The sequence below is a fragment of the [Mycobacterium] fortunisiensis genome, from assembly GCF_019050325.1.
Taxonomy (GTDB): Bacteria; Actinomycetota; Actinomycetes; order Mycobacteriales; family Mycobacteriaceae; genus Mycobacterium; species Mycobacterium fortunisiensis.
On record NZ_VOMB01000016.1, the window covers coordinates 113,270 to 169,792 of the forward strand.

Consider the following 56,523-nt stretch of genomic DNA (forward strand, 5'->3'; position numbering starts at 1 on the left):
ACTTGATGGGCCCGATCCATGTGATCGAGACCTTCGTGCCGCCGATGGTGGCGGCCCGCCGTGGCGGGCACCTGGTGAACGTGTCCTCGGCCGCGGGCATCGTCGCACTGCCGTGGCACAGCGCCTACAGTGCCAGCAAGTACGGGCTGCGCGGGCTCAGCGAAGTGCTGCGCTTCGACCTGGCCCGGCACCGTATCGGGGTGTCGGTGGTGGTGCCGGGCGCCGTGAAAACCGGTCTGGTACAGACGGTTCAGATCGCCGGCGTGGACCGCGACGATCCGAATGTGCAGAAGTGGGTGGACCGCTTCGCCGGGCACGCCATCTCCCCGGAGAAGGCCGCCGACAAGATCCTGGCCGGGGTGCAGCGCAACCGCTTCCTGATCTACACCTCCGCCGACATCCGCGCGCTGTACACCTTCAAGCGGGTGGCGTGGTGGCCCTACAGCGTGGCGATGCGTCAGGTCAACGTGATCTTCAGCCGGGCACTGCGGCCAAAAACCGTGCAGCGCTAACGTTTTCCCCAGTGCCACGATGGGGTGTTGAGGCTGCCGAGCCCCTGCACCTTCGTCTCCCCCCACTGTTTGTAGAGCTCCACCTCGATCGCGGCGCCGCGCTCTTCGTCGCCGACCGGGGTGGTCTCCAGGAAGTCCAGCAGTGCACGCGAGTGGGTCACCACCACGACCTGCGTCTTCGTCGCTGCGGTGCGAATGAGGGTGGCCAATGGGCGGACCAGATCGGGGTGCAGTGACGTCTCCGGCTCGTTCAGCACCATCAGCGACGGTGGCCGAGGACTGGCCAGCGCCGTCGCCCACAGCAGGAAACGCAGTGTGCCATCGGATAGTTCGGCGGCGCGCAACGGCCTGAGCATGCCCTGCTGGCGCAGCTGCAGATCGAAGAGCCCGTCATTGACCGCCACCGAGATCGTGGCGCCTTCGAACGCCTCGGCCACTGCTCGGGCCAGGTCATCGAAGGTCGTCTCGACGATCGTCTGGATCGCCGCGGCCAGATCGGAGCCGTCATCGGAGAGCACGGGGGTGCGGGTGCCGACGTGGGGTTGGCGGGCCGGGGCCCCGGCGTCGACCCGGAAACCGTCGTAGAACCGCCAGTTGCGCAATCGCTGCGACACCGCCGACAGTTCCGGAAGGGCGTGCGGATGGGCGTACTCGGCCAGCACGCTGTGGTAGCTGGGCAGCGAGCGGGTGAGCTCCTCGAAGCCTCTGCCGGTGTGCGAAGCCACCTCGGCGTATTCGCGGGTGCGGCGCACCAGTGCCGAGGCGGGACGCAGCACCGGCCCGGCGAACACCACCTCGCGCTTGATCTCCGGGTCGAGCGCGAACGCCGACGGTTCGCCGCCCGACCCGGCCATCTGCGGCAGACCCAGATCGACCAGATAACCGAAATCGTCGGCGGTGAAGCCGAGTTCGAGAGACACCGGACGGTTTCGGGTCGTGCCCTGGGCGTACTCGGACGGCTGCTCAGGCCCCGCCCACAGCACTGACTGCAGGCCGCCTTCGCGGGCCAGTGACCCGATCACCTGGCCTCGTCCGCAGTCGGCCAGCAGTCGCAGTGCGCGATAGATGGACGACTTGCCGGTGCCGTTGGCGCCGGTGACCACGGTGAGGTTGGCCAGCGGCAGGATCACCTCCCGCAGTGAGCGGTAGCCCCGAATCGCGATGGTCTGCAGCATGGGGTCGAGGTTATTTGTGGGTCCCGACACTCGGGGCAGCGGGAAGCCCGTTCATGGCCAACTCCAGACGCACACCCAACAGCCGGATCGGCCGGTCGAGGTCGAATTGATCGAACACCGCCAGCGCGGTGTCGGTGATGACGCCGGCGTCGGTGCCGGGTGTGCCGAGCTTGCGGATCTTGGTGCGGGTGTAGAAGGTGCTGGTGCGTACCGTGACCGCCACCCGGGTGACGATGCGGCCCTGCTCGGCCACCTCGTCGAGGGTCCGCCGGGTGAGCTCGCGGATCGCGTCGTCCATCTCGGTGCGCTCGGTGAGGTCTTGCGGGAACGTGATGACGTGGCTGCGTGAGCGGGGGATCCACGGCTCGGAACTCACCTCGGTGTCACCGCCGCCTTTGGCCAGCAACAGGATCCACAGCCCGGTGCTCGGCCCGAAGGCGGCCGTGAGCACGGCGGCATCGGTTGACGCAAGGTCGGCCACCGTGGTGATCCCCAGTGCGGCAAGCTTTTGGGTGGTCTTGGGTCCGATGCCCCACAGCGCATCGGTGGGACGGTCACCCATCACCGACATCCAGTTGGCTTCGGTGAGCAGGTACACACCTGCGGGTTTCGCCAGCCCCGTCGCCACCTTGGCCCGCTGCTTGTTGTCACTGATACCCACCGAGCAGGACAGCCCCGTCTCGGCGGCGATGACGGTGCGGATGCGCTCGGCCAGCTCGACCGGATCGTTGACCTCCGCGCCCAGATAGGCCTCATCCCAGCCCCACACCTCCAGGGGATGGCCGAGATCACGCAGCAGACCCATCACCTGGTCCGAGGCCGCGTCGTAGGCGTCCGGATCCGACGGTAGGAAGGTCGCCTCGGGGCACTTGCGTGCCGCGGTGCGCAACGGCATGCCGGCATGTACGCCGAACTCGCGGGCCTGATACGACGCGCAGGTGACCACTTTGCGGGGCTCGGTGGGGTCACCGCTGCCGCCGACGATGACCGGCAGGCCTTCCAGTTCGGGATGGCGCCGCAGCTCCACCGAGGCCAGGAACTGGTCCAGGTCGACATGCAGCACCCAGGCGGTCATGGCACTAGTGACCGCACAGCTTGCGGGCGGTGTCCTGCCAGGCCGTCGAGAGCTCGTCGAGGCTGCGGCCGAGGCCGAGTTGGTGTGCCACGTAGTCGGGGTCCAGCAGTGCCAGCAGGGCATCGGCCTGGGCGTCGAGATTGCCGGTGGTCTCCGCGGTTTCGAGCAGCATCCGGATGTGTGTGCGATGCAGCGCGAACGGGCCGGTGTAGCGCAGGGCGGGGTCGCGGATGGCATCCGAGAGCAGGGCCTGGTGGCAGTGCACGAACCGAAGCCGGTCCTCGCCATAGGCCAGCAGGCGTTCCAGCGGGGGTGCGCCGGGGCCGAGCGGCGGCGGACCGAACATGAAGGCGTTCTGTTCGGCGGTCTCGTCTTCGTCGAGCAGGACCATCATCAGCCCCGCCCGGCTGCCGAACCTGCGGAAGACGGTTCCTTTCCCGACGCCGGCGGCGACCGCGATATCGTCGGTGCTGACCGCGTCGGGTCCGCGTTCGGCGATCAGGCGGCGCGCGGCATCGAGGATCAGCACGCGGTTTCGGGCGGCATCGCCGCGTTCTGGTGGCGCCGGGTCGATACGCGCGAGCGGCGGGCGGTCAGTGGCTGCCACAACTGCACTTTAACTCAGGCGGAATTAATCGGACCACAGTCCGGTTGATTGTTGCGAAACTGTGGGGCGGGGACGAACTCAAGGAGGGTCATATGGCTGATATCACGGTGCTGGTGTTGGTGGGAAGCCTGCGGAAAGCGTCGATCAATCGGCAGCTCGCCGAGTTGGCGATCGAACAGGCGCCGGACGGGGTGCAGCTGAAGCTGTTCGACCGGCTGGGGGAGTTGCCCTTCTATAACGAGGACATCGACACCGATGGTGTGGCCGAACCGGTGGTCGCGCTGCGCGCAGCGGCCGCCGAGGCCGACGCGACGCTCGTCGTCACCCCCGAGTACAACGGCAGCATCCCGGGTGTGCTGAAAAATGCCATCGACTGGCTGTCGCGGCCGTGGGGCAACGGCGCGCTCAAGGACAAGCCCCTGGCCGTAGTGGGCGCCGCGCTCGGCCAGTACGGCGGGGTCTGGGCGCACGACGAGACCCGCAAGTCGTTCGGCATCGCCGGGCCGCGGGTGGTCGAGGATCTCAAGCTGTCGGTGCCCTCCAAATCGCTCGACGGCAAGCATCCGAGGGAGAACACGGAGGTCGCCGAGGCGCTGCGCGACATTGTGGGCAAGCTCACAGCCGAGGTCGGCTGAGACCTCGTCATCGCTTTTTGCCGTCCGCGAGGGTTTACGGCAAAATTCCTGCCGCCGATCGGGTCGTACGACCCGATCGGCGGCTTTGCTATTGGGGGATCGGCGGTATCGCGTCCGGTCATCTTGTCGGTGGCTGGTGCTACATCTAGGGGTGCGGCGCGACACGGTCTGTCAAGTCGAGTGCGACACGCCGCGACAGTGGCGGCTGGCAAGCTTACGACCTGGGAATTCCAGAAATGTTATTCAGAACATGTTGTATGGCTTCGAACCGTCGGCCACTAGGTGTAGTGTCTGTGAGACCGACAGGCCACCACAGTTCGGGAGCCGGCCGGAGCGCAGCGAATCCGGCCGAGTCGGTTTCAAGACCAGCCGGAGAGCGGCTTCGACCGGCAGGAATTTTGGCGGCCCGAAGGTCGCTGAACATCAGTGAAACGTCGTTACCCGATCAGTTGCCAGTCACCTGTCCAGTTTCTTCACTTTCCGCAAGAGGAGCCGTACCGAAGATGACCGTCACCGTGTACACCAAGCCCGCATGCGTGCAGTGCAACGCCACCTACAAGGCGCTGGAAAAGCAGGGCATCGAGTTCGAGAAGGTCGACATCACCCTCGACAGTGAAGCCCGCGACTACGTCATGGCGCTCGGTTACCTGCAGGCCCCGGTGGTGGTGGCCGGTAACGATCACTGGTCGGGCTTCCGGCCGGACCGGATCAAGGCCCTCAGCACAGTCTCGGCCAGCGCGTAACGGAGGTCATCACAACGGGGAGAGGATGGGGGAAACGATGAGCCATCTCGTCTACTTCTCCAGCGTCTCGGAGAACACCCACCGCTTCGTCCAGAAGCTCAAGTGGCCCGAGGAGCTTGTCACCCGGATTCCGCTGCACGGCCGCATCGAGGTGAACGAGCCCTATGTGCTGATCCTTCCCACCTACGGCGGCGGCCGGGCCACCCCCGACATCAACAACGGTGGCTACGTGCCCAAGCAGGTCATCGCGTTTCTCAACAACGAACACAATCGGTCGTTGATCCGCGGCGTCATCGCCGCGGGCAACAACAACTTCGGTGCGGAATTCGCCTACGCGGGCAATGTGGTCTCGCGGAAATGCGGTGTGCCGTACCTCTATCGCTTCGAACTCATGGGAACCCCGGACGATGTGGAAGCCGTCCGCGCGGGGTTGAAAGACTTTTGGAAGGACCAGACGTGCCACCAACCGTCACAGCTGCAGAGCCTGTAACCACTCCCGGGCACAGCCTGCCCGGCGAGACCGATTACCACGCGCTCAACGCGATGCTGAATCTGTACGACGCCGACGGCAAGATTCAGTTCGACAAGGATGTGCTCGCCGCGCGCGAGTACTTCCTGCAGCATGTCAACCAGAACACGGTGTTCTTCCACAGTCAGGACGAGAAGCTCGACTACCTGATCGAGAAGGAGTACTACGAGCGCGAGGTGCTCGACCAGTACAGCCGCAACTTCGTCAAGGGCCTGCTCGATCGGGCCTACGCCAAGAAGTTCCGGTTCCCGACCTTCCTCGGCGCGTTCAAGTACTACACCTCCTACACGCTCAAGACCTTTGACGGGAAGCGCTACCTGGAGCGCTTCGAGGACCGGGTCGTGATGGTGGCGCTGACGCTGGCCGCGGGTGACACGGTGCTGGCCGAGCAGCTCGTCGACGAGATCATCGACGGCCGCTTCCAGCCGGCCACCCCGACCTTCCTCAACTCGGGCAAGAAACAGCGCGGTGAGCCAGTGAGCTGCTTCCTGCTGCGCATCGAGGACAACATGGAGTCCATCGGGCGCTCCATCAACTCGGCCCTGCAGCTGTCCAAGCGCGGTGGCGGAGTTGCCTTGCTGCTGACCAACATTCGTGAGCATGGCGCGCCGATCAAGAACATCGAGAACCAGTCCTCGGGTGTCATACCGATCATGAAGCTGCTGGAGGATTCCTTCTCCTACGCCAACCAGCTGGGTGCCCGCCAGGGGGCCGGCGCGGTGTACCTGCATGCCCATCACCCCGATATCTACCGGTTCCTGGACACCAAGCGGGAGAACGCCGATGAGAAGATCCGGATCAAGACGCTGTCGCTGGGTGTGGTGATCCCCGACATCACCTTCGAGCTGGCCAAGAAGAACGAGGACATGTACCTGTTCTCGCCGTACGACGTCGAGAAGGTCTACGGGGTTCCGTTCGCCGACATCTCGGTGACCGAGAAGTACTACGAGATGGTCGACGACGCACGGATCCGCAAGACCAAGATCAAGGCGCGCGAGTTCTTCCAGACGCTGGCCGAGCTGCAGTTCGAATCGGGCTACCCATACATCATGTACGAGGACACGGTGAACCGGGCCAACCCGATTGCTGGCAAGATCACCCACTCCAACCTGTGCTCGGAGATCCTGCAGGTTTCCACTGCCTCGGAGTTCAACGACGATCTGTCCTATTCCAAGGTGGGCAAGGACATCTCGTGCAACCTCGGGTCGATGAACATCGCGAAGACGATGGACTCACCCGACTTCGCGCAGTCCATCGAGGTGGCCATCCGGGCACTGACCGCGGTGAGCGATCAGACCCACATCTGGTCGGTGCCGTCGATCGAGCAGGGCAACAACAGCTCGCACGCGATCGGCCTGGGGCAGATGAACCTGCACGGCTACCTGGCCCGCGAGCGGATCCACTACGGCTCCGAAGAGGGCGTCGACTTCACCAACATCTACTTCTACACCGTGCTGTTCCACGCGCTGCGGGCCTCGAATCGCATTGCGATCGAACGGGGTACGCGGTTCGGCGGGTTCGAGGACTCGAAGTACGCGTCGGGGGAGTTCTTCGACAAGTACACCGAGCAGGTGTGGGAGCCGGCCACCGACAAGGTGCGGCAGATCTTCGCCGACGCCGAGATCCACATCCCGACGCAGGATGACTGGCGCGCGCTGAAGGCCTCGGTGCAGGAGCACGGCATCTACAACCAGAACCTGCAGGCCGTCCCACCGACCGGGTCGATCTCCTACATCAACCACTCGACCTCGTCGATCCACCCGGTGGCGAGCAAGATCGAGATCCGCAAGGAAGGCAAGATCGGCCGGGTCTACTACCCGGCGCCGTACCTGACCAACGACAACCTGGAGTACTACCAGGACGCGTACGAGATCGGCTACGAGAAGATCATCGACACCTACGCCGCGGCCACTCAGCATGTGGACCAAGGGCTTTCGCTGACGTTGTTCTTCAAGGACACCGCCAACACCCGCGACGTCAACCGAGCGCAGATCTACGCCTGGCGCAAGGGAATCAAGACGCTGTACTACATCCGGTTGCGCCAGATGGCTTTGGAAGGCACCGAGGTGGAGGGTTGCGTCAGCTGCATGTTGTGACGCCCTGACTCCGATTGGCCAGTTATGGCACGCGAATCACGAAAACGCGTGTCACAAGTGGCCATTCGGCTTGAGTGGGCCCACCGTGTTCGCGGATGCCGGCGACGTTCAGCCACTGACCCGTCACCGGTGTTCAACGGAAGGCGTACCGCACCACCACGGGTGCGTGGTCGGATAGCCGCGCGCCGGGTGTGGGTCCCTTGTCGACGGTCACCGACGCGGCGGTCTTCGCGAGCCGCGGCGTGGCCAGGTGGTGATCGATCCGCCAGCCCACGTCCTTGACGAACGACTCGCCGGCCCAACTCCACCAGGACAATGGCCCGGGGCGGTCGCCGTGCACCGTCCGGACCACGTCGACGAGCGTGCGGGGCCCGATCTGTGCGTCCAGCCAGGCGCGTTCCTCGGGGAGGAAGCCCTCCATCTTCTGCGCGGGCCGCCAATTGGTCACGTCGTGCGGAAGATGGGCCAGGTTCAGGTCGCCGAGCAGCAGGAACTCGCGGCCTGCCCCGAGCGCCGCCCGGCGGTTCCGGCGCAGCTCGCGGGCGAACGCCCCCAGGAAGCGCATCTTCCGGTCGTACTTGGCGCCGCCGTCAGGTGTGTCGCGCATGTTGCCCGGCCGTTGCAGGTGTGCCGGCAGGCCGCCCTTCGGCAGGTAGAGGCACGCCACCGTGAGGGGAGTGTGCGCGAGGTCGACCTCGAGGTACCGGCCCTCGTGGGCGTAGACCCTGAGGTCCCGGGTGCGCGGTGGATGCGAGACCCAGGTCCGTACGGCCGCCGGTGCTTCGCGTGTCAGGATCGCGACGCCGTTGCGGCCCGGGACTGAGCCGCAGTCGATTGCCGCGTGATAACCGTCGAATGCGCCGACCTGCTCGGGTGCGCAGCGCAACTCTTGCAGGGCCACGACATCGAGCCTCCGCCCGGCGAGCCAGGACTCGAAGCCCCGACGGCGGGCCGCCCGGATCCCGTTGACGTTGAAGGTGGCGATGCCCAGCGGAGGGCTTGGAGTGTCAGGCATCGGGTGCCGGCGGTTCCGTTCGGAATGCGTCATCGAGTCACTATTTTCGCCCCATACGGTCACCAAAAGCGGCCAACACGGCGACGTCGTTGAGGCATCTATTTTATATAGATGGCGTTCTGCATAAAATAGACGCAGGCGTTGCGCGCGACAGTGATGTAATCGTGGATCCAGATCAGTTGGGGAGGGTGCGAAGGATGTCGTATCGCACGCTGAAGTCGATATTCCATCAGCGCGACGCTGCGGGCGCCGACACGGAAGAGCGCGCGCGTCGGGGGTCGCCATCGGCCATGACCTGGGATTTTCGTCTCGGTGGGCGTCAGATGTTCTGTATGACGACACCTAAAATATCCGTGCTGACAGAGCGGGTAATGATGCTCGACGCGCGGGCGCAGAATGTCTGGGCATCGCTGCCGCTGATTGCTCAATCTCACTACCTCCACTCGATGATCGTCGAAGAGATTCAGGCGACCAACGACATCGAGAACGTCAGGTCTACGCGGCGCGAGATCGCCGATGCCTTGAGATCATTGCAGGACGGCTCGACACAGAAGCGTCGGTTTCGTGAGTTGGTCCGTCTGTATGAGGCACTTGGCGACCGCACGGTGTCGCCGCCGGAGATTCTCGACGACATCCGGGCTCTGTATGACGCGGTGACCGCTGGCGAGGTGGCGCCGGGCGAAGAGCCGGACGGCATCCGGTTTCGCGCCGACACGGTGTCGATCACCTCGGGTCAGAAGGTTGTTCATGTCGGGATGACGCCGGAAAGTGCAATCGATGACGCGCTGACGGTGATGCTCGCTCAACGCCGCGATGAGGAGGTACCGCGGCTGATCCGGGCTGCTGTTTCGCATCTGATCTTCGAAGTCGTCCACCCGTTCTACGACGGCAACGGCCGGACGGGGCGCTATTTGATGGCCCTCGATATCGGCGAACTGCTGTCACCGATCTCGTGGTTCTCGTTGTCGGCGACGATCTTCGACAACAAAGACAACTACTACCGCGCGTTTACGGAGGTCGAACACCCGCTGAACCGAGGGGATGCGACGCCGTTCGTCGAGGTGATGCTCGGGATCTTCAGCGAGGCGCAGCACCGCCTTGCGACTGATCTCGATGAGCGTCGGGAAGCACTCTCTGTGCTACACCAGTGCATCCGCGACATTGGGCGCGTCGTCGACGCTCCGGCTGACATTGACGACGACGGTCGCGCAATCCTTTACCCACTTGGGCAGGCCGCCCTTTTCGGTCCTCGCGGTGTGCTGACGCTCGATGAGCTCACCGATTCGGGGACACGGTCCAAACAGTTCGTCCGATCCAGGGTGCAGAGTTTTGTCGATGCCGGGCTTGTCGATGTGATATCCCGAAAGCCGCTCCGCTTTCAGCTCAGTTCCGCGGGGCGCGCTCTCTGCGGCGTCGCGGTCACCCCGTCGACTGGCTAGTTACTGCACGCAAATCGCGAAATTTCCTGCAATAAGTAGCCATTCGGCGTTTAGTCGCGCCGCGCCGCCTTGAGGCGCCGTTGCTCCTCCAGTACCTCCTGGTAGCTCTCACGTTCTGCGACGAGCCATTCCGGCTTCTCCGCGAGCAGGGCATCGATCTGCTCGGTGGTGAGCGCATTCCCGACGCCGCCGCGGGCCAACCCGGCGATCGAGATGCCCAGCTTGGCGGCCACCAGGTTCTTCGGGTGCGGGCCGTTCTTGCGCAGGTCTTTCAGCCACGGCGGCGGGTCGGCCTGCAGGGCGGCGAGCTCGTCGCGGGTGATCGGGTTCTCCTGGAACTCCGCAGGCGTCGCGGGCAGGTACACGTCCAGCTTCTTGGCCGCCGTGGCGGGTTTCATGGACTGCGCATTCGGCCTGCTCATGGATTCAGCCTATCGGTAACCTGAGGCGGTGACCTCGCAGTCCCTGACCCTCGGGTACGTCCCTGGCGGGACACCCGCGAAGTGGGCGCGGATCTGGGCGGAACGCCACCCCGGGGTCCCGCTGGAGTTGGTCGGTGTCGCCACGGCCGACGCGGCCGCCGCCGTGCGCGACGGCGACGTCGACGTGGCCTTACTGCGGCTACCGGCCGACACGTCCGGGCTGGCCGTGATTCCGCTCTACGAGGAGACGACGGTGGTCGTGGTGCCCACCGATCACGTTCTCAGCGCCGCCGACGAGCTCACCACGGCAGACCTCGACGGCGAGCCGACGTTGCTCCCGCTCGACGATGTCGTCGCCTGGGTGGACGCCCCGGGTAATCCGGTCGATCACCGACCCGAAACCACCAAGGATGCAATAGAACTCGTCGCCGCCGGGATGGGTGCGCTCATCGTCCCCCAGTCACTGGCGCGGTTGTATCACCGTAAGGACCTGACCTACCGTCCGATCGTCGATGCGCCGACTTGTCCTGTGGTGCTTGCTTTCCCAGAGGGGCCGCAGCCGGAACTGGTCGAGGAGTTCATCGGAATCGTGCGCGGCCGCAAGCCCGGCTCGTCGCGGGGACAGGCCCAGCCGGCACCGAAACGCACGGCACGGGAGAAGACGCTCGCCAAGCAGGCCGCTCGCGCGGCCGCGGGCAAGGTTGCCCGTAAGCCGGGCCGGGCCCAGCGCGGCCGACGCTGACGCAGCCGGTGTTTGGTGACGCCGGCGGGACTGGAACCTGCAACGTCCGCCGTGAGAGGGCGGTGAGCTGACCAATTCCTCCACAGGACTCCGCAGATGCGGCCGCTTATGGGCAAATAGTCCGGTGTTGCGGGCGGATGATGTGGGGTCTGCCTCCTTCTGTTTGTCGTGGACCTCTGGACGGTTGATACTTACGCGCATAAGCTCGGGGTGGTTTGCGGCATGCACCAATGCGCAGATCGACAGCTTGGGGAGTGGGGCTCCAGCGGTACCCGGCAGAGAATGCGCTCTCCACTCAGGCCGGTCCAACGAAAGGATGTAGGACAGTGAGTAGCACCATCGACGTCGATGCTGCAGTCGAGGACCGTATCGGCGGCGGAATCATCCCGGTCTTCAACCCGTCCAATGAGGAGCAGATCGCCGAGGTCCCGGATTCGGATCAGGCCGCCGTTGATGCGGCGGTGGCCCGGGCGCGGGAGACCTTCGAATCGGGGGTGTGGCGCAAGCTACCCGCCGCCCATCGTGCCGACGTGCTGTTTCGGGCTGCCGAGATCATCAAGGCGCGTACCGAAGAGCTCGCCGAGATCGAGGCGCGCGACAACGGCATGAATGCGATGGCTGCCCAGCAGATCATCAAGGTCGCCAACGAGATGTTGATCTACTACGCCGGCTGGGTCGGCAAGATTCACGGTGAATCGGCCAATCTGATCTCCGACGGTCTGCTGGGACATTTCGAGGAGTACCACACCTTCACCCAGCTGGAACCGGTTGGGGTCGTCGGCCTGATCATCCCGTGGAACGGGCCGTTTTTCGTCGCGATGCTCAAGGTCGCCCCGGCGTTGGCAGCCGGTTGCAGTGCGGTGCTCAAGCCCGCCGAGGAAACCCCGCTGTCCGCGCTCAAGCTGGAGGAGATCTTCCGCGAGGCGGGGCTGCCCGATGGTGTCCTCAACGTCATCACCGGTTATGGCGAGACCACCGGTGCGGCGCTGACGGCGCACCCGGATGTCGACAAGATCGCCTTCACCGGATCGACAGAGGTTGGCCGCTTGATCGTCAAGGCTGCCGCGGGCAACTTGAAACGCCTGACCTTGGAGCTCGGCGGTAAGTCACCGCTGATCATGTTCGACGATGCCAATCTGGACAAGGCGATCATGGGTGCGGGTATGGGGCTGCTCGCGGGGTCGGGGCAGAACTGCTCGTGTACCTCGCGGATCTATGTGCAGCGCAAGATCTATGACCAGGTGGTCGAGGGTCTGGCAGGTTTCGCCAAGATGCTGCCGATGGGCGGTTACGAGGACCCGACCTCGGTGCTGGGGCCGCTGATCAGCCAGAAGCAGCGCACCCGGGTGGAGGGCATCGTCAACGACGGGGTGGCCGGTGGTGCCGAGGTGATCACCGGTGGCAAGCCGATGGACCGCAAGGGGTACTTCTACGAGGCCACGATCATCACCAACACCACCCCGGACATGCGGCTGATCAAGGAAGAGATTTTCGGACCGGTGGGGTCGGTGATCCCCTTCGACGAAGAGGAAGAGGCGATCGCGGCGGCCAACGACACCGAGTACGGCCTGGCCGGAGCGATCTGGACCGAGAATCTGAGCCGGGCGCATCGAGTGGCCAATGCCCTTCGCGGCGGCCAGATTTGGGTGAACTCCGCGTTGGCGGCCGACCCGTCGATGCCGATCTGCGGTCACAAGCAGTCCGGTTGGGGCGGCGAGCGTGGCAAGAAGGGGCTGGAGGCCTACTTCAACACCAAATCCGTCTACATCGGCCTGACCTAAAGGCCGGCGATTCTCGGGCCGAAGCCTCCACGCCGCACGGCGTGGAGGCTTCAGGCGTCGGGGCCGCCGCGGGGGCGGGCGCCGCGACCGTAGGTGATGTCGGCGCGCTCCGGATCCCACCGGTTGCGGAACACCACATCGGACAGCGGTCGGCGACGGACCGGGCCGTGCTTGCCGCGCGGCCAGCCGACCGCGATGTGTCCGGCCAGGACCCACTCGTCGGGGATGCCGATCGATGTGCGCAGGACCTTCTCGCCGTCGTAGGACGCCCAACTGGTGATGCACGCGCCCAGCCCTTGGGCACGCGCGGCCAGGTAGAAGTTCTGCATCGCCGGATAGATGGACCCACCCTGGAGGAACTCCGAGGCGAACTCGGTCTTGAACGCGGTGAACAACACCGAGGTGTATTCGCCGGCGCGATCGTGCAACTCATAGGTGGCTCGGTTGTTGCGTGCCGCACGGCTCTCGTCGTCGGCGGCCGGCCGCGTCATCCCGTAGATGTATTCGATTGACTGCAGGGCGATCTGGGCTGCCTCGGCGACCGCGGCGCGCTGTTCGGGTGCATCCAGCACGATGAAGCGCCACAGCTGGGCGTTGGCCCCATTGGGCGCCCAGGTCGCGGCTTGCAGGCAGCGGTTGAGCGTCTCGTCGTCGACGGGTTCGTCGGTGAACCGGCGGATCGATCGGGCGGTGGACAGGACTTGCCAGACATCGTCGGTTGGATCGGGCACGTTATTGGTGTACTCATCCAGCCGACGAATGTCGAGACCCTCGCCGTTGATCGACGCGCTATGTGTGCTGCGGGCTCTGTGCCTTCTTGTACAGCGACTTGAGCAGCAGATCCCGGAACGTGTGGTTGTCCAACGCCTTCAGGCCCGCACCCGCAACGGCGGGCATCCCCGCGAGCTTGTGGAAGAAGCGACCACGACGGTATTCCCGTCCCCAGGCGGCCTGCATGCGCTGGCCGTAGTTGGTGAAGTCGTCGGGGCCGCCGTTCTGCAGCGCTGCGATCGCGCATTCCCCTGCGGTGAGGCCGGATTCGAGCGCCTTGGAGATGCCGGCACCAGACGCCGGCTTACCGGCACCCAGCGAATCCCCGACGAACAGCACGCCCGGACGCCACGGCGGCCAGGCCGTGAAGCCCATCGGCAATCGCCAGGCCCGCACACTCTTGTTCTTCTTGAGCTCCTCGATCGGCGGCAGCTCCCACTCGGCAGGCAGGGTGCGCAGGAAGTCGCCGAGGAACTGGGTGGCGTTGATCGACTGCCAGTTCTTGTAGCTGTTGACGTAACCCAGCCCGATGTTGAAGCGGCCGCCGCCCATCGGGAACACCCAGCCGTAGCCGGGCAGCTGATCGCCCTGGAACAGCAGCTTGAGATAGATCTCGAAGGTGTTGGAGTCCGGCCGGTTGGCATGCATTTCCGAGCGGATCGCGATGGCCGAGTAGCCGTTGTACTCCGAGTCGATCTTCAGGGCCCGCTTGATGGGGGAGTAGGCACCGTCGGCCGCGATCACCGCGTCGCCGAATACCTTCTCGCCGCTCTTGAGCGCCACGCCGACCACGCGTCCGTTGGCGTCGAACTCGGGCCCGGCCACCTCGGCGCCCTGGCGCACCTCGGCGCCCGCCGACTCGGCGTGCTTGAGCAGCAGGGTGTCCAGCTCGGTGCGGCTCACGGTGTGGCCGTGATCGGGCATGCCGGGGCGACGCGGGAAGAACAGGTCCCACTCGCTCGGGCTGTACACCGTGACCTTGTCGATCCGGTGGAACTTGGAAACCTCGTCGGCCAGGCCCATCTTCTGCAGGTAGCTCACCGCGCGGGCGGTCAGTCCGTCACCACACGGCTTGTCGCGGGGGAACTCCGCCTTGTCCAGGACCAGCACTTTGGCGCCGGTCTGAGCGGCCTGCCATGCCGCGGCCGCCCCGGAAGGGCCGCCACCAGCAATGACCAGGTCATATCGCTGCGTCATGAGCCTCGTCTCATCGGTTGACTGTCGCTGCGATAGTACCGAAGGCACTTGACGCCAGCGTGACGGGCGAACGACCGGGTCAAACGGCAAAACCGCGTGTTGCCCGGCGGTCTGGGCAGGTCAGCGCCACCAGGGCAGGTACAGTGAGCGAGTGCGGCGAGCGTCGAGATCACATTCCAGCGATGGTGCGGGTGTCAAGGTGGACGCCCGCAGCGAGCGCTGGCGTGAGCACCGCAAGAAGGTGCGCTCCGAAATCGTCGAGGCCTCGTTCCGGGCGATCGACCGGCTCGGCCCCGAGGTCAGCCTGCGGGAGATCGCCGAAGAGGCCGGCACCGCCAAACCCAAGATCTACCGCCATTTCGCCGACAAGTCGGACCTGTTCCAGGCGATCGGTGAGCGGCTGCGCGACATGCTGTGGTCGGCCATCTTCCCGGTGATCAACCTCGGCGCCGACCCGGCGCGTGAGGTCATCCGTCGCAGCGTCGAGCAGTACGTGCTACTCGTCGACGAGCACCCCAACGTGCTGCGATTCTTGATCCAGGGCCGGTTCGCCGAACAGAGCGAATCGACCATGCGGGCCCTCAACGAGGGCCGCGGCATCACCCTGGCGATGGCCGACATGTTCTCCAACGAACTGCGCGAGATGGAACTGGACGGGGCCGCGATCGAGCTGGCCGCGTTCGCCACGTTCGGGGCCTGCGCGTCGGCCACGGACTGGTGGCTGGGCACCGACGAGGACAGCCCGCGCCGCATGCCGGCGCCGGAGTTCGTCAACCACCTGACCACCATCATGGTCGGTTCCATCAACGGCACCTGCGAACTGCTCGGCATCTGGATCGACCCGGACCTGCCGCTTCACGAGGGTGTCCAGCGTCGCCAGCACGCCAGCTGACCATCTCGTTGACAGTCGAGTCCCAGGTCCGCAAACTGGGAAGTATCCGGTACCGCCGTTCCCAGAAAAGGACCTGAGCTATGACGGCTGGCCAACCCTCTCCGCAGGGTCAGCAACCAATCCAGACCCGCGCCTTGATCATCGGCAGCGGGTTCTCGGGAATGGGGATGGCGATCGAGCTGCAACGCCGAGGCGTCGACTTCCTCATCCTGGAGAAGGCCGACGAGTTCGGCGGCACGTGGCGCGACAACACCTACCCGGGTTGCGCCTGCGACATCCCGTCGCACATGTACTCGTTCTCCTTCGAGCCGAAGGCGGACTGGAGCCACATGTGGTCGTTCCAGCCCGAGATCCAGGACTACCTGCTGGGCGTCGCGTCGAAATACGGGCTGCGCCGCTACACCCGGTTCAACACCCACGTGGACCGCGCGCACTGGGATGACGAGGAACTGCGCTGGCATGTGTTCAGCGATACCGGCCAGGAGTTCATCGCCCAGTTCCTGGTCTCCGGCGCCGGCGGCTTACACGTGCCGCTGATTCCCGACATCGAGGGGCGCGACGAATTTGCCGGTGCGGCTTTCCATTCCGCGCAGTGGGACCACAGCGTCGACCTGACCGGTAAGCGGGTCGCGGTGATCGGCACCGGTGCCAGCGCCATCCAGATCGTGCCCGAGATCGTCAAGGACGTGGCCGAGCTGCACCTGTACCAGCGCACCCCACCGTGGGTGATGCCGCGGGTGAATAACAAGTTCCCGCAATGGATGCGGCGCGCATTCAGCTATGTACCCGGCACCCGCGCAGCGATGCGCGCCGCCATCTACTGGATCCACGAGGGCGTGGGCTTCGCCATGACGCAGCAGCCGCGGCTGCTCAAGATCGGTGAGGCGATGGGCCGCTACAACATTAACCGCAGCATCAAAGATCCCGAGCTGCGTCGCAAGCTCACCCCGAACTACCGGGCGGGGTGTAAGCGAATCCTCAACTCCGACACCTACTACCGCGGGATCGCCAATCTCAAGACCCAGGTGATCACCGAGTCCATCACCCGGATGACGCCGACCGGCATCGTCACCGCCGACGGCGTCGAGCATCCGGCGGACGTCGTGGTGTTCGCCACCGGATTCCACGTCACCGACTCCTACACCTACGTCGACATCAAGGGCGCCGGCGGCGAGGACCTGGTGGACCGCTGGAACCGCGAGGGGATGGCCGCCCACCGCGGCATCGCTGTGTCCGGCATGCCCAATCTGTTCTTCCTGCTCGGGCCGAACACCGCACTCGGACACAACTCGGTGGTGTTCATGATCGAACAGCAGATCCGCTATGTCGGCCAGGCCATCGCGGCCGTCGACAAGGCCGGCGCTGCCGCACTGTCGCCCACCCCGCGGGCCCAGACGGAGTACAACAGCGAGCTGCAACACGATCTGGCCCACACGGTGTTCAACACCGGCGGTTGCCGGAGCTGGTACATGGACGCCCATGGCGTCAACCGCACCCTATGGAGCGGCATGACCTGGCAGTACTGGCTGGCGACGCGCAAGTTGGACCCCGACGAGTTCGAGTTCCTGCATGCCGGTCGCGACACGAAAACACTAGATACTGCGGTCCCCGCTGAGGCTTAGCCCCAGGGGTAGTGTCTTGGGTACTGTCCGGCAAACACAACGACCTGGTGAAATGAGGTTCTGGTGAGCGAAGGCATGAAGCTGATCGACCGTGTCTCAGCGATCAACTGGAACCGACTCCAGGATGAGAAGGACGCCGAGGTCTGGGATCGGCTGACCGGCAATTTCTGGTTGCCGGAGAAGGTGCCGGTGTCCAACGACATCCCGTCCTGGGGCACGCTCAGCGCCCACGAGAAGCAGATGACCATGCGGGTGTTCACCGGTCTGACGCTGCTGGACACCATCCAGGGCACCGTCGGCGCGGTCAGCCTGATCCCCGACGCGCTCACCCCGCATGAGGAAGCCGTCTACACCAACATCGCCTTCATGGAGTCGGTGCATGCCCGCAGCTACTCCAACATCTTCTCCACGCTGTGCTCGACCGCCGAGATCGACGATGCGTTCCGCTGGTCCGAGGAGAACGCCAACCTGCAGCGCAAAGCCGAGATCGTCATGCAGTACTACAAGGGTGACGAGCCGCTCAAGCGCAAGGTGGCCTCCACGCTGCTGGAGAGCTTCCTGTTCTACTCGGGCTTCTACCTGCCGATGTACTGGAGCAGCCGGGCCAAGCTGACCAACACCGCCGACATGATCCGGCTGATCATCCGCGACGAGGCCGTGCACGGCTACTACATCGGCTACAAGTACCAGCGCGGGCTGGCCCTCATCGACGAGGAAAAGCGTACGGAGCTCAAGGATTACACCTACGAGCTGCTCTTCGAGCTCTACGACAACGAGGTCGAGTACACCCAGGACCTCTACGACGAGGTCGGGCTGACGGAGGACGTCAAGAAGTTCCTGCGCTACAACGCCAACAAGGCCTTGATGAACCTGGGCTACGAGGCGCTGTTCCCCAAGGACGAGACCGACGTGAACCCGGCGATCCTGTCCGCGCTCTCACCCAACGCCGACGAGAACCACGACTTCTTCTCGGGCTCGGGTTCCAGCTACGTCATCGGCAAGGCCGTCGTCACCGAAGACGAGGACTGGGACTTCTAGTCAGTTGACGTAGGGATTGTGCCCCTCGCCGGTGTTGAGCAGCAGCGGATTGTTCGGATCGAGGATGTAGCTGTTCCCGGGGCTCAGGACGAACCCTGCCCCGTCAAAAGAGTTGCTGCACATCGTCACTGTGCCGTCGGTCCCACACGTCACGTTGCGGAAGCTGATCCGTGATCCCGGCGGCAACCGGTTGGGCAATCCGTCGAAGGCGGCCAGCTGCCGGTTGTCGGCGGCGAACGTGGGCGGCCCCTGCTGCGCGCCCGTGACCGTGTTGGCCCCGTCTGGCGCTGCCGGTAGCGGGCCATTGCAGCCGTAATTCCCCGACCCACGGCTGATGGCGCAGGCGATGTCGCCCGGTGCCGCGAATGCGTAGAACTCGCCGCCTCGCATCGCGAAGTCAGACGGCTTCACCGGCGTGAGCGCGTTGAGGTCGAGCGGCGGCGGTGGAGGCGGTGGTGGCGGGTCGCCGGCAGCCATACCGGGGACACCGAGGCCGGCGGTCACCGCCACACTCATCAGGGCCACCAGCATTCTCATCCGCATCCGTTCACCTTATGAGGTGACTTCAGTGGCGCGCATCCTTCAGCGAGTTGACAGCTGCCGCTGATAGGAAAAGGTGCCTATGCACCAGCTCGTCGCGCAGATCTCGCTGATCCACGGCTGGTTTCCAGTTGTCGTCCAGGCGTGCGCCGCGGTGCTGCTGGGAGCCGCCGTGGGCTGGCGCACGCCGCGGTGGCGCCTGCGGACGCTTCCGGCGCTGGTGGTCGCGGCAGCGGCGGTGGCGGCGGTCATGTACTCCTACATCGATTCGATCGGGGTGGCCGGCAACGCCGGCCCACCGGAGTTGTGGGCCTGGATCGCGTTGACGGCCTTGGCCGTCGGGGTGCTGCTGGTGGGCTGGGTGAGCGCGCGATGGTGGCGCCGCGGAGTCTCGGCGGTGGCCGTCGGGGTATGCGTGCTGGCCTGTGGTCTGACGCTCAACATGTGGGTCGGCTATTTCCCGACGGTGTATGCGATGTGGAACCAGTTCACCTCCAGTCCACTGCCGGGGCAGACGGATCGGTTGACCGTGACGAAGATGCAGCTGGCTCATTTTCGGCCACCCAGTGGCGTGCTGGTGCCGGTCACCATCGGCTCCGAATCCTCCGGCTTCACCCACCGCAGTGAGCTCGTCTACCTTCCACCGGCGTGGTTCGCCGGCAATCCGCCGCCGGAACTTCCCGCGGTGATGATGATCGGATCGCAACTGAACACCCCGGCCGATTGGCTGCGGGCCGGGAACGTGCTGGGCATTCTCGACGGATTCGCGGCCGGGCACGGCGGCAATGCACCGGTGTTCGTGTTCGTCGATGCCACCGGCTCGTTCACCAACGACACCGAGTGCGTCAACGGGATTCGGGGCAACGCCGCCGACCACCTGACCAAAGATGTTGTGCCGTACCTGATCTCGAATTTTGGTGTGCGCTCAGACCGAGACGGATGGGGGATCGCCGGGTGGTCGATGGGTGGTACCTGCGCGGTGGACCTGACCTTGATGCATCCCGACATGTTCCGTGCATTCGTCGACATCGCCGGCGATCTGCGCCCGAATGCGGGGAACAAGCAGCAGACCATCAACCGGCTCTTCGGGGGCGATGCCGAGGCCTGGGCGGCTTACGACCCTGTGACGATCATGCAGCGCCACGGCCGGTACTCGGACGTCTCCGCGTGGTTCGAGGTGCCCACCGCCCGAGGCGGCAGCACCCACGACCCGTCGGCCAACCCCGAGGCGCAGGACGTTGCCGCGACCACGCTGTGCGAGGCGGCCCGGGCCGTCGCGATCAGGTGCGCGGTGACCACCGCGCCGGGCCGGCACGACTGGGCGTTCGCCGCCAACGCTTTTGCCGGCGCGCTGCCCTGGCTGGCCGGCAAGTTGCACACCCCCGGCGTGGGCGAAACCGCGTTGCCGCCGTCGACGCTGGGGGAGCAGACCATCTCAGCTCAGGCCGCGCCGGGTTAGTTTCCCGGCCGAGCAGACGCGAAAGTACCCAATATTGGTGGATTTGAGGTACTTTCGCGTGTGCTCGCCGACGAAACCGGGTGTTTTTGGCGGTGAATCACGAATGAAGCACCGCCCAACTGTCGGCTCCTCCAGTGGTGGCTCGGCCGCGCAACGACGAAACTGACGGAGTGTCGACAAAGACGCTGCTGATCTCGGTCCTCAACTGGTTGCGCGCCGGCTATCCAGAGGGGGTGCCCGGTACCGATCGGGTGCCGCTGCTGGCGCTGCTGCGCGCCACGCCGCTGACTGAGGAACAGGTCGCCGAGGTGGTGCGCAATATCGCCGAGGCCGCAGCGCCCGCCGACATCGATGATCCCATCGAACGTGACGACATCGCCATCTTCATCGCCGAGGTCACGGACCACGACGCCGGGCCGGAGAACATCGCCCGCGTGGCGGCGAAACTGGCCGCCGCGGGTTGGCCGCTGGCCGGCGTCGACCTGGAGTTCGATGCCAGCCTTGACCCGGAAGACCAATAACGCATAACGCCGCTGGTTGCAGTCACCAGGTGACTGCAACCAGCGGCGTTGACGAAAATGCCGCTTCTAGCCGCGCAGTGACGCCGTGTCGATCACGAAGCGGTACCGCACGTCGCTGGCCAGGACGCGCTCGTAGGCCTCGTTGATGTAATCGGGGGCGATGACCTCGATCTCGGGCAGCACGTTGTGCTCGGCGCAGAAGTCGAGCATCTCCTGGGTCTCGGGGATACCGCCGATCATCGAGCCGGACAGGCTGCGGCGCATCCCGGCCAGCGGGAACGGGGGCACCTCCATGGCGTGCTCGGGCATGCCCAGCTCCACCAGGGTGCCGTCGACCTTGAGCAGGTTCAGGTAGGCGCCGAGGTTGAGGTTGGCCGACACCGTGTTGAGGATCAGGTCGAAGCGGCCTGCCAGTTTGGCGAAGGTGTCCGGGTCGCTGGTCGCGTAGTACTCGTCGGCGCCCAGTCGCAGCCCGTCTTCCATCTTCTTCAGCGACTGCGACAGCACGGTGACGTGCGCGCCCATGGCGTGGGCCAGCTTCACCCCCATGTGGCCGAGGCCGCCGAGGCCGATCACGGCGATGTTCTTGCCGGGCCCGGCGTTCCAGTGGCGCAGCGGCGAGAACAAGGTAATGCCTGCGCACAGCAGGGGAGCGGCCGCATCGAGCGGGATGCTGTCGGGGATGCGCAGGACGTAGTTCTCGTCGACGACGATCGCGCCGCTGTAGCCGCCGTAGGTCGGCGAACCGTCGCGCTCGGTCGAGTTGTAGGTGCCGTGCATGCCGTAGTCGCCGGTGCAGTACTGCTGCAGACCGGCTTTGCAGTTGTCGCAGTCACGACAGGAATCGATGAAACACCCGACTCCGACGTGGTCGCCCACTTTGTACTTGGTGACCTCGGCGCCCACCTCGGTGACGACGCCGGCGATCTCGTGACCGGCCACCACCGGGTAGTTGGGGGTGCCCCACTCGCCCTTGACGGTGTGGATGTCGGAATGGCAGATGCCGGCGAAATGGATGTCGAACGCCACGTCGTGCGGCCCGACCTCGCGGCGGGTGATGGTGGTCTTGGCCAGCGGCTCGGTCGCCGATTGCGCGGCATAGGCATAAACAGTGCTCATCGAAGCCCTCTTTGTTCGTCTTCTGTACGTATCCGGTGAAAATGTTAGTCCGGTTAACTGACTACTGCCTGTGACGGCAGCCAGAAGCGTGCAACGACGTGAGTGGCGTCGGTAATCCCGCGGCCGGCAAAGTGCCGGCCCGGTCACAGGCCGGGTGCGCGCACCGACCCGTTGAACGACACCCGTTCACAGCGGATGAGCCCGGCCAGCGTGTAGGGATCGCGGGCGATGAGATCCTCGACGTCTTCTTCGCTGATGTCTCCGGTGATCAGCACCGCTCCGGTGGCCGATTCCACCCGGCCGGCCAGCAGGATGCGACCGGCGGCGACTTCCTCCTTCAGCCACGCGACGTGCGCTGGGCGGGTCTGGTCGACGACGTCGACGGGCTGGGTGTAAGTCGTGGTGAGGACGTGGAACACGGTCGCGAGACTAGTTGATCGGCGCGTTGACCCAGCGCAGGTCATCGAGGATGCCGCGGGCGGCCACGATGTTCTGCCCGGTCTGCCACACCTCGTTGTTCACCACGAACACCCGGTTGTCCTTGGCCGCTGACAATGCTCGCCACGCCGGGCTGTGCAGGATGTCGGGAGCCTTGTCGCGGGCCGCCGGGGAAGCAAAGGAAACGTAGACGATGTCCGCGTCGGCAATGCGATAGTCGGCGTCGGTGGTGCTCAGCTCCGCGTAGGGCTTGTCGGTGAAGCGTTGCGCGGCCGGACGGTCCAAGCCGACCGCGGCGAGCACGCTGGCCGGGAAATTGTCCGCGCCGTAGACCCGGACGGTGTTCTCGGTCAGCTGCACCACCGAGGCCTGGAAGTGCGCGGCATCGTTGTCCGCACCGGTGTCACGGGCGGCGTCGTCGAACGCGCCGATCAGGTCGGCAGCCGCGTCCGCCCGTCCGGTGGCAGCACCCACCGCGCGCAACGTATCGCGCCAGGCCGCGCCCGGCGCACCGGTGAAGACGGTCGGGGCGATCGCCGACAATGCGCCGAAGGAGGCCGGGGTCGACGCGGCCGAGCCCAGGATCACTTCCGGGTCGGCGGCCTCGATCGCGGCCAGGTCCGGCGCGCTGCGGGAGCCCGCCGGGGCCACCGCGTGCACCACAGCACCGAGATAGGCGGGTTGCTCGGCGCCGCCGTCGGGGAGAGCGGCCGCCACGATCCGGGACTGCAGACCCAGCGCGCACAACGCGTCGAGCTGGTCGCCGGACAACGCGACGATGCGCTGCGGATCGCCGCGCACCTCCGTGGACTCCGCGATATCCGAGCTGTCGGCTCCGTCTCCTCTGGCGTTGTCCACCCGCCGTGCGGAATCGTCGGCCGGAGCGGGTTCGGCCGCACAGGATTCGTCGGGCCGGCGCTGATTGCCCAGGACACCCGCATCGGCGATCTTGGTCACGCTCGTGGTCATCGACGCCGAAGCCGGGGAACCCGGCTCGGACGCGCCGCAGCCACTGGCCAGGGTGGCCGCGGCGGCGATCACCGCGACGGCGACGAGGGGTCGGTTGCTCAGCACCGGCCGACCGTAACATTCACCGATTCAGTGCTGGTCAGGGGCTTGTCGGCGAAACCTGCAGCACCCCGGGACGACTCAGTACGACAGTTTGTAGGACCCAGACACGCGCAGACCGTCGGGAGCGTTAGGATTCAGTGCGATAAGCGGGATTTCCCGACGAATCTTTGGAGGATCTCTTGGTAGCCGAAGCGCCCCCAATCGGAGAACTCGAGGCACGTCGTCCTTTTCCGGAACGGATGGGCCCCAAGGGCAACCTGATCTACAAGCTCATCACCACGACCGATCACAAACTGATCGGCATCATGTACTGCGTCGTCTGCTTCGCGTTCTTCGCGATCGGCGGGTTGATGGCGCTGTTCATGCGTACCGAATTGGCGATGCCCGGGTTGCAGTTCCTGTCGAACGAGCAGTTCAACCAGCTGTTCACCATGCACGGCACGGTGATGCTGCTGTTCTACGCCACCCCGATCGTGTTCGGGTTCGCCAACCTGGTGCTGCCGCTGCAGATCGGCGCCCCCGACGTGGCGTTCCCGCGCCTGAACGCCCTGTCGTTCTGGCTGTTCCTGTTCGGTGCGTTGATCGCCATCAGCGGGTTCATCACCCCCGGCGGTGCCGCGGACTTCGGCTGGACGGCGTACTCGCCGCTGACCGACGCCATCCACTCGCCGGGCGCCGGCGGTGACCTGTGGATCCTGGGTCTGGCCGTCAGTGGTCTGGGCACCATCCTCGGTGGCGTCAACATGGTCACCACCGTGGTGTGCATGCGCGCCCCGGGCATGACGATGTTCCGGATGCCGGTGTTCACCTGGAACATCCTGGTGACCTCGATCCTGGTGCTGATCGCCTTCCCGATCCTCACCGCGGCCCTGTTCGGCCTGGCCGCCGATCGACACCTGGGCGCCCACATCTACGACCCCGCCAACGGCGGTGTTCTGTTGTGGCAGCACCTGTTCTGGTTCTTCGGCCACCCCGAGGTGTACATCATCGCGCTGCCGTTCTTCGGCATCGTGTCCGAGATCTTCCCGGTGTTCAGCCGCAAGCCGATCTTCGGTTACACCACCCTGATCTACGCCACGATCTCGATCGCGGCGCTGTCGGTCGCGGTGTGGGCGCACCACATGTACGCCACCGGTGCCGTGCTGCTTCCGTTCTTCTCGTTCATGACGTTCCTGATCGCGGTGCCCACCGGGATCAAGTTCTTCAACTGGATCGGCACCATGTGGAAGGGCCAGCTGACGTTCGAGACGCCGATGCTGTTCTCGGTCGGCTTCCTGATCACCTTCCTGCTCGGTGGCCTGTCCGGCGTGCTGCTGGCCAGCCCGCCGATCGACTTCCACGTCACCGACAGCTACTTCGTCATCGCGCACTTCCACTACGTGCTCTTCGGCACCATCGTGTTCGCCACGTACGCGGGCATCTACTTCTGGTTCCCGAAGATGACCGGCCGGCTGCTCGACGAGCGCATGGGCAAGCTGCACTTCTGGCTGACCTTCATCGGTTTCCACACCACCTTCCTGGTGCAGCACTGGGTCGGTGACGAGGGCATGCCGCGCCGCTACGCCGACTACCTGCCGTCGGACGGCTTCACCACGCTCAACGTCGTCTCCACCATCGGTGCCTTCATCCTGGGCATCTCGACGCTGCCGTTCGTCTGGAACGTGTTCAAGAGCTGGCGCTACGGCGAGCCGGTCACGGTCGACGACCCGTGGGGCTACGGCAACTCGCTGGAGTGGGCGACCTCGTGCCCGCCGCCGCGGCACAACTTCACCGAGCTGCCCCGGATCCGTTCGGAGCGCCCGGCGTTCGAGCTGCACTACCCGCACATGGTCGAGCGGATGCGCGCCGAGGCCCACGTGGGCCGTACGCACCATCCAGAGCTCGAATCTGCGGATCGCTCCAGCTGACGGGTGGCACCATCCGGCGACAAAGGTGATTCGATGTCCGGTGGCTCACGAGCCCGCTCATCGGTACTGATCACCGTCACGGGAGTCGATCGGCCCGGCGTCACCTCGGCGCTGTTCGAAGTGCTGGCCCGCCATCAGGTGGAACTGCGCAACGTCGAACAGGTCGTGGTCCGCGGCCGGCTCACCCTGGGTGTGCTGGTCGCGGCGCCGGTCGAGGCCGTCGACGGCGACGTCCTGCGCAATGACGTCGAAGCGGCGATCCACCGTCTCGGGTTGGACGTGACGGTCGAGCGCAGTGACGACATGCCGGTGATGCGTGAGCCGTCCACCCACACCATCGTGGTGCTGGGCCGGCCGATCACCGCCGAGGCGTTCAGCGTGGTGGCCCGCGAAGTGGCTGCCCTCGGCGTCAACATCGACACCATTCGCGGGGTGTCCGACTATCCGGTCACCGGTCTGGAACTGCGGGTGTCGGTGCCGGCCGGTCCGAACAACACTGTCTACGGGGCATTACAGTCCGCGTTGTCGCGGGTCGCGGCGGACGAAGGCGTGGACATCGCGCTGGAGGACTACAGCCTGGCCCGACGGGCCAAGCGGCTGATCGTCTTCGATGTGGATTCCACCCTGATCCAGGGCGAGGTCATCGAGATGCTGGCCGCCCGCGCCGGCATGGAGGCACAGGTGGCTGCGGTCACCGAGGCGGCGATGCGCGGCGAACTCGACTTCGCCGAGTCCCTGCACCGGCGGGTGGCGACCCTGGCCGGCCTGCCGGCCACCGTGCTCGACGACGTCGCCGAGCAGGTCGAGCTGACCCCCGGCGCACGGACAACCATCCGGACGCTGCGCCGGCTGGGCTTCCACTGCGGCGTGGTCTCCGGCGGCTTCCGCCAGGTCATCGAACCGCTGGCGCACGAGTTGATGCTGGACTACGTGGCGGCCAACGAACTCGAGGTCGTCGACGGCAAGCTGACCGGCCGGGTGATCGGACAGATCATCGACCGGCCCGGGAAAGCCAAGGCGTTGCGCGACTTCGCGCAGCAGGTGGGTGTGCCCATGGAGCAGACCGTGGCCGTGGGCGATGGGGCCAACGACATCGACATGCTGGCGGCAGCCGGTCTCGGTGTCGCCTTCAACGCCAAACCCGCGCTGCGCGAGGTGGCCGATGCCTCACTGAGCCATCCCTACCTGGACACCGTGCTGTTCATCCTCGGCGTCACCCGCGGCGAGATCGAGGCTGCCGACGCCATGGACGGCGTGCTGCGTCGCGTCGAGATCCCCGAAGACTGACACGCACATCGGCTGCGTTCGCCCTGCCGTAGGGTAGGGGCATGGCGAACCTCAAGCACGCAGTCGTGATTGGCGGGTTCGCCGTTGCGGCCGTTCTGGGTCAGCTGGCCGTTGCGGCGCCTGCCGAGGCCAAGCGCTGCCCGTCGGGCACCAAGGCGACCAAGTTCGACGGTGTCTGCGTGGCCGGCTCGTCCGGCGGTGGGATGGGCGCGGTGGCGCCGCCGGTGATGGCGCCCAGCGCCGGGGGGACCAACATCACGAACCAGCCGGGCCAGCTGCCGACGGTGAACGGCATTCCGTGCACCATCGAACATTTCAGCACCTGCTACGCGATGGCGCAGCAGCCATAGCGGTTCAGACCACCAGGGTCTGACGTTGCGCACCGACGGTGCCGGTGATGCTGTGCCAGGCGCGGGCCAGCAACTGCACCGCGTCTTCGAGTTCAGATTCGGGCAGCGCATACGGCAGCCGGATGAACCGTTCCAGCGTGCCGTCCACCCCGAACCGTGGGCCGGCCGGCACGTCCAACCCGAGCCGCAGCGCCGCGGCTGACAACGCCGTACTCATCGGGGCGGGCAGCCTCACCCACAGCGACATCCCGCCGCGGCCGGGCCCCGGCTGCCAGTCTGGAAGCTCACGAGCCAGCAGACCCACCAGAAACTCCCGACGTGCGCGCAGCAGGTCACGCCGTTCCGGCAACACCTCGGCGTGCATCGCGAGAAGCCTTGCCGCGGCGAGTTGTTCGAGGATCGGGGTACCGAGATCCACTGACGGGCGGATCGCTGCGATGGTGGCCAGCGTGCCGCGTTCGGCGCGGATCCAGCCGACCCGCAGGCCGCCCCAGAACGATTTCGACATCGAGCCGACGGTCAGCACCAGATCATCGCGTCCGACCGCGGCGGCCAACGGCTGCGGCGGCGCCTCATCGAGCCACATGTCGGCGATCGATTCGTCGACGATGGTGCGGGTCCGGGTGTCGGAGATGATCTGCCCCAACTGTTTTCGTTGCGCTGCCGACAGGGTGAACCCGGTCGGGTTGTGGCTGTCGGGGATCAGGTAGGCCAGGCTCGGGGCGAGCTGTCGCAGCGCGGCCTGGACGGCGCCCAGTTCCCAACCGTCTTCGGTGAGCGCCACCGGAACTGCCCGGGCCCCCGCGGTCGAGATCGCGGTCAGCGCGCCGTGGTAGGTGGGCTGTTCGACGAGCACCCGGTCGCCGGGGCGGGTGTGGCTGGCCAGGATCAGCCCGATGGCGTGCTGGGCTCCGGTGGTCACCATGATCTGGTCGGGATCGGTGGGTAGCCCACGGGCGCAATATCTTTCGGCGATCGCCACGCGCAGCGGGTCGACCCCCATCAGCTCGTGGCCGGGGGCCCGCAGAAAGGGGGTGATGTCCCGGGCAGCCTCGCCGAACGCCTCCAGCACGGCGGTGGCCGGTGCGCACATGGCTGCTTCGGCCAGGCTGACGGTCGGCGTCGGGGCATCGGTGTGGACCTGGCTCGAGGTGGGCAGCGCGGTGATGCTGCGGGCACCGCGGCGGGCGTGCAGGTAGCCGTCCTCGCGCAACTGGGCGAAGGCCGCCGTCACGGTCGTGCGGGAGACACGTAGCGACTCGGCCAGCGCCCGTTCACTGGGGATGCGGGACCCCACCGGAACCCGGCCGTCCACGATGAGCAGCCGGATGGCGTCCGCCAACCCGAGATAGGCGGGGCCGCTGTGACTGGAGGTGCGCCAGTTCCCCAGTTCGCGGGCCAGCAGGTCCACGTCGAGGGCTCGGGCGGCCATATCTGCCGACATAATGAGGCCAGTATGGGCGAACTGGCTATTGATGAGCAAGCCACATGGCCGGGATCATCGCTACATGGCACGGAACTGGATATCCCGATTGGCGGAGAACCTCCGCCGGCTGTACGACCCCGGCAACAGCTTCGGAGACCGCGATGTGGACGCCCGCCGGGTGATCGGTGAGCTCGACGCCATCCGCGCCCGATTCCCCGACCACGCATGAGGACCGCATTCACCCGGGGCACCCTGCTCCTGATCGGCCTGTGCGGCTACGGCGTGTCGATGGCCATGATGGTGCGCGCCGGGCTGGGACTCGACCCATGGGACGTCTTCCACCAGGGCCTGACCCGGCACACCCCGCTGACCCTCGGCATGGCCTCGGCCGTCGTCGGTGTCGTCGTGCTACTGGCCTGGATCCCCCTGCGGAACCGGCCCGGGGTCGGCACCGTCGCCAACGTCATCGTCATCGCGGTCACCGTCGATACCACCCTCGCGGCGCTCCCCGCGCCCTCGGCGCTGGGAGTGCGAATCGCGATGATGGTCGGTGCCGTCGTGCTCAATGCCATCAGCACCGTGCTCTACATCGGTGCCGGCCTGGGCCCGGGGCCCCGCGACGGCCTGATGACCGGCCTGGTGGCACGCACCGGGCTGTCGGTGCGATTGGTACGCACCGGGATCGAGGCCACCGTGCTGGCGGTCGGCTGGCTGCTCGGCGGCACCGTCGGTGTCGGCACCCTGGTGTACGCATTCGGGATCGGGCCCCTCGTGCAGCTGTTTCTGCGGCTCACCCCGCGCGCATTGCTGTTCCACGATTTCAGCGGCGGGCGCGCCCGAGCAGATCGCGACACGGTCACTACGATGAGCGAGTGGCCGCAGGGGAACGCACCGATTCGACAATCAGCGACGACGGCGACGGAACCGACCCCGACCTGCTGATCGACTTCGCCCGGGTGACCCTGCGGCGCGGCGGCAACACCCTGATCGGGCCGATCACCTGGAGCGTCGAACTCGACGAACGCTGGGTGGTCATCGGCCCCAACGGCGCGGGCAAAACCTCACTGCTGCGGATCGCCGCGGCCACCGAACATCCGACCTCGGGCACCGCCTACGTGCTCGGCGAACGGTTGGGCCGCACCGACATGTCCGAGTTGCGGGCCCGCGTCGGGCTGAGCAGCTCGGCCCTGTCCCAACGCATCCCCGACACCGAGGTGGTACGCGACCTGGTGGTGTCCGCCGGCTACGCCGTCCTGGGCCGCTGGCGCGAGGACTACGACGACGTCGACTACGCCCAGGCCATCGACATGCTGGAGAGCGTCGGCGCCGAACACCTGGCCGAACGCACCTACGGCACCCTCTCGGAAGGCGAACGCAAACGGGTGCTGATCGCCCGATCGCTGATGACCGACCCGGAGCTGCTGCTGCTCGATGAACCCGCCGCCGGGCTCGACCTGGGTGGCCGCGAAGAGCTCGTGGCACGGTTGACCGACCTGGCCGCCGACCCCGACGCGCCGGCCATGGTGCTGGTGACCCATCATGTCGAGGAGATCCCAGTGGGGTTCAGCCACGCGCTGATCCTCTCGGAAGGCCAGGCGGTGGCCTCAGGTCTGCTGACCGAGGTGTTGACCGCGGAGAACTTGTCCAAGGCATTCGGCCAGTCGATCGCCCTGGATGTGATCGACGGGCGCTACTTCGCCCGCCGGACCAGGAGCCGTGCGGCTCACAGGAGGCGTGCATGACCGATCCATTGGTGCCCAGGCCCGCGGCCACGGTGATGCTGGTCCGCGACGGCGCCGAATCGATCGAAGTGTTCATGATGCGCCGGCACGCGGCCATGGACTTCGTGGCCGGGGTGATGGTGTTCCCCGGCGGTGGCGTCGACGACCGCGATCGCAATGCCGACATCGCCTGGTTCGGTCCCGACCCGGACTGGTGGGCCCAGCGACTCGGGGTGGAAACCGGACTGGCCGAGGCGTTGGTGTGCGCGGCGGCCCGCGAGACCTTCGAGGAATCGGGCGTGTTGTTCGCCGGGCCCGCCAGCGGGTCGGGGAATCCGGGCATCATTTCCGACGCCTCGGTCTACGGCGACGCGCGCGCCGCCCTGGCCAACCACTCGCTGTCCTTCGCCGACTTCCTGCGCGACGAGAAACTCGTGCTGCGGGCCGACCTGCTGCGGCCATGGGACAACTGGATCACCCCCAAGGAAGAGCGCACCCGCCGCTACGACACCTTCTTCTTCGTCGGTGCACTGCCCGAGGGCCAGCGGGCCGACGGTGAGAACACCGAATCCGACCAGGCGTTCTGGAGCACCCCGCAGGCCGGTCTCGACGACTTCGAGCAGGGAAACTCGTTCCTGCTGCCGCCCACCTGGACCCAGCTGAACTCGCTCAACGGCCGCTGCGTGTCCGATGTGTTGGCGACCGAACGCAAGATCGTGGCGATCGAACCCAACCTCGCGCTGGGCGGAGGGAACTGGAACATCGAGTTCTTCGACGGCGAGCGCTACAACGCGGCGCGTAACCACCGGTCCCCGGGAGTGAACCAGTGAACGAGTTCGTCAGGGTGATCACCGGGGTGCCGGAGCAGGACGGGGTCGGCACGCTCATGCTGTCCCGGCCCCCGACCAACGCGCTGACCCGCCAGGTGTACCGCGAGATCATCGCGGCCGCCCACGAGCTCGGTGAACGCCCGGACGTCTCGGTGGTGATCCTGTTCGGCGGGCACGAGATCTTCTGCGCCGGCGACGACGTGCCCGAGCTGCGCACCCTGAACACCGCCGAGGCCGCCACCGCCGAGGCGGCGCTGCGTCAGTGCGTCGAGGCGATCGCCGCCATCCCCAAACCGACCGTGGCCGCGATCACGGGTTACGCCCTGGGCAGCGGGCTGAACCTGGCCATGGCGGCCGACTGGCGGGTGGCCGGTGACAACGTCAAATTCGGGTCGACCGAGATCCTGGCCGGACTGGCGCCCCGCGCCGGCGGCGGCGCACGGCTGGCCCAGGTGATCGGGGCCGGCAAGGCCAAGGAACTGGTGTTCAGCGGCCGGTTCGTCGGTGCTGAGGAAGCCCGCGAGCTCGGTCTGATCGACCAGATGGTGGCACCCGACCACGTCTACGACGAGGCACTGGCCTGGGCACGCCGATTCGTCGAGCATCCGGTCGAGGTGCTGGCCGCGGCCAAGGCCGCCGTCGACGGGTGGGTGGACCGGCCCTGACCCCCGCCGAGGGCGGGCCGTTAGGCTGCCCTGCATGACTGACATCAAGGATTCCGGCACCCCCGCTGCGGTCGACGGGGCCGACATGCCGACTCCTAACCCGCACGCCACGGCCGAACAGGTCGAAGCCGCGATGCACGACAGCAAGCTCGCGCAGGTGCTCTACCACGACTGGGAAGCCGAAACCTACGACGAGAAATGGTCGATCTCCTACGACCAGCGCTGCATCGACTACGCCCGCGGCCGGTTCGATGCCATCGTTCCCGAGGCCGAGCAGCGGGAACTGCCCTATGACCGCGCCCTGGAGCTGGGCTGCGGCACCGGGTTCTTCCTGCTCAACCTGATCCAGTCCGGGGTGGCGCGACGCGGTTCGGTGACCGACCTGTCCCCGGGCATGGTGAAGGTGGCCACCCGCAACGGACAGGGCCTCGGCCTGGACATCGACGGCCGGGTGGCCGACGCCGAGGGCATCCCGTACGAGGACAACACCTTCGACCTCGTGGTCGGGCACGCCGTGCTGCACCACATCCCCGATGTCGAGCTGTCGCTGCGCGAGGTGGTCCGGGTGCTCAAGCCGGGCGGCCGCTTCGTCTTCGCCGGTGAGCCCACCACGGTCGGCAACAAGTACGCGCGTGAACTGTCCACGCTGACCTGGCACGCCACCACCAACCTGACCAAGCTGCCGTGGCTGAACGGCTGGCGTCGGCCGCAGGCCGAACTCGACGAGTCCTCCCGCGCCGCCGCGCTGGAAGCCGTCGTCGATCTGCACACTTTCGACCCGGCCGATCTGGAACGGATGGCCGCCAATGCCGGTGCAGTCGAAGTCCGCACTGCCAGTGAGGAATTCACCGCCGCCATGCTGGGCTGGCCGGTGCGCACCTTCGAGGCAGCGGTGCCGCCGGGGCGGCTGGGCTGGGGCTGGGCCAAGTTCGCGTTCAACAGCTGGACCACCCTGAGTTGGGTGGACGCCAATGTCTGGCGCCGCGTGGTGCCCAAGGGCTGGTTCTACAACGTGATGGTCACGGGGGTCAAGCCCTCCTGAGCGGTGGGACGGTTTTCGATCCTGCCGCCGTCGCGTACCTGCGTTCGGCGGCAGGGGTGCAGGCCCTGGGTGAGGTAGCCGGACGCCGCCTCACCGGCACCAGCCTGGTCAGTGACATCGCCGCTGTCCGAACACAATTCGGTGACCGTACCGGAATTCTGGTCCAGACCGTACAACTGCGCCGCCGCGCACAGGCCAAATTCACCGACCCCGATCGGTGGTTGTTCACCGACGAGGCGCTGCAACAGGCGACGGCCGCACCGGTGGCCGCCCACCGCGCCCGCAGACTCGCCGGGGCCCGGGTGCACGACGCCACCTGCTCGATCGGCAGTGAGCTTGTGGCACTGCGGGATTGCGCCGCACAGTTGGTCGGCAGTGATCTCGATCCGGTGCGGTTGGCGATGGCCGCCAACAATCTCGACGACGGCGGTCCCGCTGTCGCGCTGTGCCGGGCCGACGCCCTGACCCCGATCACCCGCGACACCGTCGTGATCATCGACCCGGCCCGCCGCTCCGGTGGCCGGCGCCGGTTCGACCCGCGCGCCTACACCCCGGCGCTCGACGCGGTCCTGGACGTCTACCGCGACCGCGATCTGGTGGTGAAGTGCGCTCCGGGAATCGATTTCGACGAGCTCACCAAGATGGGGTTCGCCGGGGAGATCGAGGTGACCTCGGTGGGCGGCAGCGTGCGGGAAGCCTGTCTGTGGTCGCCGGGCCTCACCGAGCCCGGGATTCGTCGCCGCGCCAGCCTGTTGGAGACCGGGGAAGAACTCACCGACGCCGAGCCCGACGACTGCCCGGTGGCGGCGGCCGGCCGCTGGATCGTCGACCCCGACGGGGCGGTGGTACGGGCCGGGCTGGTGCGCCACTACGCGGCCCGACACGGCCTGTGGCAGCTCGACCCGGACATCGCCTACCTGTCCGGGGACTCCCTGCCGCCCGGAGTGCGTGGTTTCGAAGTGCTCGACCAACTGCACTTTCACGAGCGCAAACTGCGCGCGGCATTGTCTGCCCACTCGGCGGGAGCACTGGAGATCCTGGTTCGTGGTGTCGACGTGGACCCGGACGCGCTGCGGGCCCGGATGCGGTTGCGGGGCAGCCGGCACCTCGCCGTGGTGATCGCGCGGCTGGGCTCCGGGGCGGCCGGCCGGGCAACGGCATTCATTTGTCGGCCCTCGCGGTGAGCGCCCACGTATTCTGGAGGCCACATGCGCCGGTGACTCAGCCGGTGTGGGTTGACCGCCTACGAGGACGACTGAGGATGCGAATTTCCCCCGTGACAGCGCTGCTGACGGCCGGCGTGCTGTTCGCCTGGCTCGGTGTGCCGGTGGCCACTGCGCAGCCGGCATGCGCCGATCTCAGCGGGACCGTCGACGCCGACCAGACGTGTCAGGTCCACACCGCCAACGCCACCTACACGCTGGACTACACGTTCCCGGTCGACTATCCCGATCAGCGGGCGGTCGCCGATTACCTGATCCAGACCCGCGACGGATTCGTCAACGTCTCGGACATGCCCGGATCACGCGACCAGCCCTACGTTCTGGACGCCAGGGGCACCGGCTACAGCTCCGGGACCCCGCCGCAGACCCGGAGCCTGGTGTTCGAGGTCTTCCAGAACGTCGGCGGCGCCCACCCGCAGACCTGGTACAAGGCGTTCAACTACAACGTCGCCACCCGGGCACCGATCACCTTCGACACCCTGTTCAAGCCGGGCGCCAAACCCTTGGACGTGATCTTCCCGATCGTGCAACGCGAACTGCAGAAACAATCCGGGGTGGAGCAGGCGATCCCACCCGCCATCGGCCTCGACCCGGCGCACTACCAGAACTTCGTCCTCACCGACGACTCGTTGATCTTCTTCTTCGGTCAGGGTGAGCTGCTGTCCGAGGCGGCCGGCGCCGTACAGGCCGCCGTTCCGCGCTCCGCGGTGGCGGCCTTACTGGCCCTGTGACCGCGCGGCTCAGGCCGGCGCGAAACCGTACACCTGACCGTCACTCGTCGCGGTGACGATCCGATGATCGGCGCCGATCGACACCCCGACCGGCCAGCCCGTCGCCTCCGGCACCGGATAGCTGTTCAGGGTGTGCCCGTCACCGGAGTCGAACACCAGCAGGCTCTGACCGTGACCGCCCTCGCGGGCCACCGCGTAGCCGACATCTCCGGCACGGCTGGCCGTGGTCAGCGGCACCACGTCGTCACGGGTCCAGGCCACCTCGCCGTGATCGCCGGCGTCGCGCACCGCGGTCAGCTTGGCGTCCGGCCCGCCGCCGGCCACGATCAACCCGTCCGGTGACACCGACGGTGGGGTCTGGGCCAGATAGTTCAGCGGCACCGACCATTTGGCCGAGCCGTCCGCGGAATTCAGGGCCCACAGCCTCTGGTCGCGGCCGTTGACGTACACCGTCGAACCGTCGGCCGACAGCACCGGCGAGGCCAGCGGGCCGCGACCCACCGCGTCACTCGTCCACTCCTGCGTCAGCAACGTCTGCTCCCCGGGGTGATAGCGCAGCCCGACCAGTACCGGCGCCGCCGCGCCCGGCTGCCACACGCTGAGCACCACGATCCGGGCCGCAGCGGAGAACGCCGGTGCGGCCGCCACCGGGCACCGGGACCGGGCCGGCTGACAGTCAGCCAGCCCACGCTCGGAATCCGTCGGGTCCACACCGGCGACCAGGTCCAGCGGCGTTCCCTCGACCGTGCCGCGATGGCCGTTGAACACCAACACCTGGCCGAGGTGGGTCACCACCAGCAACTGTCCGTCATCGAGCAGGCGGGGCGTGGTGGGCATGCCGATGACCGGCTGACGCCAGCGGATCCACTGGGTCGGTGGGAAGGACAGGATGGTGCCGGGCTGGCCCACGTAGAGGTTGTCGAACCCGTCGAACAGCGGACTCGACCAGCCACCGCCCAGCACCAATCGGGTACACCAGCGCTGGCGGGCGTTGTTGTCCGCCTCCCACACCATCAGCGAACAACCGCCGGCGGTCTGGGCGTTGGCGGCCAGGTACCCACTCGCACCGAGTGCCACCTGGGCGCCCAGCTCACCCTTCACCGAGCGGCTCCACTCCAGCTGAAGCGCCTCGGCGCCGCGGGAAAGGGTGTAACTGCTGTTGGCGGCGTCTCCGTACTGGGCCGACCAGCCCTGCCCGGCGCGCGCGTCCACCCAGCTGTCGGTGTTCTGGCAACCCGTGAGCAGGCCCGTGAACAGCACTGCGACCGCCAGTGCAAGGTATCGCCGGAACACGATGTCCTTTCGTCGCCGAACACGCCTGGGGCTCGTATTTTGGGGCCCAGGTGAGGGTAACCCGGTCCCCGGTGGGCGGGAGCGCGGCGACCCGGGAAGGCTGTGGGCGTCGTCGCGTAGGCTGTCCGGCCATGACGACGATGTGGGGCGCCCCGATTCACAAGCGCTGGCGGGGCTCGCGGCTGCGTGATCCGCGCCAGGCGGATTTCCTGACGAAAGCGTCGCTCAAATGGGTGATCGACAACCGTGCCTACACCCCGTGGTACCTGGTGCGGTACTGGCGGCTGCTGAAGTTCAAGCTGGCCAACCCGCACATCATCACCCGCGGCATGGTCTTCCTCGGCAAGGGGGTGGAGATCCAGTGCACCCCGGAGCTGGCCCAGATGGAGATCGGTCGCTGGGTGCACATCGGTGACAAGAACACCATCCGCTGCCACGAGGGATCACTGCGTATCGGCGACAAGGTGGTGCTGGGCCGCGACAACGTGATCAACACCTATCTCGACATCGAGCTCGGTGACTCGGCGCTGATGGCCGACTGGTGCTACGTCTGCGACTTCGACCACAAGATGGACAACGTCGACATGCCGATCAAGGACCAGGGCATCATCAAGGGCCCGGTGCGCATCGGTCCCGACACCTGGATCGCCGCGAAGGTCACCGTGCTGCGCAACACCTCGGTCGGTCGAGGCTGCGTGCTGGGTGCACATGCCGTGGTCAAGGGGGAGATCCCCGACTATTCGATCGCGGTCGGGGCCCCGGCCAAGGTGGTCAAGAACCGCAAGCTGGACTGGGAGACGTCGGCCGCCGAGCGTGCCGAACTCGCCGCCGCGCTGGCCGACATCGAACGCAAGAAGAAGGCCGCCAGCAACTGACCGGCAACCCCGGCAACCTCAGGCGCCGTTGCACACCCCGGACTCGCGGATCACGTTCCCGTAGACCTGCGCCGTGGCGATGTTGGCGTTGATGAACCCGGACGGCTGTTGCTGTCGCATCTTGTCGCTGATCTGGGTCAGCTGGAACCACAGGTGGTAGATCGAGTCACCGTTGTACAGCGGTGAGTACTGGCTGTGGTCGGGGTAATTGGTGATGTAGAGCGTGTGGGCGCGGGAATCCAGGAACGCCGCCGACTGGTCGATGTTCGCCTGGACGGCGTCGCCGGCGGCCTGGACGCCGGGCTCGGTCCAGTAATCGCCGTGCTCACCCAGGAAATGCTGGAAGCCCACGATCTGGCTCATCAAGGTGTCGTACTGGGCGTTGAACCACTGGCAGGACTCGCGCTGGGCGTCGATCTGCTCGGGCGTGACGCGAACCTGCCACAGGTTGTAGGGGAACACCGTGTAGTTCGGCGCCCAGTCCGACGGGTGGGGTTCGAACACGGGCAGGCTGGGCTCGGCCGACGCCGGTGCGGCGAGGCCGAGCGCAACGAAGGCGCCGACGAGCGCAGCGCACGCGGGGTGATTGCGGGTCCGGGCCACGCCTCGATTGTGCTCGGTGTGGGCCGGGTGCGGCGGCGGATCGGTCAATTCAGCGGTCGGGCAACGCGTGTTCGACGATCGGACGGCGCGGATGGGGTTCCCGTTCGGCCCGTTTGGCCGCCAGATACACCTGACTGGTCTCGGCGGCCACAGTGTGCCAGTCGAAGTCGGCGCTGAGCCGTTCGCGGGCGGCGAGTGCTCGCCGCTGCGCGGCCTTCGGATCGTCGAGCACGGCACGCACCGCCGCCGTCAGGCCCGCCACATCCCGTGGTGCGAAGGACATTCCGGTCTGCCCGTCGATCACCGCTTCGCCGAGGCCGCCGACGTTGGAGGTGACCAGCGGGGTTCCCGTGGCCGCCGCCTCCAGGGCCACGATGCCGAACGGTTCGTAGTGGCTGGGCAGCACGGCTGCGTCGGCGGCCTGCAGCGCGCTCACCAAGTCGTCATGGCCGAGCCGACCGACGAAGCGGGTTGCCTTGACCACCTTGTGCTTTCGGGCCTGCTCGACGAGCCATTCCTGCTGGGTGCCGTCGCCGGCGATGGTCAGTGTGGTGCCGGGATGGGCGCGGCGGATCCGGGGGAGCGCGGCGATGGCCTCCTGGATGCCCTTCTCGTACTCCAGCCGGCCCACGTAGAGCAGCTGCGGCGGGCCCTGCCGCGGCCGGCGCGGCGCGAACGGCCACAGGTCGGCATCGATGCCGTTGCGGATCACCCTGATCTCGGAGAGGTCAGGTCCGAACAGTTGGGTGATCTCCTCGCTCATGGATGCCGAGCAGGTGATGAGCGAATCGGATTCGCGCACCAGCCACGACTCCACGGCATGCACCTGGCGGCTGATCGGCCCGGAAACCCACCCCGAGTGCCGACCGGCTTCGGTGGCGTGGATGGTGGAAACCAGTGGGACGTCGAAAAATTCGGCCAGGGCGATGGCTGGGTGCGCGACCAGCCAGTCGTGGGCGTGGACGAGGTCGGGAACCCACCGGTCACCCGAATTGTCTTTGACGGCAAGGCCGGTGCGCACCATCGCATGCCCCATGGCCAAGGTCCAGGCCATCATGTCGGTGCCGAACTCGAACTCGTGTGGATCCTGAGCGGCGGCAACCACCCGGACCCCCTCACTGATCTCGTCGGTCGAGGGGTGGGTGCTAGGGTCGGTGTCGGTGGGCCTGCGGCTGAGCACCACGACCTCGTGGCCGGCCTCGACCAGCGCGGTGGCCAGGTGGTGCACGTGTCGACCCAGACCGCCGACGACGACGGGCGGGTATTCCCAGGACACCATCAGGATCTTCATGACTGCGTGCCTTCGTACCGGTGCGAGCGTGCGCACAATGCTGAGGATTTGCGGGGTGTCGAGCGGCAGACGCGCACGCTCGCGCTGGTGGTCATTTTGGCAGACGCCGGGCGTCGAGGGCACCGAACAGGCCGTCGGCCTTGTTCCACCCGTCGGCCAGCCGCTCGGCGTGATCGCGACGGCCCGAGGCCAGCGCGTCGGAGATCTCGCGGGTGGCGTGGGCATGCAGGTGGGCCCGGTAGCGGGCGTACTCGGCGGCAGAATCCTTGCTCACCATGAACGGCCAGTCGCTGGACACCGTCAGCAGCGTCTCCCGCAGGATCTGGTCGGCCACCCGATCCCGCGGCGTCGGCGCACCGACGGTGGCGTGCTGGGTGAGCGCCTTGTCCACGGTGCTCAGGGCCCCGTCGACCACCTCGCTGTTGAGCTGCACCAGGTCGGACACCTTCTCGCCGTTCCAGACCTGCCAGTCCTTGCCCGAACCCCACGAGCTGGGCGGCAATTCCGTTGGGGCACCGACGAATCCGTCGGCCTTGGCGTCCGACAACGTGCCCACCCGGACGCCGGCCGCGGGCAGGGCCCGCAGCACCCGGCCCAGCCACTCCGGACCCTCGTACCACCAGTGCCCGAACAGCTCGGTGTCGAACGCGGCCACCACATGCGCCGGACGACCGATCCGCTCGCTCTCGCTGACGAGCCGGCGACGGACCACCCCGACGAAGTCGGCGACATGCTCGTCGATCGCCCGGTCGGCGCGCTGCGGGTCGTAGGGCGCCTTCTCCGCCGAGGGCACATTGCGGCCGGTGACCCGGGAGGGCTTGAGGCCGGTGGTGTGGTCGTAGGTGTGGAAGTCGCGGTAGGCGGCGTGCCCGGGATAACCAGACTTGGGTGACCACACGCGGTAGCTGACCTGAAGATCGCGGCCGAAGGCGACCACATCGGAGTCGCCGACCGGCCGGCCCAGCGCGGTGTCACCGTGCAGGGACGGCCCGTCCACCATGAAATGCCCGACACCGGCCGCGGCGTAGCCGGTTTCCATTCCTGGGGCATACGCGCATTCCGGTGCCCAAATGCCAACCGGGGTATGGGCGAAACGCAGCTGGGCGTCGGCCAGCCCTTCGCGCAGCGCGAATTCGCGCAACCGGGGGTTGAGCAGCGGTTGGAACGGATGGGCCAGCGGCCCGCCGAGCAGTTCGATGGTCTCGGCGTCGATCAGGGAGCGCAACAATCCGTTGGCACCGTGGCGCCAGTGGGTGGCGAACTCCTCGATCGCCGCGCCGGCCTCGGCGTACTCACGAATCCCGAACTGCCGCAAACCTTCCGGCTCACGCAGCGTCGTTGCTTCCTGGGCCCGCAACTGCCAGTTGGCCAACCAGTGGTGCATCCCGGTCAGGCAGTACGGATCATCGAGTTGTGCGGTGACCACCGGCGTCATGCCGAGGGTGATCAGATGCCGGCGATCCTCGGCGGCCAGGCCACGCAGCACCCGCATCAACGGCAGGTACGCCGCCGCCCAGGACTGGTAGAGCCATTCCTCGCCGACCGGCCAGCGACCGTGATGGGCCAACCAGGGCAGGTGGGTGTGCAGGACGAGCGTGAATAACCCGGGTACCGGCTCGGGGTCGGGATTGGAGGTCACGGCCGCACCGCGATCGCGACCAGGTCCAGGCTGTCGTCAATGTTGCGGTCGCCCGACGAGGTCAGATCGAAGTCGTCGACGGTCACCGCGGCCACGTCGGCGAGCAGCTGCTCGGGCCATGGCGCGTCGGCCACCGCGCGCTGCACCTGTGCCTCGATGATCGAGCCGCCGTGCCGGGCGTCGAGTTCGGCGAGCCCGGCACCGTGAAAGACCCCGAGCATCGCCTCGACGGCAAACCCGGCGTCGACCAGCAGCTCGGTGAGCTCCGCGGCGTTGAGCTCACGGGTGTGGAACGGGTTCAGCGGGGTGTCCAGGCCGGGCGAGAAGGTGATGCGGTTCGGGGTGGAGACCAGGAACACACCGCCCGGACGCAGCACACGGAAGCACTCGGAGACGAATTGTGCTTGGTCCCAAAGGTGCTCGATGACCTGGAAGTTCACCACGACGTCGACCGATTCGTCGGCCAGGGGGAGCTCGGCCAGGTTGCCGTGGGTGATCTCGACCCTGGGATAGCGGGCCCGCACGTGGGCCACGGTGGCCTCGTCGTAGTCCAGGGCGATCACCTTGCGGGCCACGTCGGCGATCAGATCCGCACCGTAGCCCTCGCCGCAGCCGGCTTCCAGGACCTCGCGACCGACGCACCGGTCGGCCAGGCGTCGGTACACCACCTCATGGCGGCGGAACCAGTAGTTTTCCTCGGCCAGGCCGGGGATGGTCCGCTCGCCGGTGAGAGGAAGTGCCAGGGGTTGGGCTTGGGTGAGGACTCCGTCCGGGCCCGCCGCGTTTGCGCTCATTGGAAGGCAGGCTAACCCAGGGTTACCCAGGTTGAAGGGGTCGGTGGCGAATCGCCAACGGTTTGGATGCCTCCGGGGTGTGGTAGGGGAGGCCGGAATACAAACTCCGACCAGCTATGGTGGTCCTGCGAACCACCATAAGTTACCGCCCGGTAACATGGTGCTAGTTGCTCAGAACGTGATATGAGCCGGGCCACCGGTCTCATCGAGGAGGACGAACCAGAGTCATGACGAACATCGTGGTCCTGATCAAACAGGTCCCAGACACTTGGTCGGAGCGCAAGCTGTCCGACGGCGATTTCACCCTCGACCGCGAGGCTGCCGACGCCGTGCTCGACGAGATCAACGAGCGCGCCGTGGAAGAGGCGCTGTTGATCAAGGAGCGTGAAGGCGGAGACAGCACCGTCACCGTGCTGACCGCCGGCCCGGAGCGCGCCACCGAGGCGATCCGCAAGGCGCTGTCCATGGGTGCCGACAAGGCCGTGCACCTCAAGGACGACGGCATGCACGGCTCCGACGTCGTCCAGACCGCATGGGCGCTGGCCCGTGCGCTGGGCACCATCGAGGGCACCGAGCTGGTCATCGCCGGTAACGAGGCCACCGACGGCGTCGGCGGCGCAGTGCCGGCTGTGATCGCCGAGTACCTGGGCCTGCCGCAGCTCACCCACGTGCGCAAGCTGAACGTCGAGGGCGGCAAGGTCACCGCCGAGCGGGAGACCGACGAGGGCGTGTTCACCCTGGAGGCCTCGCTGCCGGCCGTGGTCAGCGTCAACGAGAAGATCAACGAGCCCCGCTTCCCGTCCTTCAAGGGCATCATGGCCGCGAAGAAGAAGGAAGTCACCGTGCTCACCCTCGCCGAGATCGGCGTGGAGGCCGACGAGGTCGGCGTCGCCAATGCCGGTTCCAAGGTGCTGTCTTCGACCCCGAAGCCGCCGAAGACCGCCGGTGAGAAGGTGACCGACGAGGGCGACGGCGGCACCAAGATCGCCGAGTACCTGGTCGCCCAAAAGCTCATCTAGGCAGCTGTCCTAGACCACCTACTCTCCGAAAGACTAACGAGAACTCATGGCTGAAGTACTTGTGCTCGTTGAGCACTCCGAAGGCGCGTTGAAGAAAGTCACCGCCGAACTCATCACCGCCGCCCGGGTCCTGGGTGAGCCTGCCGCTGTCGTGGTGGGCAAGCCGGGCACGGCGGCCCCGCTGGTCGACGGCCTCAAGGCCGCCGGTGCGGCCAAGATCTACGTCGCCGAGTCCGACGACGCGGAGAACTACCTCGTCACCCCGGTGGTCGACGTGCTGGCCGGACTGGCCGAGTCGGCAGCGCCGGCCGGCGTGGTCATCGCCGCCACCGCCGACGGCAAGGAAATCTCCGCCCGCCTGGCCGCCCGGATCGGCTCGGGCCTGCTGGTCGACGTGGTCGAGGTCCGCGAGGGTGCGGTGGGTCTCCACAGCATCTTCGGTGGTGCCTTCACCGTCGAGGCCCAGGTCACCAGCGACACCCCGGTGATCACGGTGCGTCCGGGCTCGATCGAGGCCGCCCCGGCCGACGGTGCCGGCGAGGTCGTCAACGTCGAGGTCCCGGCCCAGGCCGAGAACGCGACCAAGATCACCAAGCGCGAGCCCGCTGTCGCCGGTGACCGCCCCGAGCTCACCGAGGCCGGCGTCGTGGTCGCCGGTGGTCGTGGTGTCGGTGGCGAGGACGGCTTCCACGATGTCGTCGAGCCGCTGGCCGACGCCTTCGGCGCTGCTGTCGGTGCCTCGCGTGCCGCGGTCGACTCGGGTTACTACGGTGGCCAGTTCCAGGTCGGCCAGACCGGTAAGACCGTGTCGCCGCAGCTGTACATCGCCCTGGGCATCTCCGGCGCGATCCAGCACCGGGCCGGTATGCAGACCTCGAAGACGATCATCGCGGTGAACAAGGACGAGGAAGCCCCGATCTTCGAGATCGCCGACCTCGGCATCGTCGGTGACCTGTTCAAGGTTGCCCCGCAGCTGACCGACGCGGTCAAGGCCCGCAAGGGATAGTCCGCTCAGTACCACACAAAACCCCGGCGCACCTGGTGTGCGCCGGGGTTTTGTGCTGTGTGGGTCGGGGCGTTTCCGTGCCATCCGAGCCGAATTGGCTGCCGCACCGAGTTGGCTGCCGCACCGAGTTGGCTGCCGCGCCGAATTGGCTGCCGCGCCGAGTGTCACGTTGGAGTGGCTACCGCGGTCGAGGGCCACTCTGGCCTGACAACGTGGCGGGGAAGTAGGCGGCGACGGCGGGGAAGTACGCGTGGGACGGGCGGGCGGATTCCCGGACCGGACTACGGACTTTCCAGGGTGTGCAGCCACCTCGGCGGGTGCCAGTGTTGACTCCGTCAGCACATCGAGAAAGGGATTCGCACCATGAAGATCACAGTGATAGGTGCCAGCGGCCAGATCGGCTCACGGGTCGTGCGGTTGCTCACTGATGCCGGGCATGACGTGGTCGCCGCCTCGCTCTCGACAGGAGCCAACGTCCTCACCGGCGAGGGCCTGGTGGACGCGCTCAGCGGCGCGCAGGTGCTGGTGGACGTGGTGAATTCACCGTCGTTCGAGGACTCCGCGGTGCTGGACTTCTTCACCGCCTCGTCGCGCAACCTGGTCGCCGCCGCCAAGGAGACCGGCGTCGGCCATTACGTCGCACTGTCGATCGTGGGCACCGACGGGCTGCCGGACAGCGGCTACATGCGTGCCAAGGTGGCCCAGGAGGAGATCATCACCGGCTCGGGTCTGCCGTACACGATCGTGCGCGCCACGCAGTTCCAGGAATTCGCCGAGGCCATCACCGACACCCTGGTGGTCGGGGACGAGGTGCGGGTACCCGACGCGCGGATCCAGCTGATCTCCGTCGACGACGTCGCCGCCCAGGTGGCCGAGGTCGCGCAGGGCTCCCCGGTCAACGGAATCGTCAACATCGGTGGGCCGGAAAAGCTTTCGTTCGCCGACATGGCCCGCGCCGTGCTGGCCAGGCGGGGTGACGACAAGCCGGTGGTGATCGACCCGCAGGCAACGTATTTCGGCACCGCGGTGGACGCCGACAGCCTGGTGACCGGTGATGACGGAATCCTCACCGAAACCCGTTTCGCCGACTTCATCGCGGCGCACTGACATGCCGGTGTCAGCTGAGCGCGAGCAGGCGCTGCAGGACGCGATGACGGTGATCGGCTGTGTGACACCGCCGTTCATCCCGCCCAACGCCGAGGTGATGACGACGATCATCGAATGGCCCGCGGGATCGCCCGGGGCGCCGCCGCACCGGCATCCGGCCGGACCGGCATTCGGCTATGTGCTGGAGGGCGAGATGCTCTTCGAATTGGAGGGCGAGGCGCCGCGGGTGGTCAAGGCCGGCGAGGCGTTTTGGGAGCCCGGCGGTGACGTGATCCACTACTCGGACGCCAACAACCGCGACGACGTCCCGCTGAAGTTCCTGGTCAACATGTTGTGTGTGCCCGGTGAACCGATGCTCGTCATCGTCGACGACGACGAACTCGAAGCCCGCAAGGACCGCCGGGTGCGCTGAGCGCCGACAACGGGCAAAACGTCACCTGGTGCTCACGGACATGTCACACGGGTGATGCCGTCTGGAGACCCCACTGGGCGACCGTGCTGGCTATGAGCACTGCATCTGTACTCATCGCCGCTGATCACACCGACAGCGTGGCGTCCGGTGCGCCGCGTTACACCCTGCTGTTGTCGACCGATCCCGAGCTCATCGAGGCCGCCCAGCGGCTCCGCTACGACGTGTTCACCTCCGAACCCGGTTTCACCCTCGGCAGCGCGACCGACGGCCGCTCGTCCGGTCTGGATGCCGACCGGTTCGACGAGCACTGCGACCACCTGCTGGTGCGTGAGGACCACACCGGTGAGCTGGTGGGCTGCTACCGGATGTTGCCGCCGCCGGGCGCGATCGCCGCGGGCGGGCTCTACACCGCCACCGAGTTCGACGTGCGCGGCCTCGATGCGCTGCGGCCCTCGCTGGTCGAGATGGGCCGTGCGGTGGTGCGGGCCGATCACCGCAACGGCGCCGTGGTGCTGCTGATGTGGGCGGGCATCCTGGCCTACCTCGACCGGTGCGGGTACGACTACGTGACCGGTTGTGTATCGGTGCCGGTGGCCGGCAACGCCGACGGGCCGCCGGGGACCCAGATCCGCGGGGTCCGCGACGTCGTCCGGCGCCGCCACGCCGCACCCGCCGAACACACGGTGTACCCGTATCGGCCGGTGGCCCTGGATGGCCGCGGCCTCGACGACATCGACCCGCCGTCGCGGACCACGGTGCCCCCGCTGATGCGTGGCTACCTGCGGCTGGGAGCGCAGGTGTGCGGGGAACCGGCGCACGATCCCGATTTCGGGGTGGGCGATTTCCCGGCCTTGCTCGACAAGCGCCGCGCCGACGTCCGCTACCTCAAGCGCCTGCGCTCGGTCTCGGCGGCGGCCGACATGGCCGGCGGGAAGACCGGGGGTGCGGTATGACCGCGCCCCAGACCCGAGGTGGGCAGTCCGAGCCGGGGTGTGAGCACTCCTGGCTGCCCAGGGCGTCGTGTGACGCCAGTTGCGTGCAGGCCGGAAGTGCCGAGGCCGGCCGGCGTCCGGTGGTCTGGATCCGCACCACGGTGCGGGTCGTGATGGCCGTGCTGTTGGCGCCGGGAGTGCCACTGCTGGCGGTGCCGATGCCGGGCCGATCCCACTTGCAGCGCTTCTACTGCCGGTTGATGCTGCGGTGCTTCGGGGTGCGAATCTCGCTGTCGGGCGGACCTATTCGCAACCTCCAAGGGGTCCTGGTGGTCAGTGGCCACGTGTCCTGGCTGGACATCTTCACGGTCGGTGCGGTCCTGCCCGGCTCCTTCGTGGCCCGCGCCGACCTGGTGGAATGGCCGGCCGTCGGGCGGTTGGCCCGGGTCATGAAGGTGATCCCGATCGACCGGGGCAGCCTGCGCCGGCTGCCCGCGGTGGTGCACACCGTGGCCGAACGGCTGCGCGCCGGGCACACCGTGGTGGCCTTTCCGGAGGGCACCACCTGGTGCGGACTGGCCTACGGATCGTTCCGGCCGGCGATGTTCCAGGCCGCGATCGACGCGGCCCGGCCGGTGCAGCCGCTGCGGCTGGACTATCGGCACCGCGACGGCCGGCCCTCCACCGTCCCGGCGTTCGTGGGCGAGGACACCCTGGTGCGGTCGGTGCGCCGGGTCATCACCGCACGTCGCACGGTATGCCACGTACATGTCGGGTCGTTGCAGCTGCCCGGGGCGGACCGGCGTGCCCTGGCGGCGCGGTGCGAAGCTGCGGTCCGTGCGGATCGGACCGGACACCAGCGGCTGCCCCAGGCTCCCGCGCACGTTCTGGCGGCCTGACGGCGGCCGGACGGCGGCCCACCTGCCAGCGGCTATCCTGGAGAGGTTATGACCTCCTCCGCGGGCAGGCCGGTCTATCTCGATCACGCCGCCACCACACCGATGCATCCAGCCGCCATCGACGCGATGACGGCTGCGCTGGCGAGCGTGGGTAACGCCTCGTCGCTGCACGGCTCGGGCCGGCAGGCCCGGCGGCGCATGGAGGAAGCTCGCGAGACCCTGGCCGGTCTGCTGGACTGCCGTCCCTCCGAGGTGATCTTCACCGCCGGGGGCACCGAGAGCGACAACCTCGCGGTCAAAGGCATCTACTGGGCCCGCCGCGATGCTGAGCCGAAGCGCCGCCGGATCGTCACCACCGCCGTCGAGCACCACGCCGTGCTCGATGCGGTGCAGTGGCTCGTCGACCACGAGGGTGCCGAGGTGACCTGGCTGCCGGTCGACGCCGAGGGCGCGGTGGCGCCGGAGTCGCTGCGGTCCGCCATCGAGGCCGGCGACGGCCCCGAGGACGTGGCCCTGATCACGATCATGTGGGCCAACAACGAGGTCGGCACGATCATGCCGATCGCCGAGCTGGCTGCCGTCGCCGCCGAGTTCGACATCCCGATGCACAGCGACGCGATCCAGGCCGTGGGGCAGGTCCCGGTCGAGTTCACCGCCACCGGGCTGGCGGCCATGAGCATCGCCGCGCACAAGTTCGGCGGCCCGATGGGCGTCGGCGCACTGCTGTTGCGCCGTGACACGGCCTGCGTGCCGCTGCAGCACGGCGGCGGGCAGGAACGCGACGTGCGTTCGGGCACACCCGACGTGGCCGGTGTGGTGGCGATGGCCGCGGCCGCCGAGGTGGCGATCGGCGGGCTCGGCGAGCACAGCTCCCGGGTGCAGGCGCTGCGGGACAAGCTGATCGACGGAGTGCTGTCCACCATCGAGGACAGCTTCGTCAACGGACCCAGGGGAGCCGGGCGGCTGCCGGCCAACACCCACTTCACGTTCCGGGGTTGCGAGGGCGATTCGCTGCTGATGCTGCTCGACGCCAAGGGCGTGGAGTGCTCCACCGGTTCGGCGTGTACCGCAGGTGTGGCGCAGCCCTCGCACGTCCTGGTCGCGATGGGCGCCGACCCGGCCACCGCCCGCGGATCGCTGCGATTCTCGTTGGGGCACACCAGTACCGACGCCGACATCGACGCAGTGCTCGAGGTGCTACCCGCCGCCGTCGAGCGGGCCCGCCAGGCCGCACTGGCCAGCGCGGGGAGGTCGGCCTGATGCGGGTCCTGGTCGCGATGAGCGGTGGCGTGGACTCCTCGGTGGCCGCCGCCCGGATGGTCGACGCCGGCCATGACGTCGTCGGCGTCCACCTGGCGCTGTCCTCGGCGCCGGGCACCCTGCGTACCGGCTCGCGGGGATGCTGCTCGAAAGAAGACGCCGGCGACGCCCGCCGGGTGGCCGACATCCTCGACATCCCGTTCTATGTATGGGATTTCGCCGACCGGTTCGCCGAGGACGTGATCGACGACTTCGTCGAGGCCTACGCCCGGGGCGAGACGCCCAACCCCTGCGTGCGGTGCAATGAGCGGATCAAGTTCTCCGCGCTGGCCGCGCGGGCATTGGCGCTCGGCTTCGACGCCGTGGCAACCGGGCACTACGCGCGGCTGTCCGATGGCCGGCTGCGTCGCGCGGTCGACGCCGACAAGGACCAGTCCTATGTACTCGGTGTGCTGACCGCCGAACAACTCTCGCACGCGATCTTCCCGATCGGCGACACCCCCAAGCCGCAGATTCGCGCCGAGGCCGCCGAGCGGGGCCTGGCGGTGGCGAAAAAGCCTGACAGCCACGACATCTGCTTCATCCCGTCCGGGGACACCCAGGCCTTCCTGGGCGCCCGCATCGGGGTCCGCCGCGGTGCGGTGGTCGACAACGACGGCGCAGTGCTCGCCGAACACGATGGCGTGCACGGCTTCACGATCGGGCAGCGCAAGGGCCTGGGCATCGCGGGGCCGGGTGCCGACGGTCGCCCGCGATACGTCACCGGCATCGACGCCGAGACCGGCACGGTGCAGGTCGGATCCGTCGAGGATCTCGAGGTGTCCGAATTACTCGGCGACAAGCCGGTGTTCACCAGCGGGACTCCGCTGCAGGGGCCGGTGGAATGCCAGGTTCAGGTGCGTGCCCACGGCGGGATCACCGACGCGGTCGCCGAGCTGCGGGACGGCCGGTTGGTGGTGAGCCTGCGGCCACCGCTGCGTGGGGTCGCCCCGGGGCAGACCATGGTGCTGTACCGGCCGGACGCCGAGGGTGACGAGGTCATCGCCAGCGCGACCATCACCCGCGCGTGAGCGTCGCCGGATGAGCATTTTCGCAGCGGCCACCGGTATCGGGTCCTGGCCGGGTACCTCGCCTCGTGCCGCCAGCGAAGTGGTCGTCGGTGAACTGCACACACTTTCGCACCTCGTGGAGCTCCCGGCGCGGGGGATCGGTGCGGATCTGATCGGCCGCGCCGGCGCGCTGCTGGTCGACATCGCCATCGACACGGTGCCGCGCGGGTACCGCATCGCCTCGGGCCGCAGCGCCGCGCGGCGCCGGGCGGTGAGTCTGCTCGGTGAGGACGTCGACGCGCTGGAAGAGGCCTGGGAGCACGCCGGGCTGCGGGGCAGCGGACGTGCCGTCAAGGTGCAGGCGCCCGGACCGATCACGCTGGCCGCGCAGCTGGAACTGCCCAACGGGCACCGGGCCATCACCGATCACGGTGCGCTGCGCGATCTCGCGGCCTCGCTGGCCGAAGGCCTGGCCGGCCACTGCGCCGAGGTGGCCCGCCGGCTGGAAACCCCGGTGGTGGTCCAGCTCGACGAACCATCGCTGCCGGCTGCCCTGGCCGGCCGGCTGTCCGGGGTGACCAGTTTCACCCCGGTACATCCGGTGGACGAACCGGTGGCGATGGCCCTGATTGACGCGTGTGTCGCCGCTGTCGGCTCCGACGTCGCCGTGCACAGCTGTGCGCCCGATCTGCCCTGGAAGGCGTTGTTGCGCAGCGCTGTCCAGGCTGTCTCCGTCGACGCATCGACACTCACACCGGCAGACCTGGACGGGATCGGGGAGTTTGTCGACTCCGGCCGCACCGTGCTGCTCGGCGTGGTGCCGGCGACCGCGCCCGAGGGCTGGCCCTCGGCCGAGGAGATCGCCAAGGCGGTGGCGGGGCTGACCGACCGGCTGGGGTTCGCCCGGTCGGTGCTGACCGACCGGATCGGCATCACGCCGGCGTGCGGGCTGGCCGGTGCCACCATCCAGTGGGCCCGCACCGCAACGGAACTCACCCAGAAAGCCGCCGACGCTTTCGCCGAAGATCCGGACGCCATCTGAGCGGCGGCCACCAGCGGCAACCGAGAGGTCGTCTTGGGTGATGCGGCTTCTGGCGTCCATTGTCACGCCAGAGTGACGGCCGACATCGACAGCCACTCTGGCGTGACAAGGCGGCTAGCGAGTGCGCAGTTCTCGGCGCAGGATCTTGCCCGCCGAGGATTTCGGCACCGCATCGATGAACTCGACCTGGCGTACCTTCTTGTACGGCGCCACCTGCCCGGCGACGAAGGCCATCACCTCGTCGGCGCTCAGCTCGGCTGAAGGTTGTTTGACCACAAAAGCTTTCGGCACTTCTTCGCCGGTCTCGCGGTCGAGCACGCCGATCACCGCGGCGTCGGCGATGTCGGGATGGCTCAGCAGCACCGCCTCGAGTTCGGCCGGCGGCACCTGGTAGCCCTTGTACTTGATCAGTTCCTTGAGCCGGTCCACGACGTAGACGCATCCGGTCGAGTCGGCCTGGGCCAGATCGCCGGTGTGCAGGAAACCGTCGGCGTCGATGGTTTCCCGGGTGGCCTCCTCATTGCCGAGATAACCGGCCATCACATTGGGCCCTTTGAACCACAGCTCACCTGTTTCACTCAAACCCTCTGCCGGGACGTCGATTTCGTTGCCGGTGTCGGGGTCGACCAACTTGCTCACCCCATTGGGGACAGTCCAGCCGCACGAATTCAGTGGTGCCACCGAGCCGATACTCGCCAGCCCACCGTCGTGTGGGGTGAGGTGGCTGACCGGGCTGAGTTCACTCATCCCATACCCCTGGGACACCGTGCAGCCCAACCGATCAGCCACCGCGCGGCCGAGATCGGCGTCCAGTGACGCCGCGCCGGACATGATGCCGCGCAGTGAGGAGAGGTCGTAGGAATCGACCAGGGGATGCTTGGCCAGGGCGACGGCCACCGGCGGGGCGATGTAGGCGAAGGTGCAGCGGTGGGTGGAGATGTTGCCCAGAAATTCGCCGAGATCGAACGACGGCATGATGATCAGCCGCGCCCGCGCGTGCAGAGCGGCGTTGAGCAGCACCGTCATGCCGTAGATGTGGAAGAACGGCAACACGGCCAGCAGCCGGTCATCGGACGTCATCCCCTGCAGGGGGCGGATCTGCGCGACGTTGGCGGTCAGGTTGGCGTGGGTGAGCATGACGCCCTTGGGATTGGCCGTCGTCCCCGAACTGTAGGGGAGCGCGGCCAGATGAGTCGCCGGGTCGAAGGACACGTCGGGGGCCGGCCCGTCGGCGCCGAGACCGGCCCCGTCGAGCACCACCACCTCGTCCTCGGTGAGGCCTGCCCCGACTGCTCCCTTTACCGCCTGGGGCAACAGCGCTTCGACGGTGACCAGCAGGCGTGCCTTCGAATCCTTCAGTTGCTTGGTGATGTCGCGCGCGGTGAACAGCGCGTTGACCGTGGTGGCGGTGGCGCCGGTGCGCAGGATGCCGTGGAAGGCGACGGCGAAACCCGAACTGTTGGGTGACAGCAGCGCCACCACGTCGCCGACCCCGACGCCGCGCGCGGCCAATCCGCCTGCGAAGGCGTCGATTCGGCGTACGAGCTCGCCGTAGCTGGTCTCGGTGCCGGACCCGGCGTCGACGAGGGCGATGCGGTCGGCATCGGCCGGGGACAGATCGGCGAACAGATAGTCGTAGACGCTGACGGTCGGGAGTTCGACGTCGGGGAACGGACTGGCAAAGCTCATGGCGCTGGTTACCGGCTTTCGTCGAGTTGTTTGATGAGTCGGCGCGAGGCGACCAACCGGAACGAGGCGTCGACGAGTTCGCGGACCTCGACCCAATCTACTTTCGCGGCGGTGAAGTCCAGGCCCAGCCAGCCGAACGGGCCCAGGTAGGCCGGGAAGAAGAAGCGGCTGTCCTGTTCGAGCGCCCGCCGGTCACTCTCGTCGACCTTGACCAGCAGCGAATGCGGATAGGGGATCATCTCGCCACGGGTCTCGGGTTTCACGTTGCCGCCGTACATGGCGAACATCTTGGGGGCGCAGAACACCGGCCGTCCCCAGGAGATCTTCTCGAACGCCTCGGGAAAACCCAGCGCGACGGCGCGGAGTTCGGCCAGCCCCAGGTCGTCATCGCTGAACATGATCGGGTGCGGCATGCCGTCAGATTACTGGGGTGCGGAACAGGACTCCCACGACCACCAGGTGAGTGATTAGGTTAGCCTTACCTACTTCTGGTAGGAAGTGTGCCATGCCTACGACTTGGTTGGATTCCCTGACCCGGCAAACCCGCCGGGCCGGTGTGTTGCCGTATCCGCATCAGGCCGCCTACTTCCTGAACAATCCGCTGCGCAGGATGAGCGGCGATGACGACCGCGCGGTCAAACAGCTCGACCTGACCGGGTTTGAACGGGTGCTCGAAGTGGGGCCCGGGCCCGGTTACTTCAGTGTGGCGATCTCGCAGAAACTGACCCGGGGCCGCCTGGACCTGCTGGACAGCCGGCTCGAGATGCTGGACAAATCCCGAAGCGCGCTGGACCGTGCCGAGTGCTACAACGTCAGCTTCCATCAGGGCGACGCCGAAGACGAACTGCCCTTCTACGACGACAGTTTCGACGTCGCATTCCTGGCCTCGGTGCTCGGCGAGATCTCGAACCGGCAGGGGTGCGTGCGGTCTCTGCACCGCATCGTCAAACCCGGTGGCCTACTGGTGTTCCGAGAAGGATTCCCCGACCCGCAGCGGCTGAGCGTCGCCGAACTGCGTGCGCTCGCCGAATCCGAGGGGTTCGTGTTCTGCGATGCCACTGGCAACCGCTGGCACGACATCGTGAGGTTCCGGCGGCGTCCTTGAACTGACTCCTCGCGCCGACGGCCGCACACTGCCTGCAGTCACCTGTCGGCGTGCTCGGCTAGCCTGCCAGGGTGAGTGCGAAGCCGACCGGAGACACCGACGCCGTGCTGCCCGAACAGCCCGATGCCGACGTGCGGCGGCGCTGGCAAGAGCTCGCCGACGAGGTGCGCGAGCACCAGTTTCGTTATTACGTCAAAGATGCGCCGATCGTCTCGGACGCCCAGTTCGATGTGCTGCTGCGGGAATTGCAGGCGCTGGAGGACACGCATCCCGAGCTACGGGCCCCGGATTCACCGACACAGCTGGTCGGAGGTGCCGGCTTCGCCACCGACTTCGCTCCCGCCGAGCACCTGGAGCGGATGTTGTCCCTGGACAACGTGTTCGATTCCGACGAGTTGTCGGCCTGGGCGGTGCGGATCAGCGGTGAGATCGGCGACGGCGCACACTTCCTGTGCGAGCTGAAGATCGACGGCGTCGCGCTGTCCCTGGTGTACCGACAGGGCCGGCTGGTGCGCGCCGCGACCCGGGGGGATGGCCGCACCGGCGAGGACGTCACGCTCAACGCCCGCACCATCGAGGACATCCCGACGCAGCTGCAGCCCTCCGAGGAGTTTCCGGTGCCCGAGGTGCTGGAGGTCCGCGGCGAGGTGTTCTTCCGGGTCGCCGACTTCGAGGATCTCAACGCCGGCCTGGTCGCCGAGGGCAAGCCGCCGTTTGCCAACCCCCGCAACAGCGCAGCCGGCTCACTGCGGCAAAAAAATCCGGCCGTCACCGCGCGCCGTCGGCTGCGGATGATCTGCCACGGGCTCGGCCATGTCGAAAGCCCCACCGGATTCCCGTTCGCCACCCTGCACGACGCCTACCGGGCGCTGGGCCAGTGGGGGCTGCCGGTGTCGACGCACACCACCAAGGTTTCCGGGGTGGCCGCGGTGGCCGACAAGATCGCCTACTGGGGCGAGCACCGCCACGAGGTCGACCACGAGATCGACGGCCTGGTGGTCAAGGTCGACGAGGTGGCCCTGCAGCGTCGGCTCGGCGCCACGTCACGGGCGCCGCGCTGGGCGGTGGCCTACAAGTACCCGCCGGAGGAAGCCACCACGAAGCTGCTCGACATCCGGGTCAGCGTCGGGCGCACCGGCCGGGTCACGCCGTTCGCCTACATGGAGCCGGTCAAGGTGGCCGGTTCCACGGTCGGGCTGGCCACCCTGCACAACGCCACCGAGGTGCAGCGCAAGGGAGTGCTGATCGGCGACACCGTGGTGATCCGCAAGGCCGGCGACGTCATTCCCGAGGTGCTCGGTCCGGTGGTCGATCTGCGCGACGGGTCCGAGCGGGAATTCGTCATGCCGACCCACTGCCCCGAGTGCGGCACCCGGCTGGCCCCGGCCAAAGAGGGCGACGCCGACATCCGCTGCCCCAACACCCGCAGCTGCCCGGCGCAGCTGCGCGAGCGCGTGTTTCACGTCGCCGGCCGCGGCGCCTTCGACATCGAGGGGCTGGGCTATGAGGCGGCGACGGCGCTGCTGACCGCCGGGGTGATCGCCGACGAAGGCGACCTGTTCACATTGACCTCCGACGACCTGCTGCGCACCGAACTGTTCACCACCAAGGCCGGGGAATTGTCGGCCAACGGGAAACGGTTGCTGGCCAACCTGGACAAGGCCAAGAACCAGCCGCTGTGGCGGGTGCTGGTGGCATTGTCGATCCGCCATGTCGGCCCGACCGCGGCCCGCGCGCTGGCCACCGAATTCGCCAGCCTGGACGCCATCGTCGCGGCTTCCGAGGAGCAGCTCGCCGCGGTGGAAGGCGTGGGCCCGACGATCGCCGCCGCGGTGGTCGACTGGTTCACCGTCGACTGGCACCGCGCCATCGTCGACAAGTGGCGGGCGGCCGGCGTGCGGATGGCCGACGAGCGTGACGCCAGCATCCAGCGCACGCTGGAAGGCCTGTCGATCGTGGTGACCGGCTCGCTGCCCGGGTTCTCCCGGGACCAGGCGAAGGAGGCCATCATCGCCCGGGGCGGCAAGGCGGCCGGCTCGGTGTCGAAGAAAACCGCCTATGTGGTTGCCGGAGACGCGCCCGGATCCAAGTACGACAAGGCCGTCGAACTGGGCGTCCCCATCCTCGACGAGGACGGGTTCCGGAAATTGCTGGCCGAAGGGCCGGCCGCCGATCAGCCGTAACCCAATCGCATGTCGTCCACGATGCGTGGGCTCGTCAGTGTCGAGGGCTCCATCGGGCGCGGCGCGATGTCAGGGGAGAACACCGTCGCGGCGTCGAGCACCTGCTGATTGAGGAAGCGCAGCGGCGGGGTGCCGTGCGGCATGGTCGGCGTCGGTGGCGTGCTGTTCGGGCGGGCCAGCCCGAATCCCCAGTCGCCAAACGTCGGCACGTGAACGTGGTACGGGGTGACGGCGAAGCCGGCCGATTCGATGGTGGAGATGGTGCGCCAGAAGGCATTCAGGGTGGAGTAGGGGCTGCCCGCCTGCACCACCATCAGCCCGTGGGGCGCGAGAACCCGGGCGACCAGGGCATAGAACTCGGTCGAGTACAGTCGGCCGAGAACCGGGGTGTCGGGGTCGGGCAGATCGACGATGACGGCGTCGAACCCGCCCGCGGGACGTGAGCCCGGCTGCCGTAACCATGTCATCGCATCGTCGATGACCACCCTGACTCGGGGATCGTCGAGGGAATTGTGATTGATGTCGCGCAATGTGGTGCGGGCCAGCTCGACCACCGCGGCGTCCAGCTCAACCTGAACGATTGTGTCGATACCCGGCTGGCGCAGTATCTCTCGGGCCGCCAAACCGTCGCCACCGCCCAAGATGAGCACCGAGCGGGCGTCGGCGCCGAGCGCCGGGTAGACCAGGCTCTCGGTGTAGCGGAACTCGTCGCGAGTCGAGAACTGCAGTGCTCCATTGAGATACAGCCGAGTGTCGGTGCCACGCCGGGTGACCACGATTTCTTGATAAGGCGACTGCTCGAACGCGACGATGGGGTCGGCGTATAGCTGTTGGCGGGTTGTCGACTCGATACCGTCGGCGGCGATCAACAGGGTGACGAGCACCGCCAGGGCAGTGGCCAGCACGCTCAGAGCGGCGGTCAACTCCCGGCGGGTGACCACCGTGCGCAGCAGGAACAGCGAAACCACCGCGGCTGCAGCGAGATTGATGATGCCGGTGGCGGCTGCGCCGCGGATCATGCCGAGCTGGGGGAGCAGAAGAAAAGGCCACAGCAACCCGCCGATCAACGCTCCCAGATAATCTGCGGCGTTGAGGTTGGCCAGCACGCGTCCGGCATCGGCGGCCCCGGCCGTGCGACCGCGCTGCAACAGCGTCATCAAGAGCGGAACCTCGGCACCCACCAGCGAGCCGATCAGCGCCGTGCCGGCAACCAGCACCCACAGTGACCCGCCGACGAACGCGAACGTCACGTACAGAGCCGCCGCGGACAGGCCGCCGATGATGCCCAACAGCGTTTCTACCGCGATGAAGGTGATGGCCGCTCGGTGCAGTAGTGGCTTGACCAACAGCGCGCCCGCGCCCAGGGCGGCGACGTAGCCGGCCACGATCAGGGAGGTGGCTACGATACCGCCGCCGTGCAGGCTGGCCGACAGGGTCAGCAGCGCAAGTTCGTAGACGATCCCACATGCAGCACAAGCCGCGACGGCGGCGAGCAGCAGAGCGCGCCACCGCGTCGAATCACCGGGTGCGGTGTCGACTGCCGTCACGACAACACCGTCACGTGGTGCCCGTCATTTGGCGTCGCCGTACGGACCGCCTGGGCTGCCGCCGGAGCTACCGGACGGAGACCCGGGGGTGAAGCCGGGTCCCAGATGGATGTAACTGCCATGGTGGTAGCCGGCGGCGAGGTTCTCGATCCGGATG

General features: G+C 67.3%; 57 protein-coding genes (2 of these 57 only partly in view). 36 read left to right on the top strand and 21 right to left on the bottom strand.

Annotated features, from left to right (window positions below):
- Positions 1–512, top strand: the 3' portion of a protein-coding gene (locus FR943_RS10795; protein ID WP_217156807.1) for an SDR family oxidoreductase. It extends 370 nt beyond the left edge of the window; the window shows 512 of its 882 coding nt (coding positions 371–882); its start codon lies off the left edge, out of view; it ends in the stop codon at positions 510–512.
- Here the strand turns inward: FR943_RS10795 and FR943_RS10800 are convergent.
- From FR943_RS10800 to FR943_RS10810, 3 genes are read right to left on the bottom strand one after another with little or no spacing between them, the layout of a single operon-like run.
- Entirely contained in the window at positions 509–1,687 is a 1,179-nt protein-coding gene (locus FR943_RS10800; protein ID WP_217156808.1) for an AAA family ATPase, read from the bottom strand. The two genes, FR943_RS10795 and FR943_RS10800, sit on opposite strands and share 4 nt — an antisense overlap.
- 10 nt (positions 1,688–1,697) lie before the next feature.
- On the bottom strand, positions 1,698–2,762 hold the full coding sequence (locus FR943_RS10805) for a DNA polymerase IV (protein ID WP_217156810.1): 1,065 nt from the start codon (positions 2,760–2,762) through the stop codon (positions 1,698–1,700).
- Between the two features lie 4 nt (positions 2,763–2,766).
- Positions 2,767–3,369, bottom strand: a complete 603-nt coding sequence (locus FR943_RS10810) for a TetR/AcrR family transcriptional regulator (RefSeq protein WP_217156812.1) — start codon at positions 3,367–3,369, stop codon at positions 2,767–2,769.
- Positions 3,370–3,461: 92 nt separating this feature from the next.
- On the opposite strand from FR943_RS10810, the gene FR943_RS10815 reads away from it, so the two are divergent.
- From FR943_RS10815 to nrdE, 4 genes are all read left to right on the top strand, one after another.
- Positions 3,462–4,004: an NADPH-dependent FMN reductase gene (locus FR943_RS10815; RefSeq protein WP_217156814.1), complete on the top strand. Its 543-nt coding sequence runs from the start codon at positions 3,462–3,464 to the stop codon at positions 4,002–4,004.
- Between the two features lie 503 nt (positions 4,005–4,507).
- A complete protein-coding gene (locus tag FR943_RS10820) occupies positions 4,508–4,747 on the top strand; it encodes a redoxin NrdH (protein ID WP_217156816.1) in 240 nt (79 codons plus the stop codon).
- Positions 4,748–4,784: 37 nt separating this feature from the next.
- On the top strand, positions 4,785–5,237 hold the full coding sequence (nrdI, locus tag FR943_RS10825) for a class Ib ribonucleoside-diphosphate reductase assembly flavoprotein NrdI (RefSeq protein ID WP_217156818.1): 453 nt from the start codon (positions 4,785–4,787) through the stop codon (positions 5,235–5,237).
- The gene (nrdE, locus tag FR943_RS10830; RefSeq protein WP_308170524.1) at positions 5,204–7,372 is read left to right on the top strand and encodes a class 1b ribonucleoside-diphosphate reductase subunit alpha; all 2,169 of its coding nucleotides are present in this window, start codon (positions 5,204–5,206) and stop codon (positions 7,370–7,372) included. Before nrdI ends, nrdE begins: the two co-directional genes overlap by 34 nt.
- A 133-nt stretch (positions 7,373–7,505) precedes the next feature.
- On the opposite strand, the gene FR943_RS10835 is transcribed toward nrdE, so the two are convergent.
- On the bottom strand, positions 7,506–8,387 hold the full coding sequence (locus FR943_RS10835; protein ID WP_217156820.1) for an exodeoxyribonuclease III: 882 nt from the start codon (positions 8,385–8,387) through the stop codon (positions 7,506–7,508).
- Positions 8,388–8,584: 197 nt separating this feature from the next.
- Here FR943_RS10835 and FR943_RS10840 point away from each other — a divergent pair, with 197 nt between their 5' ends.
- Positions 8,585–9,826 carry a Fic family protein gene (locus tag FR943_RS10840; protein ID WP_217156821.1) on the top strand — a complete coding sequence of 414 codons (1,242 nt, stop codon included), beginning with the start codon at positions 8,585–8,587 and terminating at the stop codon, positions 9,824–9,826.
- A gap of 50 nt (positions 9,827–9,876) precedes the next feature.
- Here FR943_RS10840 and FR943_RS10845 read toward each other — a convergent pair whose 3' ends face one another.
- Complete coding sequence (locus tag FR943_RS10845; protein WP_217156828.1) at positions 9,877–10,248, bottom strand: DUF5997 family protein; 372 nt, start codon at positions 10,246–10,248, stop codon at positions 9,877–9,879.
- Between the two features lie 28 nt (positions 10,249–10,276).
- Here FR943_RS10845 and FR943_RS10850 point away from each other — a divergent pair, with 28 nt between their 5' ends.
- Positions 10,277–10,990, top strand: coding sequence for a LysR family transcriptional regulator substrate-binding protein (locus FR943_RS10850; protein ID WP_217156830.1), 714 nt, complete (start codon positions 10,277–10,279; stop codon positions 10,988–10,990).
- Between the two features lie 338 nt (positions 10,991–11,328).
- The gene (locus FR943_RS10855; RefSeq protein WP_372448134.1) at positions 11,329–12,771 is read left to right on the top strand and encodes an aldehyde dehydrogenase family protein; all 1,443 of its coding nucleotides are present in this window, start codon (positions 11,329–11,331) and stop codon (positions 12,769–12,771) included.
- A gap of 50 nt (positions 12,772–12,821) precedes the next feature.
- Here the strand turns inward: FR943_RS10855 and FR943_RS10860 are convergent, their stop codons facing one another.
- Together FR943_RS10860 and FR943_RS10865 are read right to left on the bottom strand one after the other, a co-directional pair.
- On the bottom strand, positions 12,822–13,502 hold the full coding sequence (locus tag FR943_RS10860; protein WP_217156831.1) for a nitroreductase family protein: 681 nt from the start codon (positions 13,500–13,502) through the stop codon (positions 12,822–12,824).
- Between the two features lie 58 nt (positions 13,503–13,560).
- Complete coding sequence (locus FR943_RS10865) at positions 13,561–14,739, bottom strand: NAD(P)/FAD-dependent oxidoreductase (protein ID WP_217156833.1); 1,179 nt, start codon at positions 14,737–14,739, stop codon at positions 13,561–13,563.
- A gap of 151 nt (positions 14,740–14,890) precedes the next feature.
- On the opposite strand from FR943_RS10865, the gene FR943_RS10870 reads away from it, so the two are divergent.
- The 3 genes from FR943_RS10870 (at position 14,891) to nrdF (ending at position 18,291) form a co-directional block, all read left to right on the top strand.
- Complete coding sequence (locus FR943_RS10870) at positions 14,891–15,631, top strand: TetR/AcrR family transcriptional regulator (protein ID WP_217156835.1); 741 nt, start codon at positions 14,891–14,893, stop codon at positions 15,629–15,631.
- Positions 15,632–15,711: 80 nt separating this feature from the next.
- Positions 15,712–17,253, top strand: a complete 1,542-nt coding sequence (locus FR943_RS10875; RefSeq protein WP_217156837.1) for a flavin-containing monooxygenase — start codon at positions 15,712–15,714, stop codon at positions 17,251–17,253.
- A gap of 75 nt (positions 17,254–17,328) precedes the next feature.
- Entirely contained in the window at positions 17,329–18,291 is a 963-nt protein-coding gene (gene nrdF, locus FR943_RS10880; RefSeq protein ID WP_218045593.1) for a class 1b ribonucleoside-diphosphate reductase subunit beta, read from the top strand.
- Here nrdF and FR943_RS10885 read toward each other — a convergent pair whose 3' ends face one another.
- Positions 18,292–18,834 (bottom strand): hypothetical protein, encoded by a 543-nt coding sequence (locus FR943_RS10885; RefSeq protein WP_246584966.1) that lies wholly within the window; start codon positions 18,832–18,834, stop codon positions 18,292–18,294.
- Positions 18,835–18,913: 79 nt separating this feature from the next.
- Between FR943_RS10885 and FR943_RS10890 the strand changes: the two genes are divergently transcribed.
- Positions 18,914–20,290 carry an alpha/beta hydrolase gene (locus FR943_RS10890; protein ID WP_217156841.1) on the top strand — a complete coding sequence of 459 codons (1,377 nt, stop codon included), beginning with the start codon at positions 18,914–18,916 and terminating at the stop codon, positions 20,288–20,290.
- A 170-nt stretch (positions 20,291–20,460) separates the two neighbouring features.
- Positions 20,461–20,811, top strand: a complete 351-nt coding sequence (locus tag FR943_RS10895) for a DUF3349 domain-containing protein (RefSeq protein WP_217156843.1) — start codon at positions 20,461–20,463, stop codon at positions 20,809–20,811.
- A 66-nt stretch (positions 20,812–20,877) separates the two neighbouring features.
- Here the strand turns inward: FR943_RS10895 and FR943_RS10900 are convergent, their stop codons facing one another.
- From FR943_RS10900 to FR943_RS10910, 3 genes are all read right to left on the bottom strand, one after another.
- Positions 20,878–21,930 carry an NAD(P)-dependent alcohol dehydrogenase gene (locus tag FR943_RS10900; RefSeq protein ID WP_217156845.1) on the bottom strand — a complete coding sequence of 351 codons (1,053 nt, stop codon included), beginning with the start codon at positions 21,928–21,930 and terminating at the stop codon, positions 20,878–20,880.
- Between the two features lie 143 nt (positions 21,931–22,073).
- On the bottom strand, positions 22,074–22,349 hold the full coding sequence (locus tag FR943_RS10905; protein ID WP_217156846.1) for a YciI family protein: 276 nt from the start codon (positions 22,347–22,349) through the stop codon (positions 22,074–22,076).
- A 10-nt stretch (positions 22,350–22,359) separates the two neighbouring features.
- On the bottom strand, positions 22,360–23,442 hold the full coding sequence (locus FR943_RS10910) for an ABC transporter substrate-binding protein (RefSeq protein ID WP_217156848.1): 1,083 nt from the start codon (positions 23,440–23,442) through the stop codon (positions 22,360–22,362).
- A gap of 176 nt (positions 23,443–23,618) precedes the next feature.
- On the opposite strand from FR943_RS10910, the gene ctaD reads away from it, so the two are divergent.
- Genes ctaD through FR943_RS10925 form a run of 3 tightly spaced genes read left to right on the top strand, consistent with a single transcriptional unit; the run spans position 23,619 to position 26,983 of the window.
- Entirely contained in the window at positions 23,619–25,346 is a 1,728-nt protein-coding gene (ctaD, locus tag FR943_RS10915; protein WP_217156850.1) for an aa3-type cytochrome oxidase subunit I, read from the top strand.
- Positions 25,347–25,379: 33 nt separating this feature from the next.
- Positions 25,380–26,633 carry a phosphoserine phosphatase SerB gene (gene serB / locus FR943_RS10920; protein ID WP_217156852.1) on the top strand — a complete coding sequence of 418 codons (1,254 nt, stop codon included), beginning with the start codon at positions 25,380–25,382 and terminating at the stop codon, positions 26,631–26,633.
- Positions 26,634–26,674: 41 nt separating this feature from the next.
- Entirely contained in the window at positions 26,675–26,983 is a 309-nt protein-coding gene (locus FR943_RS10925; RefSeq protein ID WP_217156853.1) for a hypothetical protein, read from the top strand.
- A 4-nt stretch (positions 26,984–26,987) separates the two neighbouring features.
- Here FR943_RS10925 and yczR read toward each other — a convergent pair whose 3' ends face one another.
- Positions 26,988–28,427, bottom strand: coding sequence for a MocR-like transcription factor YczR (gene yczR / locus FR943_RS10930; protein ID WP_217156855.1), 1,440 nt, complete (start codon positions 28,425–28,427; stop codon positions 26,988–26,990).
- 64 nt (positions 28,428–28,491) lie between these two features.
- Here yczR and FR943_RS10935 point away from each other — a divergent pair, with 64 nt between their 5' ends.
- The 8 genes from FR943_RS10935 to FR943_RS10970 all read left to right on the top strand — a co-directional run bounded on the left by FR943_RS10935 (position 28,492) and on the right by FR943_RS10970 (position 34,621).
- Complete coding sequence (locus FR943_RS10935) at positions 28,492–28,638, top strand: hypothetical protein (protein WP_217156857.1); 147 nt, start codon at positions 28,492–28,494, stop codon at positions 28,636–28,638.
- On the top strand, positions 28,635–29,351 hold the full coding sequence (yczE, locus tag FR943_RS10940; protein ID WP_217156859.1) for a membrane protein YczE: 717 nt from the start codon (positions 28,635–28,637) through the stop codon (positions 29,349–29,351). The genes FR943_RS10935 and yczE overlap by 4 nt, the downstream gene beginning before the upstream one ends.
- Entirely contained in the window at positions 29,282–30,151 is an 870-nt protein-coding gene (locus tag FR943_RS10945; RefSeq protein ID WP_217156860.1) for an ABC transporter ATP-binding protein, read from the top strand. Before yczE ends, FR943_RS10945 begins: the two co-directional genes overlap by 70 nt.
- Positions 30,148–30,960: an NUDIX hydrolase gene (locus FR943_RS10950; RefSeq protein ID WP_217156862.1), complete on the top strand. Its 813-nt coding sequence runs from the start codon at positions 30,148–30,150 to the stop codon at positions 30,958–30,960. Before FR943_RS10945 ends, FR943_RS10950 begins: the two co-directional genes overlap by 4 nt.
- Complete coding sequence (locus FR943_RS10955) at positions 30,957–31,625, top strand: enoyl-CoA hydratase (protein WP_217156863.1); 669 nt, start codon at positions 30,957–30,959, stop codon at positions 31,623–31,625. The genes FR943_RS10950 and FR943_RS10955 overlap by 4 nt, the downstream gene beginning before the upstream one ends.
- 34 nt (positions 31,626–31,659) lie before the next feature.
- Complete coding sequence (locus FR943_RS10960) at positions 31,660–32,667, top strand: class I SAM-dependent methyltransferase (protein WP_246584967.1); 1,008 nt, start codon at positions 31,660–31,662, stop codon at positions 32,665–32,667.
- On the top strand, positions 32,664–33,851 hold the full coding sequence (locus FR943_RS10965; protein ID WP_443732533.1) for a THUMP-like domain-containing protein: 1,188 nt from the start codon (positions 32,664–32,666) through the stop codon (positions 33,849–33,851). Before FR943_RS10960 ends, FR943_RS10965 begins: the two co-directional genes overlap by 4 nt.
- 77 nt (positions 33,852–33,928) lie before the next feature.
- The gene (locus tag FR943_RS10970; RefSeq protein ID WP_217156865.1) at positions 33,929–34,621 is read left to right on the top strand and encodes an esterase; all 693 of its coding nucleotides are present in this window, start codon (positions 33,929–33,931) and stop codon (positions 34,619–34,621) included.
- Positions 34,622–34,630: 9 nt separating this feature from the next.
- On the opposite strand, the gene FR943_RS10975 is transcribed toward FR943_RS10970, so the two are convergent.
- Positions 34,631–35,914 carry a BamB-related PQQ repeat family beta-propellar protein gene (locus tag FR943_RS10975; RefSeq protein WP_217156867.1) on the bottom strand — a complete coding sequence of 428 codons (1,284 nt, stop codon included), beginning with the start codon at positions 35,912–35,914 and terminating at the stop codon, positions 34,631–34,633.
- Between the two features lie 131 nt (positions 35,915–36,045).
- Between FR943_RS10975 and FR943_RS10980 the strand changes: the two genes are divergently transcribed.
- A complete protein-coding gene (locus tag FR943_RS10980; RefSeq protein ID WP_217156869.1) occupies positions 36,046–36,789 on the top strand; it encodes an acyltransferase in 744 nt (247 codons plus the stop codon).
- A gap of 18 nt (positions 36,790–36,807) precedes the next feature.
- Here the strand turns inward: FR943_RS10980 and FR943_RS10985 are convergent, their stop codons facing one another.
- From FR943_RS10985 to FR943_RS11000, 4 genes are all read right to left on the bottom strand, one after another.
- The gene (locus tag FR943_RS10985) at positions 36,808–37,392 is read right to left on the bottom strand and encodes a hypothetical protein (RefSeq protein ID WP_217156871.1); all 585 of its coding nucleotides are present in this window, start codon (positions 37,390–37,392) and stop codon (positions 36,808–36,810) included.
- 49 nt (positions 37,393–37,441) lie between these two features.
- Complete coding sequence (locus FR943_RS10990; protein ID WP_217156873.1) at positions 37,442–38,683, bottom strand: glycosyltransferase family 4 protein; 1,242 nt, start codon at positions 38,681–38,683, stop codon at positions 37,442–37,444.
- A 91-nt stretch (positions 38,684–38,774) separates the two neighbouring features.
- Positions 38,775–40,322, bottom strand: a complete 1,548-nt coding sequence (locus FR943_RS10995; RefSeq protein ID WP_217156875.1) for a 1,4-alpha-glucan branching protein domain-containing protein — start codon at positions 40,320–40,322, stop codon at positions 38,775–38,777.
- On the bottom strand, positions 40,319–41,116 hold the full coding sequence (locus tag FR943_RS11000; protein WP_217156876.1) for a class I SAM-dependent methyltransferase: 798 nt from the start codon (positions 41,114–41,116) through the stop codon (positions 40,319–40,321). The genes FR943_RS10995 and FR943_RS11000 overlap by 4 nt, the downstream gene beginning before the upstream one ends.
- A 227-nt stretch (positions 41,117–41,343) precedes the next feature.
- On the opposite strand from FR943_RS11000, the gene FR943_RS11005 reads away from it, so the two are divergent.
- The 9 genes from FR943_RS11005 to FR943_RS11045 all read left to right on the top strand — a co-directional run bounded on the left by FR943_RS11005 (position 41,344) and on the right by FR943_RS11045 (position 49,842).
- Positions 41,344–42,135, top strand: a complete 792-nt coding sequence (locus tag FR943_RS11005; protein ID WP_217156878.1) for an electron transfer flavoprotein subunit beta/FixA family protein — start codon at positions 41,344–41,346, stop codon at positions 42,133–42,135.
- 46 nt (positions 42,136–42,181) lie between these two features.
- Complete coding sequence (locus FR943_RS11010; protein WP_217156880.1) at positions 42,182–43,141, top strand: electron transfer flavoprotein subunit alpha/FixB family protein; 960 nt, start codon at positions 42,182–42,184, stop codon at positions 43,139–43,141.
- Between the two features lie 363 nt (positions 43,142–43,504).
- The gene (locus FR943_RS11015) at positions 43,505–44,248 is read left to right on the top strand and encodes an SDR family oxidoreductase (RefSeq protein WP_217156882.1); all 744 of its coding nucleotides are present in this window, start codon (positions 43,505–43,507) and stop codon (positions 44,246–44,248) included.
- Between the two features lies 1 nt (position 44,249).
- On the top strand, positions 44,250–44,660 hold the full coding sequence (locus FR943_RS11020) for a cupin domain-containing protein (RefSeq protein WP_217156884.1): 411 nt from the start codon (positions 44,250–44,252) through the stop codon (positions 44,658–44,660).
- 92 nt (positions 44,661–44,752) lie between these two features.
- Positions 44,753–45,613 carry a GNAT family N-acetyltransferase gene (locus FR943_RS11025; RefSeq protein WP_217156886.1) on the top strand — a complete coding sequence of 287 codons (861 nt, stop codon included), beginning with the start codon at positions 44,753–44,755 and terminating at the stop codon, positions 45,611–45,613.
- Entirely contained in the window at positions 45,610–46,491 is an 882-nt protein-coding gene (locus FR943_RS11030) for a lysophospholipid acyltransferase family protein (RefSeq protein ID WP_217156888.1), read from the top strand. The genes FR943_RS11025 and FR943_RS11030 overlap by 4 nt, the downstream gene beginning before the upstream one ends.
- A gap of 48 nt (positions 46,492–46,539) precedes the next feature.
- A complete protein-coding gene (locus FR943_RS11035) occupies positions 46,540–47,751 on the top strand; it encodes a cysteine desulfurase family protein (RefSeq protein WP_217156889.1) in 1,212 nt (403 codons plus the stop codon).
- Positions 47,751–48,821 (top strand): tRNA 2-thiouridine(34) synthase MnmA, encoded by a 1,071-nt coding sequence (gene mnmA / locus FR943_RS11040; protein WP_217156891.1) that lies wholly within the window; start codon positions 47,751–47,753, stop codon positions 48,819–48,821. The genes FR943_RS11035 and mnmA overlap by 1 nt, the downstream gene beginning before the upstream one ends.
- Positions 48,822–48,831: 10 nt before the next feature.
- Positions 48,832–49,842, top strand: coding sequence for a methionine synthase (locus tag FR943_RS11045; protein WP_217156892.1), 1,011 nt, complete (start codon positions 48,832–48,834; stop codon positions 49,840–49,842).
- 114 nt (positions 49,843–49,956) lie between these two features.
- On the opposite strand, the gene FR943_RS11050 is transcribed toward FR943_RS11045, so the two are convergent.
- A complete protein-coding gene (locus FR943_RS11050) occupies positions 49,957–51,531 on the bottom strand; it encodes a 4-coumarate--CoA ligase family protein (protein WP_217156894.1) in 1,575 nt (524 codons plus the stop codon).
- Between the two features lie 8 nt (positions 51,532–51,539).
- Entirely contained in the window at positions 51,540–51,944 is a 405-nt protein-coding gene (locus FR943_RS11055; RefSeq protein WP_217156896.1) for an MmcQ/YjbR family DNA-binding protein, read from the bottom strand.
- A gap of 107 nt (positions 51,945–52,051) precedes the next feature.
- On the opposite strand from FR943_RS11055, the gene FR943_RS11060 reads away from it, so the two are divergent.
- Positions 52,052–52,636: a class I SAM-dependent methyltransferase gene (locus FR943_RS11060; RefSeq protein ID WP_217158140.1), complete on the top strand. Its 585-nt coding sequence runs from the start codon at positions 52,052–52,054 to the stop codon at positions 52,634–52,636.
- Positions 52,637–52,707: 71 nt separating this feature from the next.
- Positions 52,708–54,819, top strand: a complete 2,112-nt coding sequence (gene ligA, locus FR943_RS11065; protein ID WP_308170525.1) for an NAD-dependent DNA ligase LigA — start codon at positions 52,708–52,710, stop codon at positions 54,817–54,819.
- Here the strand turns inward: ligA and FR943_RS11070 are convergent.
- Together FR943_RS11070 and FR943_RS11075 are read right to left on the bottom strand one after the other, a co-directional pair.
- Entirely contained in the window at positions 54,810–56,366 is a 1,557-nt protein-coding gene (locus FR943_RS11070) for a polyamine aminopropyltransferase (protein WP_217156898.1), read from the bottom strand. The two genes, ligA and FR943_RS11070, sit on opposite strands and share 10 nt — an antisense overlap.
- Before the next feature lie 24 nt (positions 56,367–56,390).
- Positions 56,391–56,523: the 3' end of a DUF4247 domain-containing protein gene (locus FR943_RS11075; protein ID WP_217156900.1), read on the bottom strand. It continues 299 nt past the right edge of the window; 133 of the gene's 432 nt are visible here — the last part of the coding sequence; its start codon lies beyond the right edge, outside the window; its stop codon occupies positions 56,391–56,393.

Bases quoted from the DNA above. Each gene is read 5' to 3' on its own strand.
- FR943_RS10885 (WP_246584966.1), bottom strand. From the start codon at position 18,834: ATGCGGATGAGAATGCTGGTGGCCCTGATGAGTGTGGCGGTGACCGCC.
- FR943_RS10925 (WP_217156853.1), top strand. From the start codon at position 26,675: ATGGCGAACCTCAAGCACGCAGTCGTGATTGGCGGGTTCGCCGTTGCG.
- FR943_RS10960 (WP_246584967.1), top strand. From the start codon at position 31,660: ATGACTGACATCAAGGATTCCGGCACCCCCGCTGCGGTCGACGGGGCC.
- FR943_RS11010 (WP_217156880.1), top strand. From the start codon at position 42,182: ATGGCTGAAGTACTTGTGCTCGTTGAGCACTCCGAAGGCGCGTTGAAG.
- FR943_RS11025 (WP_217156886.1), top strand. From the start codon at position 44,753: ATGAGCACTGCATCTGTACTCATCGCCGCTGATCACACCGACAGCGTG.
- FR943_RS11055 (WP_217156896.1), bottom strand. From the start codon at position 51,944: ATGCCGCACCCGATCATGTTCAGCGATGACGACCTGGGGCTGGCCGAA.
- FR943_RS10900 (WP_217156845.1), bottom strand. From the start codon at position 21,930: ATGAGCACTGTTTATGCCTATGCCGCGCAATCGGCGACCGAGCCGCTG.
- FR943_RS10875 (WP_217156837.1), top strand. From the start codon at position 15,712: ATGACGGCTGGCCAACCCTCTCCGCAGGGTCAGCAACCAATCCAGACC.
- nrdF (WP_218045593.1), top strand. From the start codon at position 17,329: ATGAAGCTGATCGACCGTGTCTCAGCGATCAACTGGAACCGACTCCAG.
- nrdI (WP_217156818.1), top strand. From the start codon at position 4,785: ATGAGCCATCTCGTCTACTTCTCCAGCGTCTCGGAGAACACCCACCGC.
- FR943_RS10890 (WP_217156841.1), top strand. From the start codon at position 18,914: ATGCACCAGCTCGTCGCGCAGATCTCGCTGATCCACGGCTGGTTTCCA.
- FR943_RS10950 (WP_217156862.1), top strand. From the start codon at position 30,148: ATGACCGATCCATTGGTGCCCAGGCCCGCGGCCACGGTGATGCTGGTC.
- FR943_RS10990 (WP_217156873.1), bottom strand. From the start codon at position 38,683: ATGAAGATCCTGATGGTGTCCTGGGAATACCCGCCCGTCGTCGTCGGC.
- FR943_RS10800 (WP_217156808.1), bottom strand. From the start codon at position 1,687: ATGCTGCAGACCATCGCGATTCGGGGCTACCGCTCACTGCGGGAGGTG.
- FR943_RS10805 (WP_217156810.1), bottom strand. From the start codon at position 2,762: ATGACCGCCTGGGTGCTGCATGTCGACCTGGACCAGTTCCTGGCCTCG.
- FR943_RS11000 (WP_217156876.1), bottom strand. From the start codon at position 41,116: ATGAGCGCAAACGCGGCGGGCCCGGACGGAGTCCTCACCCAAGCCCAA.
- FR943_RS10820 (WP_217156816.1), top strand. From the start codon at position 4,508: ATGACCGTCACCGTGTACACCAAGCCCGCATGCGTGCAGTGCAACGCC.
- FR943_RS11020 (WP_217156884.1), top strand. From the start codon at position 44,250: ATGCCGGTGTCAGCTGAGCGCGAGCAGGCGCTGCAGGACGCGATGACG.
- FR943_RS11005 (WP_217156878.1), top strand. From the start codon at position 41,344: ATGACGAACATCGTGGTCCTGATCAAACAGGTCCCAGACACTTGGTCG.
- FR943_RS11015 (WP_217156882.1), top strand. From the start codon at position 43,505: ATGAAGATCACAGTGATAGGTGCCAGCGGCCAGATCGGCTCACGGGTC.
- yczR (WP_217156855.1), bottom strand. From the start codon at position 28,427: ATGTCGGCAGATATGGCCGCCCGAGCCCTCGACGTGGACCTGCTGGCC.
- FR943_RS11030 (WP_217156888.1), top strand. From the start codon at position 45,610: ATGACCGCGCCCCAGACCCGAGGTGGGCAGTCCGAGCCGGGGTGTGAG.
- FR943_RS11045 (WP_217156892.1), top strand. From the start codon at position 48,832: ATGAGCATTTTCGCAGCGGCCACCGGTATCGGGTCCTGGCCGGGTACC.
- FR943_RS10835 (WP_217156820.1), bottom strand. From the start codon at position 8,387: ATGCCTGACACTCCAAGCCCTCCGCTGGGCATCGCCACCTTCAACGTC.
- FR943_RS10980 (WP_217156869.1), top strand. From the start codon at position 36,046: ATGACGACGATGTGGGGCGCCCCGATTCACAAGCGCTGGCGGGGCTCG.
- FR943_RS10845 (WP_217156828.1), bottom strand. From the start codon at position 10,248: ATGAGCAGGCCGAATGCGCAGTCCATGAAACCCGCCACGGCGGCCAAG.
- FR943_RS10840 (WP_217156821.1), top strand. From the start codon at position 8,585: ATGTCGTATCGCACGCTGAAGTCGATATTCCATCAGCGCGACGCTGCG.
- yczE (WP_217156859.1), top strand. From the start codon at position 28,635: ATGAGGACCGCATTCACCCGGGGCACCCTGCTCCTGATCGGCCTGTGC.
- serB (WP_217156852.1), top strand. From the start codon at position 25,380: ATGTCCGGTGGCTCACGAGCCCGCTCATCGGTACTGATCACCGTCACG.
- FR943_RS11035 (WP_217156889.1), top strand. From the start codon at position 46,540: ATGACCTCCTCCGCGGGCAGGCCGGTCTATCTCGATCACGCCGCCACC.
- FR943_RS10935 (WP_217156857.1), top strand. From the start codon at position 28,492: ATGGCACGGAACTGGATATCCCGATTGGCGGAGAACCTCCGCCGGCTG.
- FR943_RS10970 (WP_217156865.1), top strand. From the start codon at position 33,929: ATGCGAATTTCCCCCGTGACAGCGCTGCTGACGGCCGGCGTGCTGTTC.
- mnmA (WP_217156891.1), top strand. From the start codon at position 47,751: ATGCGGGTCCTGGTCGCGATGAGCGGTGGCGTGGACTCCTCGGTGGCC.
- FR943_RS11050 (WP_217156894.1), bottom strand. From the start codon at position 51,531: ATGAGCTTTGCCAGTCCGTTCCCCGACGTCGAACTCCCGACCGTCAGC.
- FR943_RS10865 (WP_217156833.1), bottom strand. From the start codon at position 14,739: ATGACGCAGCGATATGACCTGGTCATTGCTGGTGGCGGCCCTTCCGGG.
- FR943_RS10815 (WP_217156814.1), top strand. From the start codon at position 3,462: ATGGCTGATATCACGGTGCTGGTGTTGGTGGGAAGCCTGCGGAAAGCG.